General features: G+C 64.4%; 49 protein-coding genes and 1 tRNA gene (1 of these 50 cut by a window edge). 26 read left to right on the forward strand and 24 right to left on the reverse strand.

Translation table 11 applies throughout. The features are described from left to right. Positions 1-304: 304 nt before the first annotated feature. Together AmiPiv_RS05995 and AmiPiv_RS06000 are read right to left on the reverse strand one after the other, a co-directional pair. Positions 305-381 (reverse strand) — tRNA-His (locus AmiPiv_RS05995). A 259-nt stretch (positions 382-640) separates the two neighbouring features. Then, a complete protein-coding gene (locus AmiPiv_RS06000) occupies positions 641-1,099 on the reverse strand; it encodes a phasin (protein WP_340036405.1) in 459 nt (152 codons plus the stop codon). Between the two features lie 242 nt (positions 1,100-1,341). On the opposite strand from AmiPiv_RS06000, the gene AmiPiv_RS06005 reads away from it, so the two are divergent. The 3 genes from AmiPiv_RS06005 (at position 1,342) to AmiPiv_RS06015 (ending at position 7,752) form a co-directional block, all read left to right on the forward strand. Beyond that, the gene (locus AmiPiv_RS06005) at positions 1,342-4,674 is read left to right on the forward strand and encodes a PAS domain S-box protein (RefSeq protein ID WP_340036407.1); all 3,333 of its coding nucleotides are present in this window, start codon (positions 1,342-1,344) and stop codon (positions 4,672-4,674) included. Between the two features lie 240 nt (positions 4,675-4,914). Beyond that, entirely contained in the window at positions 4,915-5,955 is a 1,041-nt protein-coding gene (locus AmiPiv_RS06010; RefSeq protein ID WP_340036408.1) for a Fe(3+) ABC transporter substrate-binding protein, read from the forward strand. Between the two features lie 324 nt (positions 5,956-6,279). Beyond that, positions 6,280-7,752, forward strand: coding sequence for an ABC transporter permease (locus tag AmiPiv_RS06015; RefSeq protein ID WP_445206908.1), 1,473 nt, complete (start codon positions 6,280-6,282; stop codon positions 7,750-7,752). A 261-nt stretch (positions 7,753-8,013) separates the two neighbouring features. Here the strand turns inward: AmiPiv_RS06015 and AmiPiv_RS06020 are convergent, their stop codons facing one another. Then, positions 8,014-9,972 (reverse strand): acetoacetate--CoA ligase, encoded by a 1,959-nt coding sequence (locus tag AmiPiv_RS06020; protein WP_340036410.1) that lies wholly within the window; start codon positions 9,970-9,972, stop codon positions 8,014-8,016. A gap of 183 nt (positions 9,973-10,155) precedes the next feature. On the opposite strand from AmiPiv_RS06020, the gene AmiPiv_RS06025 reads away from it, so the two are divergent. Beyond that, positions 10,156-12,006 (forward strand): AsmA family protein, encoded by a 1,851-nt coding sequence (locus tag AmiPiv_RS06025; RefSeq protein ID WP_340036411.1) that lies wholly within the window; start codon positions 10,156-10,158, stop codon positions 12,004-12,006. A 12-nt stretch (positions 12,007-12,018) separates the two neighbouring features. Here the strand turns inward: AmiPiv_RS06025 and xseA are convergent, their stop codons facing one another. Both xseA and AmiPiv_RS06035 read right to left on the reverse strand, forming a co-directional pair. Next, the gene (xseA, locus tag AmiPiv_RS06030; protein ID WP_340036413.1) at positions 12,019-13,584 is read right to left on the reverse strand and encodes an exodeoxyribonuclease VII large subunit; all 1,566 of its coding nucleotides are present in this window, start codon (positions 13,582-13,584) and stop codon (positions 12,019-12,021) included. Positions 13,585-13,640: 56 nt separating this feature from the next. Next, a complete protein-coding gene (locus AmiPiv_RS06035) occupies positions 13,641-14,597 on the reverse strand; it encodes a LysR substrate-binding domain-containing protein (protein WP_340036414.1) in 957 nt (318 codons plus the stop codon). Between the two features lie 176 nt (positions 14,598-14,773). On the opposite strand from AmiPiv_RS06035, the gene AmiPiv_RS06040 reads away from it, so the two are divergent. Further along, entirely contained in the window at positions 14,774-15,064 is a 291-nt protein-coding gene (locus AmiPiv_RS06040; protein WP_340036415.1) for a DUF1127 domain-containing protein, read from the forward strand. A 189-nt stretch (positions 15,065-15,253) separates the two neighbouring features. Here AmiPiv_RS06040 and AmiPiv_RS06045 read toward each other — a convergent pair whose 3' ends face one another. From AmiPiv_RS06045 to AmiPiv_RS06055, 3 genes are all read right to left on the reverse strand, one after another. Then, positions 15,254-16,156 carry a DUF937 domain-containing protein gene (locus tag AmiPiv_RS06045; RefSeq protein WP_340036416.1) on the reverse strand — a complete coding sequence of 301 codons (903 nt, stop codon included), beginning with the start codon at positions 16,154-16,156 and terminating at the stop codon, positions 15,254-15,256. A 160-nt stretch (positions 16,157-16,316) separates the two neighbouring features. After that, complete coding sequence (locus AmiPiv_RS06050; protein WP_340036417.1) at positions 16,317-17,690, reverse strand: glutamate--cysteine ligase; 1,374 nt, start codon at positions 17,688-17,690, stop codon at positions 16,317-16,319. A 145-nt stretch (positions 17,691-17,835) separates the two neighbouring features. Beyond that, on the reverse strand, positions 17,836-18,417 hold the full coding sequence (locus AmiPiv_RS06055; RefSeq protein WP_340036418.1) for a TetR/AcrR family transcriptional regulator: 582 nt from the start codon (positions 18,415-18,417) through the stop codon (positions 17,836-17,838). A gap of 78 nt (positions 18,418-18,495) precedes the next feature. On the opposite strand from AmiPiv_RS06055, the gene AmiPiv_RS06060 reads away from it, so the two are divergent. Next, a complete protein-coding gene (locus AmiPiv_RS06060; RefSeq protein ID WP_340036419.1) occupies positions 18,496-19,407 on the forward strand; it encodes an alpha/beta hydrolase family protein in 912 nt (303 codons plus the stop codon). On the opposite strand, the gene AmiPiv_RS06065 is transcribed toward AmiPiv_RS06060, so the two are convergent. Together AmiPiv_RS06065 and AmiPiv_RS06070 are read right to left on the reverse strand one after the other, a co-directional pair. Next, complete coding sequence (locus AmiPiv_RS06065; RefSeq protein WP_340036420.1) at positions 19,408-20,139, reverse strand: 16S rRNA (uracil(1498)-N(3))-methyltransferase; 732 nt, start codon at positions 20,137-20,139, stop codon at positions 19,408-19,410. 31 nt (positions 20,140-20,170) lie between these two features. Then, on the reverse strand, positions 20,171-20,818 hold the full coding sequence (locus AmiPiv_RS06070) for a hypothetical protein (RefSeq protein ID WP_340036421.1): 648 nt from the start codon (positions 20,816-20,818) through the stop codon (positions 20,171-20,173). 80 nt (positions 20,819-20,898) lie between these two features. On the opposite strand from AmiPiv_RS06070, the gene AmiPiv_RS06075 reads away from it, so the two are divergent. After that, positions 20,899-21,597 carry a type 1 glutamine amidotransferase gene (locus AmiPiv_RS06075; protein ID WP_340036422.1) on the forward strand — a complete coding sequence of 233 codons (699 nt, stop codon included), beginning with the start codon at positions 20,899-20,901 and terminating at the stop codon, positions 21,595-21,597. Positions 21,598-21,905: 308 nt separating this feature from the next. Next, the gene (locus AmiPiv_RS06080) at positions 21,906-22,043 is read left to right on the forward strand and encodes a hypothetical protein (RefSeq protein ID WP_340036423.1); all 138 of its coding nucleotides are present in this window, start codon (positions 21,906-21,908) and stop codon (positions 22,041-22,043) included. Here AmiPiv_RS06080 and AmiPiv_RS06085 read toward each other — a convergent pair. Both AmiPiv_RS06085 and AmiPiv_RS06090 read right to left on the reverse strand, forming a co-directional pair. Then, positions 22,027-22,785: a metallophosphoesterase family protein gene (locus AmiPiv_RS06085; RefSeq protein WP_340036424.1), complete on the reverse strand. Its 759-nt coding sequence runs from the start codon at positions 22,783-22,785 to the stop codon at positions 22,027-22,029. The two genes, AmiPiv_RS06080 and AmiPiv_RS06085, sit on opposite strands and share 17 nt — an antisense overlap. Then, positions 22,782-23,579 (reverse strand): FCD domain-containing protein, encoded by a 798-nt coding sequence (locus AmiPiv_RS06090; RefSeq protein ID WP_340036425.1) that lies wholly within the window; start codon positions 23,577-23,579, stop codon positions 22,782-22,784. Before AmiPiv_RS06090 ends, AmiPiv_RS06085 begins: the two co-directional genes overlap by 4 nt. Before the next feature lie 177 nt (positions 23,580-23,756). On the opposite strand from AmiPiv_RS06090, the gene AmiPiv_RS06095 reads away from it, so the two are divergent. From AmiPiv_RS06095 to AmiPiv_RS06120, 6 genes are all read left to right on the forward strand, one after another. Continuing rightward, on the forward strand, positions 23,757-25,100 hold the full coding sequence (locus tag AmiPiv_RS06095) for a DUF3422 family protein (RefSeq protein WP_445206902.1): 1,344 nt from the start codon (positions 23,757-23,759) through the stop codon (positions 25,098-25,100). Between the two features lie 421 nt (positions 25,101-25,521). Beyond that, positions 25,522-27,018 carry an FAD-linked oxidase C-terminal domain-containing protein gene (locus tag AmiPiv_RS06100; RefSeq protein WP_340036426.1) on the forward strand — a complete coding sequence of 499 codons (1,497 nt, stop codon included), beginning with the start codon at positions 25,522-25,524 and terminating at the stop codon, positions 27,016-27,018. 233 nt (positions 27,019-27,251) lie between these two features. After that, positions 27,252-28,505 (forward strand): glycolate oxidase subunit GlcE, encoded by a 1,254-nt coding sequence (gene glcE / locus AmiPiv_RS06105; RefSeq protein ID WP_340036427.1) that lies wholly within the window; start codon positions 27,252-27,254, stop codon positions 28,503-28,505. Beyond that, positions 28,502-28,879, forward strand: a complete 378-nt coding sequence (locus AmiPiv_RS06110) for a DUF4870 family protein (RefSeq protein WP_340036428.1) — start codon at positions 28,502-28,504, stop codon at positions 28,877-28,879. Before glcE ends, AmiPiv_RS06110 begins: the two co-directional genes overlap by 4 nt. A gap of 25 nt (positions 28,880-28,904) precedes the next feature. Beyond that, entirely contained in the window at positions 28,905-30,206 is a 1,302-nt protein-coding gene (gene glcF, locus AmiPiv_RS06115) for a glycolate oxidase subunit GlcF (protein WP_340036429.1), read from the forward strand. 358 nt (positions 30,207-30,564) lie between these two features. Next, positions 30,565-31,191 carry a L,D-transpeptidase gene (locus tag AmiPiv_RS06120; protein ID WP_445206903.1) on the forward strand — a complete coding sequence of 209 codons (627 nt, stop codon included), beginning with the start codon at positions 30,565-30,567 and terminating at the stop codon, positions 31,189-31,191. 9 nt (positions 31,192-31,200) lie between these two features. Here the strand turns inward: AmiPiv_RS06120 and AmiPiv_RS06125 are convergent, their stop codons facing one another. Continuing rightward, entirely contained in the window at positions 31,201-32,127 is a 927-nt protein-coding gene (locus AmiPiv_RS06125) for a bifunctional 5,10-methylenetetrahydrofolate dehydrogenase/5,10-methenyltetrahydrofolate cyclohydrolase (protein WP_340036431.1), read from the reverse strand. Between the two features lie 302 nt (positions 32,128-32,429). Beyond that, positions 32,430-33,188 (reverse strand): L,D-transpeptidase, encoded by a 759-nt coding sequence (locus AmiPiv_RS06130; RefSeq protein WP_340036432.1) that lies wholly within the window; start codon positions 33,186-33,188, stop codon positions 32,430-32,432. Between the two features lie 201 nt (positions 33,189-33,389). Here AmiPiv_RS06130 and AmiPiv_RS06135 point away from each other — a divergent pair, with 201 nt between their 5' ends. Further along, positions 33,390-34,028, forward strand: a complete 639-nt coding sequence (locus tag AmiPiv_RS06135) for a DNA-3-methyladenine glycosylase I (RefSeq protein ID WP_340036433.1) — start codon at positions 33,390-33,392, stop codon at positions 34,026-34,028. Between the two features lie 190 nt (positions 34,029-34,218). Here the strand turns inward: AmiPiv_RS06135 and AmiPiv_RS06140 are convergent, their stop codons facing one another. Then, a complete protein-coding gene (locus tag AmiPiv_RS06140; RefSeq protein ID WP_340036434.1) occupies positions 34,219-34,614 on the reverse strand; it encodes a hypothetical protein in 396 nt (131 codons plus the stop codon). A 419-nt stretch (positions 34,615-35,033) separates the two neighbouring features. Between AmiPiv_RS06140 and hisS the strand changes: the two genes are divergently transcribed. The 6 genes from hisS (at position 35,034) to AmiPiv_RS06170 (ending at position 41,234) form a co-directional block, all read left to right on the forward strand. Beyond that, entirely contained in the window at positions 35,034-36,551 is a 1,518-nt protein-coding gene (gene hisS, locus AmiPiv_RS06145; RefSeq protein ID WP_340036435.1) for a histidine--tRNA ligase, read from the forward strand. A gap of 219 nt (positions 36,552-36,770) precedes the next feature. Next, complete coding sequence (locus tag AmiPiv_RS06150) at positions 36,771-37,889, forward strand: ATP phosphoribosyltransferase regulatory subunit (RefSeq protein ID WP_340036436.1); 1,119 nt, start codon at positions 36,771-36,773, stop codon at positions 37,887-37,889. Beyond that, positions 37,889-38,593: an ATP phosphoribosyltransferase gene (gene hisG, locus AmiPiv_RS06155; RefSeq protein ID WP_340036437.1), complete on the forward strand. Its 705-nt coding sequence runs from the start codon at positions 37,889-37,891 to the stop codon at positions 38,591-38,593. Before AmiPiv_RS06150 ends, hisG begins: the two co-directional genes overlap by 1 nt. A 152-nt stretch (positions 38,594-38,745) precedes the next feature. Then, positions 38,746-40,032 (forward strand): RsmB/NOP family class I SAM-dependent RNA methyltransferase, encoded by a 1,287-nt coding sequence (locus tag AmiPiv_RS06160; RefSeq protein WP_340036438.1) that lies wholly within the window; start codon positions 38,746-38,748, stop codon positions 40,030-40,032. Positions 40,033-40,134: 102 nt separating this feature from the next. Continuing rightward, positions 40,135-40,593: a PaaI family thioesterase gene (locus AmiPiv_RS06165; RefSeq protein WP_340036439.1), complete on the forward strand. Its 459-nt coding sequence runs from the start codon at positions 40,135-40,137 to the stop codon at positions 40,591-40,593. A 5-nt stretch (positions 40,594-40,598) separates the two neighbouring features. After that, on the forward strand, positions 40,599-41,234 hold the full coding sequence (locus tag AmiPiv_RS06170; protein WP_340036440.1) for a 5'-methylthioadenosine/S-adenosylhomocysteine nucleosidase: 636 nt from the start codon (positions 40,599-40,601) through the stop codon (positions 41,232-41,234). A gap of 4 nt (positions 41,235-41,238) precedes the next feature. Here the strand turns inward: AmiPiv_RS06170 and AmiPiv_RS06175 are convergent, their stop codons facing one another. After that, positions 41,239-41,568 (reverse strand): hypothetical protein, encoded by a 330-nt coding sequence (locus AmiPiv_RS06175; RefSeq protein ID WP_340036441.1) that lies wholly within the window; start codon positions 41,566-41,568, stop codon positions 41,239-41,241. Positions 41,569-41,646: 78 nt separating this feature from the next. Here AmiPiv_RS06175 and AmiPiv_RS06180 point away from each other — a divergent pair, with 78 nt between their 5' ends. Beyond that, positions 41,647-42,081 (forward strand): MarR family winged helix-turn-helix transcriptional regulator, encoded by a 435-nt coding sequence (locus AmiPiv_RS06180; protein WP_340036442.1) that lies wholly within the window; start codon positions 41,647-41,649, stop codon positions 42,079-42,081. Between the two features lie 97 nt (positions 42,082-42,178). Next, positions 42,179-43,741: a glutamine-hydrolyzing GMP synthase gene (gene guaA, locus AmiPiv_RS06185; protein WP_340036443.1), complete on the forward strand. Its 1,563-nt coding sequence runs from the start codon at positions 42,179-42,181 to the stop codon at positions 43,739-43,741. Positions 43,742-43,785: 44 nt separating this feature from the next. On the opposite strand, the gene AmiPiv_RS06190 is transcribed toward guaA, so the two are convergent. Next, entirely contained in the window at positions 43,786-43,950 is a 165-nt protein-coding gene (locus AmiPiv_RS06190) for a hypothetical protein (RefSeq protein ID WP_340036444.1), read from the reverse strand. A 107-nt stretch (positions 43,951-44,057) separates the two neighbouring features. Here AmiPiv_RS06190 and AmiPiv_RS06195 point away from each other — a divergent pair, with 107 nt between their 5' ends. Next, positions 44,058-45,311 (forward strand): tyrosine-type recombinase/integrase, encoded by a 1,254-nt coding sequence (locus AmiPiv_RS06195; protein WP_340036484.1) that lies wholly within the window; start codon positions 44,058-44,060, stop codon positions 45,309-45,311. 94 nt (positions 45,312-45,405) lie between these two features. On the opposite strand, the gene AmiPiv_RS06200 is transcribed toward AmiPiv_RS06195, so the two are convergent. Together AmiPiv_RS06200 and AmiPiv_RS06205 are read right to left on the reverse strand one after the other, a co-directional pair. Further along, a complete protein-coding gene (locus AmiPiv_RS06200; protein ID WP_445206904.1) occupies positions 45,406-45,768 on the reverse strand; it encodes a helix-turn-helix transcriptional regulator in 363 nt (120 codons plus the stop codon). 194 nt (positions 45,769-45,962) lie between these two features. Then, entirely contained in the window at positions 45,963-47,165 is a 1,203-nt protein-coding gene (locus AmiPiv_RS06205; RefSeq protein ID WP_340036445.1) for a hypothetical protein, read from the reverse strand. Positions 47,166-47,601: 436 nt separating this feature from the next. Between AmiPiv_RS06205 and AmiPiv_RS06210 the strand changes: the two genes are divergently transcribed. Both AmiPiv_RS06210 and AmiPiv_RS06215 read left to right on the forward strand, forming a co-directional pair. Beyond that, complete coding sequence (locus tag AmiPiv_RS06210) at positions 47,602-48,243, forward strand: hypothetical protein (RefSeq protein WP_340036446.1); 642 nt, start codon at positions 47,602-47,604, stop codon at positions 48,241-48,243. 2 nt (positions 48,244-48,245) lie between these two features. Then, positions 48,246-50,558 carry a DNA sulfur modification protein DndB gene (locus AmiPiv_RS06215; RefSeq protein WP_340036447.1) on the forward strand — a complete coding sequence of 771 codons (2,313 nt, stop codon included), beginning with the start codon at positions 48,246-48,248 and terminating at the stop codon, positions 50,556-50,558. Here the strand turns inward: AmiPiv_RS06215 and AmiPiv_RS06220 are convergent. From AmiPiv_RS06220 to AmiPiv_RS06240, 5 genes are all read right to left on the reverse strand, one after another. After that, the gene (locus tag AmiPiv_RS06220) at positions 50,555-51,181 is read right to left on the reverse strand and encodes a class I SAM-dependent methyltransferase (protein WP_340036448.1); all 627 of its coding nucleotides are present in this window, start codon (positions 51,179-51,181) and stop codon (positions 50,555-50,557) included. The genes AmiPiv_RS06215 and AmiPiv_RS06220 overlap by 4 nt on opposite strands. Beyond that, on the reverse strand, positions 51,181-51,621 hold the full coding sequence (locus AmiPiv_RS06225) for a hypothetical protein (protein WP_340036449.1): 441 nt from the start codon (positions 51,619-51,621) through the stop codon (positions 51,181-51,183). Before AmiPiv_RS06225 ends, AmiPiv_RS06220 begins: the two co-directional genes overlap by 1 nt. Before the next feature lie 4 nt (positions 51,622-51,625). Continuing rightward, positions 51,626-52,459 carry a DUF3883 domain-containing protein gene (locus AmiPiv_RS06230; protein WP_340036450.1) on the reverse strand — a complete coding sequence of 278 codons (834 nt, stop codon included), beginning with the start codon at positions 52,457-52,459 and terminating at the stop codon, positions 51,626-51,628. Positions 52,460-52,553: 94 nt separating this feature from the next. Then, positions 52,554-53,393, reverse strand: coding sequence for a phosphoadenosine phosphosulfate reductase family protein (locus AmiPiv_RS06235; RefSeq protein ID WP_340036451.1), 840 nt, complete (start codon positions 53,391-53,393; stop codon positions 52,554-52,556). Beyond that, positions 53,390-56,629: the 3' portion of an ATP-binding protein gene (locus tag AmiPiv_RS06240; protein ID WP_340036452.1), read on the reverse strand. The gene runs 204 nt beyond the window's last position; the window shows 3,240 of its 3,444 coding nt (coding positions 205-3,444); its start codon lies beyond the right edge, outside the window — the gene reads right to left on this strand; it ends in the stop codon at positions 53,390-53,392. Before AmiPiv_RS06240 ends, AmiPiv_RS06235 begins: the two co-directional genes overlap by 4 nt.

Here is a 56,629-nt window from a genome sequence, read left to right on the forward strand (position 1 = left end):
ATGAATAGTCTTAGCATATTTCGTCTCCTTATCTTTCGAATATAAAACGGAAAATATCGAAGAGTTCATTTTGAGAATTTGAAAAATTTTAGAAAATTGGCGTGTGCTTCGCCCGCGACTAAGCATCTTCAAGTTAATAGCTGCGACTTTTGGCGGCTGGTCTCCGCGCATGCAAGCGGTAGCTGCTGTTGGCCGGAGTCTCGCGGGATAGGATCGCAACCTGCGCCACATGCCGGAAATGCGAAGCATCCAGTTCCGGATCGGCACCAATTCATCGGTAGGGAGAGTGGCAAAAAAAGAAGGGTGGTACGGTTGGCTGGGATCGAACCAGCGACCTCCGGATCCACAATCCGGCGCTCTAACCAGCTGAGCTACAACCGCGTGCCTTGCTCTGGTGCCGCGTCCATACGGACAATTCCACCGCATTTCAAGAGCTTTGCGCATATTCCACTGCGGTGATTTATGCCGCCGCCGCGAAGCCCTTGATTGCCAGGCTTTTCAGCCCCGGAAAAAAAGAAAAAGGCCGGCGGGAGGAGGAGCCGGCCTTTTCCTATGCATGGCCAGCGGAATGCGAGCTGGCCGCTTGGCCCGGCAGACAGAGGGAGGAGAACCGCCCGCCGGGATTTCGTGTGGCTCGCCCTCAGGCGGCCTTCAGGTCTTTCAGGGCCTTCTCGAAGGCGGTCTTGACCGGCTTGGCCACGTCCTCGGCGGCCTTCGAGGCAACCGCCTGGAATTCCTTGGCCTGCTCGACGCTCAGCTCGACGCGCTTGCGCAGATAGGCGGTCTGCAGCTCGAAGATGTCCGAGAGCGACTTGGCGCCGGCCAGCGCCTCGAGATGCGCAAAGCCTGCCTCGGCATTGGTACGCAGCGCAGCGATGGTCTTGAGCGACAGCTCGCTGCCCACGCTGCGGGCGGTCTCATAGGTGGTTTCGAGCGTCTTCTGGGCGTCTTCGGCGCCGGTCTTGAGCTTGGTGTAGGCCTCCTTCGACTGCTCGACGCCCTTTTCGGCGAAGGCGCGGAACTGGTCGGTGGCCTTGGAAACGTCGAAGCTCGGCATTTCGACGGTATCTGCGAATTCTGCGGTCTTGGTCTTGGACATTGTCTCACCCTGTGGACTGGACGGGTGGGCACCCGCCTCGTTTATTCGCATCAGTGATATAGTTCATGTCATTGTGCATTGCAACAAAAATGTTGCAGTGCAACATGGTCGGCCGGGCGCCTCGGTTAACCACATGGCGAGAATAATCACGCTCTATGACAGCTGTTTGGTAGACCTAGGCGATGACGGCTTTTATTAACAAACCGTTAATTGCGAGAATGTGTGCCTTGCGGGTTATGTGAATGCCGTCAGCAGCCTACTCCTTCATCGACGTCGCCGTGGTCGATGGCGTAAGGCAGCGTTTCGCTGCCGGCGACGCCGTCGTCGTGCTGTCGGTCGACCTCGAGCAGGTGCTGTGGGCCAATGGCCCGGGCGCCACCATCCTGGGCTACGACGACGTCGACGCGGTCATCGGCGCGCCGGCGCGGCTCGGTCTCGCCGCCCGCCGGCAGATCGCCGCCACTTCGGGCTTCCCGGATATCGGTCGCGACAGGTCGATCATGGTGCGCGTCGCCTCCGGCCTGAGCAGCCGGGCCGTCGCCTTCGTCGCGAGTTCCGTCCGCCTGCCCGACGGCGAGGCAGGCATCCTGCTCGCCGTGCCGGCCACCGGCAGCGCGTCCCGCTCTGCCGGGGAGGTCGCCGCGGCCGCCATCAGCGGCTTCGCCGCGCCTGGCCATTTCCTCGCCTTCGTCGATGCCCGCGGCGATGTCGTGGCTGCGACGGACGGCCTTTCCGGACTAGGCATTGCACGGTCGACGCTGGCCGGACTGGTCGCTGCGGTCGCCGGCGAACGCGACCGGACGATCAAGCGGGCCATTCCCGCCGCCGCCGGCCATGTGCCGGCGGGCATCGCGCGCCTGACAGACGAGCGCCATCTTCTGGTGGTCGTGGACGAGCGCGCCGAGGCGGTGGGCGAAGCGGGCGAAGATCGGCGGGACGAGGCCGCGCCGCGCGAGGAAGTGCCGCCGCAGGCCGCGCCCAAGGAGCAGCCCGCCGACCACGATCATTGGTATTTCAGCCCCGAGGAACGCGAGAGCAAGGCTGGCCTCGTCGTCCGCGAGTTGGCGGCGAAGACTGCAGCGCCCGCGCCGGTGCGGGAGGAGACAGACAAGACCGACGCGGCACCCGCTGCTCCCGCCGCGGAAGCCCGGCCGGCCGAACCGGCCGTCGCCGAACGCGACGAGCTTGCCGGCCGCTCGACCGTGCCCGTGCGCTTCGTCTGGCGCACCGACGCCGAAGGCCGGTTCAGCGCCGTCTCGGCGGAGTTCGTCGCCCTGGTCGGCGAGCATGCCGCCGACGTCGTCGGTCGTCGGTTCGAGGATGTATCCAACACCTTCGAACTGGATCCGTCCGGCGAGATCGCCGGCCTTTTGCAGCGGCGCGACACCTGGTCCGGCCGTTCGGTGCTCTGGCCGGTCGCGGGCTCGGACCGGCGCATCCCCGTCGATCTGGCCGCCTTGCCGGTCTACGGCCGCGACCGCAGCTTCGAGGGCTTCCGCGGCTTCGGCGTGGCGCGTCCGGGCGAGGCCGTCATCGATCACGAGCGCATCGGGCTGGCGCTGGTGCCCAACGGCAAGCCTGGCCAGGAACCCGAGCCGCGGGCCGACGCCGGGTCGGCGGCGCCGGTGACGGAAGAGCAGCTGTCCGGACAGTCGCCAGAGACGCAGCCTGGCGGCGATATGGAGTCGACTGAGCTCGACCTGGATCGTTCCGATAAGGTCATCCATCTCGCGGAACACCGCCAGGTCGAGCCGGGCAACGGCAAGGGGCTGTCCAACGTCGAGCGACATGCCTTCCGCGAGATCGGCGAGCGCCTGAAGCGGGCGAGCGAGGTTGTCGCCGCGCGGCAGCAGCAGGAGTTGGCTGTGGGCCAGCCTGCCGTCGAACCGAAAAACGGCGAGCAGAACTCAGCCGAGATCGCCGCCTATTCGGAGGCCGCGGCGGCGGAGCATGGCGGTTCACCGTCCAGCGGCGAGGTCGTCAACCTGTCCTCCGTGAGGCCGGTCGAAACCGAAACCTATCGCGATACGGCGACGCAGGAGCGGCCGGAGAAGCCGCCGCTCAGGGCCGAGGACATCATTCCCAGGGAAATGTTCGCGGGCGGCCGCGACATGCCGGTGGATGCGCCGATCCTCGAGCAATTGCCGGTACCGGTGCTCATCCATGCCGGCGACGTGCTGCACTATGCCAATGCCGAGTTCCTGAGCCTTACCGGCTACGGCTCGGTCGACGAGCTGGCGCGGGCCGGTGGGCTCGACGCGCTGTTTGCCGAGAGCTACGGCGACGAACCTGGCTCCGATCATGATCTCAGGTTGAAGACCCGCGACGGCGAGGAGTTTCCGATTGAAGCGGTGCTCCGTTCGGTGCCTTGGCAGGACGGGAAAGCGCTGATGCTGGTCGTGCGCCGCATCAGCGGCGACGACGAATTCGACGGCGCCTCGGATCAGATAGCCGAGCTTGAGGCTCGCCTCGCCGAGATGCGCACCATCATCGACACGGCGACCGACGGCGTCGTGCTGATCGGCCGCGACGGCGCCATCCGCTCGATCAGCCGCCCGGCGGAAGCGCTGTTCGGCTTCGACAGCGACGAGGTGGCCGGCAAGCCCTTCCATTCGCTCTTCGCCATCGAGAGCCAGCGCGCCGCGCGCGACTACCTTTCCGGGCTTTCCGAGCATGGCGTGGCGAGCGTGCTGAACGACGGCCGGGAGGTGATCGGCCGCGAGGCCCAGGGCCGCTTCATCCCGCTGTTCATGACCATCGGCCGCCTGCCGAGCGATGCCGGCTTCTGCGCCGTCGTGCGCGACATCACGCCGTGGAAGCGCGCTGAGGAGGAGCTGACGCAGGCACGCGCCGCGGCAGAGCGGTCGTCGTCCCAGAAGACCGACTTCCTCGCCCGCATCAGTCACGAGATCCGCACGCCGCTCAACGCCATCATCGGCTTCTCCGAACTGATGGTCGACGAGAAGTTCGGGCCGGTCGCCAATGACCGTTACCGCGACTATCTGCGCGACATCAACCGCTCCGGCAACCATGTGCTCGACCTGGTCAACGACCTGCTCGACATCTCCAAGATCGAGGCTGGCCAGCAGGAGATGGACTACGAGGCCGTGTCGCTCAACGACACTCTGGCCGAGACCGTGGCGATGATGCAGCCGCAGGCCAACCGCGAGCGCGTCATCATCAGGTCGAGCCTGGCCTCGCGACTCCCCGAGGTCGTCGCCGACCGGCGCAGCGTGCGCCAGATCGCGCTGAACATCCTTTCCAATGCGGTCCGCTATACCCAGGCCGGCGGCCAGGTCATCGTGTCGACCGCCTACGAGGCCTCCGGCGACATCGTCATGCGGGTGCGCGATACCGGCATCGGCATGTCGCAGGCCGAGATCGAGCAGGCGCTTAAGCCGTTCAAGCAGATTAATTCGCTGAAGCGCGCGCGCGGCGACGGCACCGGCCTTGGCCTGCCGCTGACCAAGGCCATGGTGGAGGCCAACCGCGCGCGATTCAGCATCGCCTCGACCCCGGGCGAGGGGACGTTGGTGGAGGTCACGTTCCCATCCACGCGCGTGCTTGCCGAATAGGCCTGCGGCATTGTGCGCGCAGGTTGCGGCTATTGGTTGCATATTTGCCCAGTGCCGCCGGCAAGATATTGAATCCAGTGCGCAATAATCCAGTTTAGAATAGTTCTAAACTATTGAATTTACTGGACTTTAATCTTGACCTTTCCAGTCAGATTGGGGATAGGGAAGGCAGCTTCGCTCGCGAGGCTGCGATGAATTGTTCCCCCGAGGGTTTTTGACCCCTTTGGCCAGGAGAGAAAGATGAAGATTGGAAACGCGCGGTCGATCGTGGCCGGCTTCGCCCTTGCGGCCCTTTTCACCAGTTCGGCGCTCGCCGACGGCGTGGTGAACATCTACACCTATCGTCAGCCCGACCTCATCAAGCCCGTTCTGGATGCCTTCACCGCTGAGACCGGCATCAAGACCGAAGTCCTCTTCCTCGACAAGGGACTTGAGGAACGCATCCTCGCAGAGGGCAAGAATTCGCCCGCCGACGTCATCATGACCGTCGACATCGCCCGCCTGACCTCGGCCAAGGAAAAGGGCGTCACCCAGCCGCTGGTCGACGACGAGGTCAACAAGCTGCTGCCGTCCGAATATCGCGATCCCGAGGGCCACTGGTTCGGCCTGACCAAGCGCGCCCGCGTCATCTATGCCTCGAAGGAGCGCGTCAAGGATACCGCCATCACCTATGCCGAGTTGGCCGACCCGAAGTGGAAGGGCAAGATCTGCATGCGTTCGGGCCAGCACGATTACAATCTCGCGCTCTTCTCGGCCGCGATCGCCCACTGGGGTCCGGAGAAGACCGAGGAATGGATGAAGGGCCTCAAGGCCAATCTCGCCAAGAAGCCTGACGGCGGCGACCGCCCGCAGGCCGGTGCCATCGCCGCCGGCGAATGCGACATCGCCATTGGCAACACCTATTACGTCGGCCTGATGCGCAACAACGACAAGGACCCGAAGGAGAAGGAGTGGGGCAACGCCATCAACGTGCTGTTCCCGACTTTCGAGAACGGCGGCACCCACGTCAACATCTCCGGCGCGGCCCTTGCCAAATATGCGCCGAACCGCGATGACGCGGTCAAGCTGATCCGCTTCCTTGCCAGCCACAAGGCGCAGCAGGTTTACGCGGAGAAGAACTACGAATATCCGGTGGAGCCAGGCCTCGAGCCGTCCGAGACGGTCAAGGCTTTCGGCACGCTCAACGCCGATACGCTGCCGCTCGTCGACATCGCCAAGGGCCGCAAGGCTGCTTCCGAGATGGTCGACCGCGTCGGTCTCGACGACGGCCCGAACAGCTGAACGGGCTGACAGGATTTGCGGACTTGGCCGGGCCGGGCAGTCGGCCCGGCTTTTCCGCGTTGCAGGGGAAATGACTTGCTGACGGGCGGCAACAATGGCGGCGAAGTGATCGGGGCAGCTGGAATCCCGAACGGGCGGCCGCTGCCTGTCAAACGACTGCGTCATCCGCTCCACAGCGCCTTCGCGCTCGCCATCGGCTTCGTCGTGGTCCTGCCTGTATTGTCGCTGGCCTTCGTCGCGCTGTCCGGCACCGGCGAGGACTGGCCGCACCTGATCGACAACGTCTTGCCCGGCGCGACACGGACGACGATTGCCCTGCTGGCCATGGTCGCCACGCTCACGACGGTCGCCGGCGTCGCCTGCGCCTGGGCGGTCGTCGCTTACGAATTTCCCTTCCGCCGCGTCCTGTCCTGGGCCTTGGTGCTTCCGCTGGCCGTGCCGCCCTATCTCGCCGCCTATGCCTTCGGCGAGTTCTTCCAGTACCAGGGGCCGGTGCAGAGCCTGGTGCGCTCGCTCTTCGGCTTCGAGACGATACGCGACTACTGGTTCCCCGACATTCGCTCGACCTGGGGCACGGCCTTCGTGCTCGGCTCGGTGCTCTACCCTTACGTCTATCTGACCACCCGCATCGTTTTCCTCATGCAGGGGCGCAACATCGCCGACGTCGCCCGCACGCTCGGCGCCCGTCCGGCGCGCGTGTTCTGGCGCGTGCTGCTGCCGGTGGCCCGGCCGGCCATCGTCGCCGGCGTGGCACTGGTGCTGATGGAGACGATCAACGACATCGGTGCGGCCGAATATTTCGGCGTGCGAACCCTGACGGTCGCCGTCTACACCACCTGGCTCAACCGCGGCAGTCTGGAAGGCGGAGCGCAGATCGCCATTCTGATGCTGGTGCTCGTCGTCCTGCTGCTGGTGGCGGAGCAGTGGGCCCGCCGGCGGCAGCGCTTCCATGCCGGGCGCGGCACGCACCTCAAGGTGCATCCGTCACGCGTTGCCCTGAAGGGCTGGGCACGCTACGCGCTGCCGACCGGGGTCGCCCTGCCGATCCTGTGCGGCTTCGGCGTGCCGATCACTGTGTTCGGCCAATACGCCTCGCGCAGGCTCGAGCAGTTCACCTCGCCGGATGTGGCCAAGGCTTTCCTCAACAGCCTGATGACCGCCTCGATCACGGCGATCGTCACCGTGGCAATCGCCCTGTTCCTGCTCAATGCGCAGCGCCTGTCCAAGGGCCGCGCCATGGCAGCGACCGTGCGGCTCGCCTCGGTGGGCTACGCGCTGCCGGGCGGCATCCTAGGCCTCGGCCTGCTCTTCGTGTTGGCGCGCTTCGACAATGTCGTCGACGGCTTCGTGCGCGCGCAGTTCGGTTTCTCGACGGGCCTGCTGCTCACCGGATCGGCGGCGGCCGTCGTGCTTGCCTGCACCATTCGCTTCGTCGCGCTCGCCGAGGGCGCGATCCGCTCCGGCATGGAAAAGCTCCCCGGCAGCCTCGACGAGGCTGCCCGCAGCCTCGGCAAGACGCCGAGCCAGAGTGCCGCGAAGGTGCTGCTGCCGCTGCTCAGGCCGGCGATCCTGACCGCCGCGGTGCTGGTCTTCGTCGACACCGTGAAGGAACTGTCGGCAACGATCCTGCTCAGGCCATTCGGCTTCAGCACGCTCGCCACCTATGTCTACGAGAACGCTTCGCGCGGCGTGCCGGAGGAAGGGGCGGTGGCTGCGATCGTCATCATCATCACCGCCATGGTGCCGGTGGTGCTTTTGTCGGGCGCGCTGGTACGCGACGCAGAGGCTTCGCTGTAGGTCCCGACCTCCGGTCAGCACGCAAAGAAAAAGGCGCCCGACGGGCGCCCTGGAGATGATGCTGTTTCAACGGGGACTTGAGCAAAAACGCTATCCTCCTGCGAGGAAAGGGATTTCTCCCTCAAGTTAGGCTCGACTATCGCGGCCGAAACTTAACAACTCATTACCGCGCCTTTGAAATGTTTACGAAAGTGTACCACTCCTGAAGTCTAGGTAAATTTGCCCTTCACGAGTCATTTACCATACGTGGTTGCCGTCCCGTCAGCTGCGCAGCTCCTCGACATCCCTGTAGAGGTCGAGGGCCTCGGGATTGGCGAGCGCCTCCTTGTTCTTGACCGGCCGGCCGTGGACGATGTCGCGCACGGCAAGCTCGGTGATCTTGCCCGACTTGGTGCGGGGGATGTCGGAGACGGCGACGATCTTCGCCGGCACATGGCGCGGGCTGGCGCCAGTGCGGATCTTTGTGCGGATGCGCTTTTCGAGGTCGGCGTCGAGGGCGATGCCGGGTGCAAGGCGGACGAACAGCACGACGCGCACGTCGCCGTCCCAATCCTGGCCGATGCACAGGGCTTCCAGGATCTCCGGCAACTGCTCGACCTGATTGTAGATCTCGGCCGTGCCGATGCGCACCCCGCCGGGGTTGAGTGTGGCGTCGGAGCGGCCGTGGATGATCAGCCCGCCATGGGCCGTCCATTCGGCGAAGTCGCCATGGCACCAGATATTGTCGAAGCGGTCGAAATAGGCGGCGTGGTATTTTTCACCGCCGGCATCGTTCCAGAAGCCGACCGGCATCGACGGGAACGCGCTGGTGCAGACGAGCTCGCCCTTTTCGCCGCGCACCGGCAGGCCGGCATCGTCCCAGACGTCGACGGCCATGCCGAGCCCGGCGCCCTGGATCTCGCCTGTCCAGACCGGTTCCGTCGGCACGCCGAGTACGAAGCACGAGACGATGTCGGTGCCGCCCGAGATCGACGCGAGGTGGACATCCTTTTTGATGCCGTCATAGACGAATTGGAAATCCTCGGGCGACAGCGGCGAGCCGGTCGACGACAGGGTGCGCACGCTTCCGAGATCGTGGCTGTCGATGGGCCTGAGGCCCGCCTTGCGGACGGAATCGATGAACTTCGCCGAGGTGCCGAAATAGGTCATCTTCTCGGCGTCGGAGAAGTCGAACAGCACGTTGCCGTCGGGATGGAACGGCGAGCCGTCATAGAGCAAGAGCGTTGCCTCCGAGGCGAGCCCCGAGACCAGCCAGTTCCACATCATCCAGCCGCAGGTGGTGAAGTAGAAGAAGCGGTCGCCCGGAACGAGCCCGGCATGCAGGCGCTGCTCCTTGACGTGCTGCAGCAGCGTGCCGCCGGCAGAATGCACGATGCATTTGGGGATGCCGGTCGTGCCTGAGGAGAACAGGATGTAGAGCGGATGGTCGAAGGGCAGGGGCTCGAACGTCACCGGTTGCACCGCAAACGGCGCCAGCGCATCCTCCAGCGCTTCCGCCTTGGCGATGCCAGCGGCCACTTCCTTCGCCGTGCCGAGATAGTCGACCACCAGCACCTTGGTCGCACTGGCCAGCCTGTCGGCCACCGCCGCGATCTTCTGGCCGACCTCGATGCGCTTGCCGGCATACCAGTAGCCGTCGGGGGCGATGAACAGTTTCGGCTCGATCTGGCCGAAGCGGTCGAGCACACCCTGTTCGCCGAAGTCGGGCGAGCAGGACGACCACACGGCACCGATCGAGGCAGTGGCCAGCATCGCGGCAATCGTCTCGGGCATGTTGGGCATCATCGCCGCGATGCGGTCGCCCTTCGTCACGCCGAGCGAAACGAACAACTGCTGCAGCTTCGACACCAGCGCAGACAGTTCGTCCCACGACAGCCGGCGTAAAACCTTGTCCTCGCCGCGGAAGACGATCGCCTCGCCGCTGCCCGAGCCGCGCAGCAGGTTCTCGGCGAAGTTCAGCCGTGCGTCGGGGAAGAACCTCGCCCCCGGCATGCGGTCGCCGTCGGCAAGCACGCGGTCGCCCTTCTGGCCGATCACGCCGCAGAAATCCCAGACCAGATCCCAGAACGCCTCGCGCTCGGCAATCGACCAGGCATGCAGCCCGGCGTACCTCGGAAGTGGCCGTCCCGCCCGCTTCTCCGCCTCCGCCGCAAAGGCCGTCAATGGTGCCGCTGCGATCCGCTCGGCCGAGGGTGTCCAGAGGGGCATTTCAACTGACATCTGCGTCTCTCCCAGAACCGGTTTGGTTTATGCATGTCGCACTGCAGCAGATCAAGAAGATGTCGATTTGCGCCAATGCGCTGTGCGCAAACGTCATCGCATGGCCACAAAGACTTGAAATGCCGCGTCGGTCGGTTACACCCGGTTCTCACAAAGGCGCAGCACGGGCGGCACAAGGGCAACATGCCATCACCACTGTTCAGGCGCAGCATCTGGGCGATTGCCGGCATTGCCGTCCTGGTCGCCGCCGTGATCGTCGCGTTGCCCTTCATCGCCTCCACCCGGATCGTCAGGGATCGCATTGCCTTCGAGCTGAGCGCATGGAGCGGCTTTCGCGTTTCCATTGAAGGTGCGCCCGTCATCGAGATATGGCCCGACTTCCGCGCCACGCTCACCGACGTGACGCTGAGCGACTGGGAAGACCCGAGCAACGCGCCGGTCTTCGAGGCCGAGCGCGTCGAGATCGAGCTGTCGTCGCTGTCGGCCGCGCTGGGCAATGTCGATTTTTCCGACGCACATTTCGAACGGCCCACGCTTCGCCTCAAACGCGCGGCCGACGGCAGCTACGAGTGGCCGCGTTCGCGCGGCGGGCGCATCATCCGTTCGATCGAACGCGCCCGGAGCGCGGTCTCCTCCGATCCGAGCGCGCCGGATCTCGCCAGGCTTCCTACGGACGAGTTCGGCGTGATCGAGTTTGTCGATGGCCGTGTCGTCACCGCGACCGACAAGGGTGAGGACGAACTGCTCGGAGACCTCACGGGCAAGGTCAGTTGGGGTGCGCTCAACAAGTCCGGCAGCCTGAGCGCAACCGGAGTGTGGCGGGGTGAGCCGGTGGCGGTGGAAATGTCGTCGCCGCGGCCGCTGCTTTTGTTTGCCGGGGGCGATGCACCGCTCACCGCGTCGCTGAAGGCGGCACCGGTCGAAGCTTCGTTCGATGGTGTCGCGGGTTTCGCCGGCGACGCCCATTTCGACGGCCAGGCCAAGCTGGCCGCGCCTTCGCTGCGGCGCGTGCTGGAGTGGTCGCGGCCCGGCATCCTGCCCGACAGCCCGGTCGGGCCGATTGCGGTTTCGGCGAAGGTCTCCGGCAACCCGGCGCGCCTCAAGCTGGAAGGCGCGCAGGTCACGCTGAACGGCAGTCCCGGCACAGGCGTGCTCGAACTGTCGCTCCATTCGGTGCCTTCCATTGCCGGCACGCTTGCCTTCGACACCATCGATGTCATCGCCTTCGCGTCGGCCTTCGTGCCAGCCGGCAGCAGCCCCACGGCGATCGACACCAGCTTCGCCGACCATGTCAATCTCGACCTCAGGCTCTCGGCCGCCAAGGCAACCGCCGGCTCGATCACACTGGCGGAGGTGGCGGCAACCGCCCAGGTCAAGGGAGGCCTGGCGGCATTCGACATTTCCGATGCGGAGGCATTCGGCGGCAATGTCCAGGCCGGCGTCCGCTTCGACCGCAAGCCGGGCGGCACACAGGCCGAGCTTCGCCTGCTCGCTTCCGACATCGACGGCGGCGCCTTCGGTACGGCGGCGGGCATGAGCCATCTGGTGCCGATCGGCCGCGGAACGGTTTCTGTGATCCTCAAGGGACCGGGTACGAGTTGGGAAACCCTGCTGCAGAACGCCGACGGCTCGGTCTCGGCCACCTTCGGCGTCGGCGCCATTGCCGGTCTCGACCTGCAGGCCTTCGCGGCGCGTGCGGCGGAAGGCGGTTTCTTCTCTCTCGACGAGGTTGCGGAAGGAACGCTGCCGGTCGACGGCGTCGAGCTGAAGGCAGCAATCTCCAACGGCGTTGCCAGGATCGACAAGGCCGAGGCGCGCACGCCCGCCAACCGCATCTGGCTCACCGGCATCGTGCCCTATCTCGGCCGCGGGCTTGCCCTGTCGGGCGCGATCGAGCCGAAGGATGCGACAGCCTCGACCAGCAACCTCGCCAAGCGCATCGCCTTCTTCGTCGGCGGCTCCTGGGGAGCCCCGTTCATCTCGCCGCTCGTGGCACCCGAGACCGTGGCGCCGCCCGTGCCCTCGCGCGACTGAACTGCCTCAGCCTTAGAACAAGCTGCCCTGCTTGCCTGTCTCTTTGGCCTTGGCGGCCGGCTTGGCTGCTGCCTTCGGTCGTGCCTCGCCGCTGGTGGCCATGGCATCGGCAGTCCCGTCGGCGAATTCGATCGAAAGCGCCATGCCGGCAGCCACCTCGCCGGCGCGCTTGAGCACGGTGCCTTCGGCATCGCGCACCAGCGCGAAGCCACGCGCCAGCACGGCCTTGTGCGACAGCGTCGCCATCAGCCGGTCCGCCTGTGACAGCCTGGTACGCGCCCGTTCGAGGCGAAGGCCCACGGCCTGGGTGGCGCGGCGCTCCAAAAGGGTCACCTTGTCTCTGGAGGCCAGTTGCCTGCGTGCCAGCGGCTCGGGCGAGAGGCGTCCCCGCGTGCGGTCGAAGCGGACGCGCTTCTCGCGCACGATGGCCCGCAGCGCCGCGTCCGCCCGCAGCATGTCGCGGTCGAGGTGACGCCGCGTCTCGGCGATCCGCCGCGACAGCGTTGCAGGCGACAGCCGCACCGCCGACAGTCTGGCGCGCTTGCGTTCGGTCGATACGGTGAGGGCGCGTCCGAGCCGGCTTGTCGCCTCGTCGAAGCGCCGGCGCGGCAACGCGAGCAACTGGTCGGGTGTCGGCAGAGCGCGGGCAGCAGCCCGAACCGCCTGGCGCTTGCGCTCGATATTGCGCGACACGCAGCCTTTCAGGCGGGCGTGCAGATTGGCAAGCGTCGCTTCGAGCTCGGCCTTCACCGGCACGGCGAGTTCGGCAGCACCCGTAGGTGTCGGCGCGCGCATGTCGGCGGCGAGGTCGACCAGCGTCCAGTCGGTCTCATGGCCGACCGCCGAGATGACAGGAATGCGCGAGGTGGCGACGGCGCGGATCAGCGCCTCGTCGTTGAACCCCCAGAGATCCTCGAGGCTGCCGCCGCCGCGCGCCACGATCAAAAGATCGGGCCGGCGGATCGGACCGTCGTCCGGGAACTCGTTGAAACCGTTGACCGCAGCCGCCACCTCGGCGCCTGAGGTCTCGCCCTGCACCCGCACCGGCCAGACCAAGACATGCAGCGGAAAGCGGTCCTTGATGCGGTGGATGATGTCGCGGATGACCGCGCCGGTCGGCGAGGTGACGACGCCGATGACCATCGGCATGAACGGCAGCAGCTGCTTGCGCCGTTCGTCGAACAGGCCTTCGGCCGCCAGCCTGCGCTTGCGCTCCTCGAGCAGCGCCATCAGCGCGCCGGCGCCGGCGGGCTCGAGATTGTCGATGACGATCTGGTATTTCGACGAGCCGGGATAGGTGGTGAGCTTGCCCGACGCGATGACCTCCATCCCTTCCTCGGGACGGAACTTCAGCCGGTTCATCGTGCCTTTCCACACCACGGCCTCGATGCGGGCACGGTCGTCCTTCAGCGCGAAATAGGCGTGGCCCGACGAGTGCGGCCCGCGGTAGCCGGAGATTTCGCCGCGCACCCGCACATTGCCGAAGGCATCCTCCACCGTGCGCTTCAGCGCGCCGGAGATTTCGCTGACGGTGTATTCGGCAGCGTTGGTGCGTGATTCGGTGGCAAGCTCGCTCATGGCGCGATTGAGGTCCGGCAGGCCCTGCTCGTCAAGCTTGGAGCGTCAGGCGCGGCCTACCATCCCGGCATAATGTGGCTCGGCTTGTGCCTGCGCCCGCGATTGGCCATCAGCGCCTGGAAGTCGAAGGTGCCGGCGTCCTCCGGGATCGGCACCGAGATGTTGTCGAGGCTCTCGCTGATGTGGCGGGCGAGCGCGTCGACGATCTCCGGCCGGCTGGAATGGCCGCGCAGGATGCCGATCTTGCAGTCGGGCAGGGGGCCGAAGCCGTCGGCATCGCCCAGCACCCGCATGCCGGGCCTGAGCGCGCATTCCGGAAGCACGGATACGGCCAGCCCCGCCAGGATCGCCGCGGTAATGACGGTCGCCGACCAACTGGTGAACAGCACGCGATAGCGGCGGCCGCTGGCGTCGAGCATCTCGGTCGCCATGCGCCGCCACTGGCAGGTCGGCCGGCCGAAGGCCATCGGCAGGATCTCTTCCTCGTGCACCATGTGCGCGGCCGACGATACCCACAGCAGCGGCTCGTTGCGCACGATCTCGGTGGGCCTGGTGTCGGCGCACTCCGTCACCAGCGCGATGTCGAGATTGCCGCGCCGGATCTGGTCGGCGAGGTTGACGGTCGGCTCGCACACCACCGACAGCTCGACGCGCGGGTTCGAGCGGGAAAACCGCGCCATGATCTCGGGCAGGAAGCGGTCGGCATAGTCGTCCGGCACGCCGATGCGGATGGTGCCTTCGAGCGCCCGGTCGTCGAACGCAGCCAGCGTCTCGCGATTCAGCTGCAGCAGCCGGCGGGCATAGGAGAGCAGCCTTTCGCCTTCCTCTGTCAGCTTGTTCATGCGGCCGTCCTTTTCGAACAGCGGCTTGCCGATGCGGTCTTCCAGGCGCCGCATCTGCATCGACACCGCCGACTGGGTGCGATGGACCTCGTCTGCCGCGCGCGTGAAGCTGCCGGTGTCGACGATGGAGATGAAGGTGTGGAGCTGGTCAAGGTCGAGTGGAGCGGCCATGGTCGTTTCCATCATGAACTTTGATGCGATACATTAAAAACATTCGTTGGATTAATCAATACAGCAATGGCAATGTTCTAGCGTCCACATGAGGCATGTGAATCGGAACCGGGGCGGCGAAAAAGGAGCGCCGACCGGAAGGGACCCGTTTGTCCCCGATCAGAGAGGAGATCGACATGACTACGCTCGACCATTGCACTGAGACGGCGCATTCCGCGGCTCGCCCGGTGAATGCGATGCGTATCGTCACCCACTTCGCCGACATAGTGCGCGCCTGGAAAAATCGGCGCGCCTTCTATCGTCTCGGTGAAATGACCGACACCGAACTGGCCGACATCGGTCTCACCCGTGGCGATCTGCATGTCGCCGTCGACCTGCCGTTCGCCAGCGATCCGACCGCACGCCTGGGCTCGATCCGTCAGGCGCGCAGCGAGAACGTCGAGCAATTGGCCCGCAGAGTCGCCTGAGAGTTTCGCAGGCTTCCCACTCCCAGCCGGTTCCCCGCCGGCTCCGCCTGCAAAGCTGCCCGGTCCTCCCAAGGGACCGGGCTTTTTTTGTTGGTGGGTGAATAGCGGATAGAAGAGCGCTGAGAGTCCTTCAGCTACACTACTCACTACTCACTACTCACTACTCACTACTCTCTATTCGCCAATCCCTTACCTGTATCGATCCATCCCGCGCGAAAACTGCTCGAAGATCGATTCGACGCCCTTCTGGTACTCGTCGCGCTGCTGGCTGCCGGTCTCGAACATCTTGCCGAAAAGGTCGTCATAGGGATTGCGTGGCCGGCCGCTGGGGTTCTGCTGCGGCTGTGGCTGGCGCGGTTGAGGCTGCGGGGCAGGCTGGCCGCGGCCTCCGCCCAGCATTTCCTCGAAGATCTTGCCGAGCGGGTTGTCGCCGTAGGGAGATTGCTGTGGCTGGCGCGGCGCCGGCTGCTGCGCCTGGCCACCGCCGAACATGTCCTTGAGTATCTTGCCGAACGGATTGTCGAACGGGTCGGGCGCCTGGGGCTGCTGCGGCGCCTGCCGCTGCGGCTGCTGGCCGCCGCCCATCATGCCGCCACCCTGCCGCATCATCTGCTCGATGATGTCGCCGAGCGGATTGTTGCCGCCGCCGAAGCCGGCCGCGGCCTGCATCTGGCCGGTGGACTGCTTGAACAGTCCACCCATGATCATCGAGGCGACGACCGGCAGCATCTGCTGCAGGATATTCTGGCCGACGCCGGTGGCCTGCGCGGCTTGCGCCGCCACTGCCCGCGACAGGTCCTTCGAGCCGAACAGATGGCCGAGGATGCCGTTGCCCTCGTCCACGCCCTGGGACGAGAAGGCGCGGCTGGCGTCGTCGAAATATTTGGCGTGCTGGCCGGTGGCCATCGCCTGCAGGAACGAGCCCAGCCCGTAGGGGTCGGAGACGTTGCGCCTGAGCCCCTGGCTGAAGGCGGGCATCAGCGCCTCGATGGCGGATTGCGTCTGCTGCTGGGTGAGCCCGAACTGGCGCGCCAGTGCCTCCATGCCATTGCCGTTCTGGGCATTGGCCAGCATATCGAACAGGGGCAGCATGTTTTCCTCCGCAGGTCGTTGGCTGCGGGGGAGCCTATTGTGTTTCCGGCTCGTAATGAAGGGGCTTTCGCCCATGTGCGGCGGCCCAAACATCGGAGCCGATCTTTAGGCCGGTGCACAGATTCAGCAATGTAGATTACGTCCGCCGAATGCTCGACAGTTAGTACGCGTACTCCATGAATGCCGGCTCGATCGAGTCGCCCCAGCGCGTGTGATAGGCGTTGAGCATCTCTTCGGCACTGGTCGTGCCGCGGGCAATCACTTCGTCGAGTGTGCTGAGGAAGCCGGATTCGTCGAAGCCGTCGCGGTTCTTGCGTCCGCGGTTGACGAGCCCCTGGCGCGAAAGGGCCAGGACCTCGCGGCCGACTTCGCGCAGCGTCGAGTTGCGGAACGGCGCCGAAATCCCCTGCTCGGGCACGGCGTTGCGCATCGCCAGCACTTCGGCGTAGGTCCAGTCGCGCGTGTAGTCGTCGATCGCATCGAGCGTCGCGGCATCATAGAGCAGCCCTACCCAGAAGGCAGGCAGGGCACAGATGCGCCGCCACGGGCCGCCATCGGCGCCACGCATTTCGAGGAAACGCTTCAGCCGCACGTCGGGGAACAGCGTCGACAGGTGGTTGGCCCAGTCGCCCATGTTCGGCATGCCGTCGGGCACTTCATTGCGCGCCGCCCCGTTCATGAACTGTCGGAAGGTCATGTGCGTCATGTCGTGGTAGCGGCCGTCGCGGATGACGAAATACATCGGCACGTCGAGCGCCCACTCGGCATAGTCGGCGAAGCCGAATTCCGGCGAGAAGCAGAATTCGAGCAGGCCGGAGCGCTGGTTGTCGGTGTCGCGCCAGATGTCGCCGCGCCAGCTCTGCATGCCGTTCGGCACGCCGTCGGTGAAGGGCGAATTGGCGAAGAGCGCCGTCGACAGCGGCTGCAGCTTGAGCCCGACCTGCATCTTGCGGCGCATGTCGGCCTCGCTCTCGAAGTCGAGATTCACCTGGATCGTGCAGGTGCGGTACATCATGTCGAGGCCCTTGCTGCCGACCTTCGGCATGTAGGCGGTCATGATGTCGTAGCGCGACTTGGGCATGCGCGGCGTATCGGCCAGCGTCCATTTCGGGCTGCCGCCGAGGCCGAGGAAGCGGATGCCGAGCGGCTCGGCGATCTCGCGCAACTGCGCCAGATGGGCGTTGCCCTCGCGGCAGGTCTGGTGGATCGATTCCAGCGGCGCGCCCGACAGCTCGAACTGCCCGCCCGGCTCGAGCGAAATGGCGCCCTGGCCGGTCGGCTCGACCAGGCCGATGATGCGGCCGGCGTCGATGATCGGGTCCCAGCCGAGCGTCTTCTGCATGCCCTCGAGCAGGGCGCGGATGCCGCGGTCGGTGCCGTAGGGCACGGGTGCGTTGCCGTCGACATAGAAGGGAAACTTCTCGTGCTCGGTGCCGATCCGCCACTTCTCGCGCGGCTTGTTGCCGGCCGCCAGATAGCCGACGAGTTCGTCCATTCCCTCGATGGGCTGGAAGTCGGTGGTGTCGCGCGCCATGAATGTGTCTCCTGAGGGGCGGAAGAACCGCGGCGCTTGATGAACGATCCAGCGCTTGCCGATCAAGCGAAAAATCCTGAGCCTTCGTCAATAGATATTGAATGATTTCGCTGCGGCAGGCCTGGGCGGCAAGTCCTTGTCTTGACTATCGCACGGGAAGGGCAGCCCGAACCAGCGTCGCCGCCGCTTCGCCAGCCGTTTCGATGTAGCTGGCATCGCGGTTGAGCAGCACCACGGCAAAGCCGCCGTCGAGCAGCAGCACGATCTGGCGGGCCAGCGCCTCTGCGCCTGTTGCACCTGCCTCGGCAAACTCTTGGCGCAGCCATGCCTCGACGCGCTTCTTGTGGGCAATGCCGGTCTTGATGGCCGGATGCCCGGGCATGTCAACCAGTTCGGCAGCGGTGCGCAGGAAGCCGCAGCCTTTCCACTTGGGATGTCGCGCGGATTTGCCGAGATTGCGGAAGATCGCGGTGACCTTGTCGTCCAGCCCGCCCTCGGCTTCGTCGAACCAGCGCTGGAACAGGGCAAGATTGGGCTGGTCGCGGCCGTCGAGATAGGCCGCGATCAGATCGTCCTTGCTGGTGAAATGGTAATAGAGCGTGCGCTTGGTCAGCCCCGCCTTTTCGGCCACGGCATCGACGCTGACGCCTCTGATGCCTTCGCTGTAGAACAGCTTCGAGGCGGCTTCGACGATGCGCTCACGCGTTGGTTTCGCTGCTGTCTTCATCGCGGAAGTATACCGACTAGTGAATGTAATCGAAAGCGACTTTCCGTTAGCCCTAGTGAGCGGAAAGCGAGGTCAGGCATGTCGATTGCAGTCTCGATTTTAGAACCCAAGGCGGTCGAGATCGCGTGCCAGGACGGCGTGGCTCTGCGCGGTCACATCTGGCCACATGCGCGCGGCGAGCAGGCCGGCACTGTCATCGTCAACCCGGCCACCGGCGTTCTCGCGCGCTACTACCATCGTTACGCCGCCTTCCTTGCCGGCCACGGCTTCGACGTCGTCACCTACGATTATCGCGGCATCGGTGCCTCCCGCCCGGCCAGCCTGCGCCGCTGCGGCTATCGTTGGCGCGACTGGGGCGAGCGCGACTTCGAGGCGGTGCTGCGCCTGGCTATCCGCCTCGATCCCGGCGCGCCGCTGATGGTGGTCGGACACAGCATCGGCGGTTTCCTGCCGGGCCTTGCCGAATCCGCCCCTGTCATCACCCGCATGCTGACCGTCGGTGCCCAATATGCTTTCTGGCGCGACTATGCGGCCGACCAGCGCCTGCGGCTGTTCCTCAAATGGCATGTCGCCATGCCTGCGCTCACGGCCTTGTGCGGCTACTTCCCCGGCCGGCATCTCGGTTGGCTCGAAGACCTGCCGTCAGGCGTCGCCAATGAATGGAGTTTTCGCCGAGCCCGCATGGAACTGAGCCATCCCGAGGCCGAGCGGGATGACGTCCTTCGCCGCCTCGCCTCCGTCACCGCCCCGATCCTCGCGGTCGGCATGAGCGACGACGAACTCGGCACGCCGCAGGCGATCCGCCGGGCTCTTGGCTATTATGCCAGTGCGACCGCCACCCAGGTGCTGCTGTCGCCGCAGGATTTCGACCGGCAGCAGGTCGGCCATTTCGGCCTGTTCCACAACCGCCACGCAACGGATTTCTGGCTCGACACGCTTATCTGGCTGCGCGACGGCATCAATCCGTGGCCGGGCAAGGTGCTTGGCTGACTACCAGTCGCCGATGGCAGCCTGGATGACGGCAAGGGCTGCCACCGCCGCCGTGTCGGCACGCAGGATGCGCGGTCCCAGCGGAATGGCGGTGACGAAGGGCAGGGCGCGCAGCATGCGGCGTTCTTCGTCGGAGAAGCCCCCTTCGGGACCGACCAGCAGCGCAAGCTTGCGCTCCTTGATGCCCTTAAGTGCTGCCGTGGGATTGTTGGTCGAGGCGTCTTCGTCGCAGAAGATCAGCCGCCGCTCCTTGTCCCAGCCGGCAAGCATCTGCTCCAGCTTCACCGCTTCCGTCACCTCTGGAATGGCCAGGATGCCGCATTGCTCTGCCGCTTCGACCGCATTGGCGCGCAGGCGGTCGATGTTTGGCTTCATCTGGGTGTGCTGGGTCATCACAGGCATCAGCGTGCCCGCGCCCATCTCGACCGCTTTCTGCACGAGATAGTCGAGCCGGCCCACCTTCAGCGGCGCAAAGCAGTAGACGAGGTCGGGATGCTCGGGCTGCGGCCGTTGCAGCTCCAGCACCTCGAGCCGCACCGCCTTTTTCGTCCGTCCGGCGACCTTTGCCGTCCACTCGCCGTCGCGGCCGTTGAACAGCAGCACCTCGGCGCCCTCGCCGAGGCGAAGCACGTTGCCGAGATAGTGGCTCTGCTGCGGGTCGGCGTCGAAGGCAGCCCCAGCGGAGACGTCGTGCGGCACGAAAAGCCGCTGCATCTTGTAGTTCGCGCGCATGGCCGAGCAATGCGGCAGGCCGCTGCGGTGGTCAAGGCCCAGCGCTCGGATGCCAATCGGGCCGGTAGCCCTCCTTGAGCACGGCGAGCGTCGTCGCCGGCGTGATGACGGACATATTGGTATCCGCAAGTTCACCGAGGCCGAACTGAGCATCATAGCCGGAAAAGCTCCAGCGCAGCGCCTGGCCCTGGCGGATCGCATAGTCGGAAGCACCGTCCGAGAACATGGCACCGTCGGGCAGCAAGGCGAGGCCACCGCGATCGATCGTGACCGGGCTTCCGCCGGAGGCGAGGCGTTCGCCGTGGAGGCAATTGTCGATCTCGGCGACCTTCGGGCTGTCGACGCCGAAGGCACGGCCAAAGGCTGCGCCATACTCCCTGGCCCGGTCGCGCCGGCAATAGTGGCAGGGCCGGTGCCCTGCCGCGAGCGCGGTCACTTCGTCGAGGAAGAACAACTCCGTCCAGCCGGTCTTGCCGGCCGGGCGGTTGCGCCCCATGGGCACGCGCCGGACGCCCTTGAAATGCAGCGCGCAGGTGATCCATGCCTTGGTCGCCCAGCGCCGCCCGAGCAGTGTGCGGGTTTCGGGATCGTGGATGATGCCGCGATTGCCCGTGAACATGCCGCGCGCCGGATGCGCATGGATTTCCCCGGCAGGATCGACCCTGTTCTGAAGTGGCATAGCCGATCCTTCTTGGCTGCGTCGGGGGCCGCATGATAGGGCTCGCCGCAGCTTTGTCACGCCACGCTCGAAGGTCCGAAATGCGCGTTCTGATCGTCCAGAATTTTGACAAGACGGGCCTTGGCCAACTGGGTGTGGCCCTCACCGAGGTGGGCGCCGAGATCATCCAGTGCAACGCCCATCTCGGCGAGCCGCTGCCTGCGGACGCGGACGGCCACGACGCGCTCGTCATGCTGGGCGGCGGCCAGAATGCGCTCGACGACGGCCATTCTCCCTATTTCCCGCAGCTGATCGAACTGGCGCGCGATTTCGTCGACAAGGACAAGGCGGTGCTCGGCATCTGCCTGGGCTGCCAGTTGCTGGCACGCGCCTTCGGCGGCCACAACCGCATCGGCGGCGCCACCGAGTTCGGCTGGCACGGCATCTCGCTCACCGAGGAGGCGCTCGACGATCCGCTCTTTGCCGAGCTCCCCGACAGTTTCCCGATCTTCCAGTGGCACGACGATACTTTCAGCCTGCCCGAGGATGCCGTGCGCCTTGCCGCAAGCTCCGTCACCGGCAACCAGGCGTTCAGGGTCGGCCGTGCCGGCTACGGCATCCAGTTCCACTTCGAAGCCGACCGGGCGATGGTCCGTGAATGGAACGAGGCCTTCGCCGACGTGATCGCCAGCACCAATCCCGACTGGCCCGAACGGCATGAGGCCGAGGCTGCCCGCCATGGGCCCGAAGCAGATGCCGTGGGCATGGCCCTGGCGCGCGCCTGGGTGGCCGCGATCTGACGGCTGACGGGGGCAGCCGAACACCGTCCGCCATCCCATTTCGTGACATTTTTGGCACTGCGAAAGAAATCCGCTGTGGATGGTAGTTTGCCCGCTGGATTGTGCCGAAAAGCCTTTCTATGAGAACTCCCGCGCCGGGCGGAAATGGTATCGCGAATGAACCGTTCCCGCGCTCGGAGCGACACAAGCCCGATACAGAACGACACTACAAGCTCGGCTCGACTGGTCGGGCCGCGGTGCCTTGCAGCAACTTTTCGTAAACTTGTTCGTAACTCTGCTCATGCAGAGTGCAGGAAGCTCAACCTGAGATGACCCCTGTGAAAGCAGTGCTCCTGTCCCTCGCCATGCTGTCGGCCATCGTGCTCGGCGGCTTCGGGATCTATTCCGCGGACGCCGCGTCCGATCACAACGTCGTCGACGGCTACGGCGTCACCGCCGCCCGCTGACGCGCGGCAACTCCACTGAAATCAGTCGCTTTTCGGCTCTGTCGACGACGAGCGCCGTGAGTATGCCTGAATGGAACGCGCCCGTGTCGACGTTGACGCGGTTGGGCATCACCTCGGCTTCGGCCTGGGGCGTATGACCGTGCACGATCACTTTCGGGTGGAGCGCCGGATAGTTCAGGAATTCTCCGCGGATCCACAGCAGGTCGCGCGGGTCCTGCTCGTCGAGCGGGATTTGCGGCCGGATGCCGGCGTGGCAGAAGAAGAAGTCGCCGAACGTTGTCGAGGCGGGCAGCCGGCGCAGGAAGCGCCGATGGCTGTCGGGAACCGCCCTGACCAGTGCTGCATGGGTCTGATGCAGACCGAGCGCATCGGCCATCCGCAGCGCGACGCCGTATGACCATGCAGTCTCCGGCCCGCCGTTGCGGGCAAAAAGGCCAGTGGGGTCGGGATAGTCGAGGAAGTCGAGAAATCCCTGGTCGTGATTGCCGGCAAGCACGATGTTACGGCTGTCGCGTGCGGTGGCGGCGATGAGGAACTCGATCACGCCTTTCGAGTCGGGACCGCGGTCGACCAGGTCGCCCAGGTGGATGATGCGCCAGTCGGGCGGCCGGTCGCGGGCGATCTCCGCGGCGATCCGGGCATGCATTTCGGCGAGCAGGTCGAGATGGCCGTGGATGTCGCCCACCGCATAGAGGCGCAAACCCTCGGGGCCTCGGGCATCGAGAAAATGCACGCCCATCATGGCAGTTTCCGGTCGGCTCCACCGGTTTCGAGCCGCTGCTTCAGCCTGAGGCGGGAAATGCGCTGCCAGTCGCTGCTGCGCTCGGCCTCGGCCATGGCGCGTTCGAGATAGCTGATGTGGTCCATCGCCGCCTTGCGCGCCCCGGCGGCATCTCCTGTGGCCACGGCGCGGTGGATCGCCTTGTGCTGGTCGAAGAGCGCGTCGCGCGCCGCGGGCAGGGCAAACACCACCAGCCGGTTCTGGAACACCCCGTCGGACAGGAGCCGGTAGCACGAGCGCAGAGTGTGCAACAAAATGATGTTGTGGGCGCATTCGCCGACCGCGTGGTGGAATTCGACGTCGATCGCCGCTTCCTCCTCGAAGTCGGCCCGGCCATAGGCCGCCTCCATGCGCTGCATGATCCCGTCGAGCATCGCCAGGTCCTCCCTGGTCGCGCGCCGCGCGGCGTATTCGGCGGCGAGCCCTTCGATCTCGCGCCGGTATTCGAGGTAGTCGGAAGCAGCCTTCCTGTGGCTGACGATCAGTTCCATGACGGGCTTGGAGAAGACCTGGCCTATGACGTCGGCGACATGCGTGCCGCCGCCATGGCGCGACACCATCAGGCCGCGCGTCTCGAGCGCCTTGAGCGCGTCGCGCAGGATCGGCCGCGACACGTCGAGCTGCTTGGCCATCTCGCGTTCGCCGGGCAGCCGGTCGCCGGCACGCAGCACGCCTTCGAGGATCAGGCTTTCGATCTGTTGCACCACCTCGTCGGCGGTGCGCGAATGCTCGATCCTGGAAAAGATGTCGCTCAAGAGGGCCGTCCGGAAGCTCTGTTCTTGGCCGGAAGGATAGGTGGGAGGCCCCCAACTGGTCAAATTATTTATCCACTCCGGCAGTGTTCGAACGTGGCACTTGTGATGCACAGTATCAGCCGTCGCTAAAGTTGGCGTTTGCCTGTCGCGGCAAACTTACCTAGAGGCAGGAAGGTCATGGCATCGAGGGAGCTGCAAGTGACAGCCGAGCCGTCCTCACTGGAGTTTTTGCCGCGCGCGACCGGCAGCGTCATGGGCTTTCCGGCCCATGAGGGGCGTCCCGGCGCCCTCGGCGAAGTCCATTCGCGGCCGCATCCACTGGTCGAAAGCCCGCGCGTGCTGGTCCAGCTTTCCTTCATGACCGAGGGCGGATCCGCCGTCGACCAGGCGGTGCTTTCGGAACTGTCGCGCCGCCTCGGCATCGCCGCGCCCGACCGCCAGGCCCGCCACCATGCCATGAAGTGGGGCCAGGGCTCCCTGCGCTGGGAGCGTCACACGGAGTTCTCGACATATCTCTGGGAAGGGCCGCTGAGCGACAGCGGCCGCGCCCAGGAGGATTCGCCCTTTGGCAATGCCTTCAGCCCGCCCGGTACAGTCATCTCCGGCATCCGGCTCGAGATCCGCAAGTGGACGCCGGCCAGCGAGAAGCTGATCGCCACCTTCGATCCCACCAGCCTGTGCTATTCGCTGGTCGAGAGCGGGGCTGCGGCCATCGTCACCGATTTTCGCCAGGACGGCGACGGACTGACCCGTATTCTCATCCTCGACCGCGGGCTGACGCCGGCGCGGACCGGCGCGCTCTCGGCGCGTCTGACCGATATCGAGACCTACCGCACGCTGGCAATGCTGGGCTTGCCGATGGCGCTGTCGCTTTCGGGCCGCGTCCGCCGCATCGAGGACCGGCTTGCCCAGATCACCCGCGAGATGAAGGCGATCGAAACCCGCGACAGCCAGGCATTGCTTGCCGACCTCACCGAACTCGCCGCCGAGCTCGAGGCCGACGCCGCCTCCAGCCTCTACCGCTTCGGTGCCAGCCGTGCCTATGACGGCATCGTCCGCGAGCGCCTCGAGGCGCTCGACGAGGAGGTCGTGCCGGGCTACGACACCTGGGCCGGTTTCCTCAAGCGCCGCGTCGCGCCTGCCATGCGCACCTGCCGTTCGGTCGAGGAGCGCCAGGCCAACCTCTCGCGCAAGCTGACCCGTGCCACCACGCTGCTGCGCACCTGGGTCGACGTCGAGGTCGAGAAGCAGAACCGCGACCTGCTTGCCTCGATGAACAACCGCGCGAGGCTGCAACTGCGCCTGCAGCAGACGGTCGAGGGCCTGTCGGTCGCCGCCGTGTCCTACTACGTGGTTGGCCTGGTCGGGTACATCGCCAAGGGCGCGTCGGCGGTCGACCACGCCTTCGCGCCCGAGATCGTCACCGCCGCGGCCGTGCCGCTTGCCGTGTTGCTCGTCTGGTGGGGCGTCCGCCGAGTCCGCCGCGCCCATAGCGAATCCAAGCTGCACCCCGGAGAATAGCGGCGGCACCTTCTCCCCTTGTGGGGTGAGGAGTGGTGGCCGTAGGCCAGGAAAAGCCAACGATTTGGCTTTTCCAACGACGAACGCCCGGAGCCATAGCGGAGGGTCGGCGCGACCTCCCTTCTCCCCTTGTGGGAGAAGGTGCCCCCGAAGGGGCGGATGTCTGGAGCGCGGCATTTCAGATCCAGCCTAGCTCGACCCTTCCCCTTCACCGTTGCACTCCGTCCAACACCCCTCATCCGTCTCGGCGCGGCGCGCCGATCCACCTTCTCCCACAAGGGGAGAAGGGCGCCTCCCAGCGGCAGATTGACGCTGTGGGAAGGTCGTGGCGCGCCGCTGCGGCCGTCGACTTTCTTCCAATTTGCATGCGTCGGGTTCAACTGGTAAAAGCTTTTTACCAGTTCTCGACCGCAGGTGACCGATGTCCGGCATATTGATGCCCAAGCCCGATGCGGCGACGCTTGCCCGCCGCGCCGAGATCGTCGCCGACATGCGCATCATCGTGCCGGGCGAGGGCGTGGTCGACACGGTCAACGAGATGCGCGCCTTCGAGAGCGACGGCCTGACCGCCTATCGCCAGCTGCCGATGGTCGTCGTGCTGCCCGAGACGGTCGCCCAGGTGTCGCGGCTTCTGAAATACTGCAACGAGCGCAACATTCGCGTCGTGCCGCGCGGCTCGGGCACCTCGCTTTCGGGCGGCGCGCTGCCGCTCGAGGACGCGGTGCTTCTGGTCATGAGCCGCTTCAACCGCATCCTCGAGATCGACTATCCCAACCGCACCGTCACCGCGCAGCCGGGCGTCACCAATCTCGGCATCACCACCGCCGTGGAGCAGGACGGCTTCTATTACGCCCCCGACCCGTCCTCGCAGATCGCCTGCTCGATCGGCGGCAACGTCGCGGAAAACTCCGGCGGCGTGCACTGTCTGAAATACGGGCTTACCGCCAACAACGTGCTCGGCATCGAGATGGTGCTGATGAACGGCGAGGTGGTACGACTCGGCGGCAAGCATCTCGACGCCGAGGGCTACGACCTGCTCGGCATCATGACCGGCTCGGAAGGGTTGCTCGGCGTTGTCACCGAGGTCACCGTCCGCATCCTCCAGAAGCCCGAGACGGCGCGGGCGCTGCTGATCGGCTTCCCGACCAGCGAAGAGGGTGGCCAGTGCGTCGCCGACATCATCGGCGCCGGCATCATTCCCGGCGGCATGGAGATGATGGACGGCCCGGCGATCCGCGCCGCCGAGGACTTCGTCCAGGCCGGCTATCCGCTCGATGTCGAGGCGCTGCTGATTGTCGAGCTGGATGGCCCCGCCGTCGAGGTCGACCACCTGATCGGCCTGGTCGAGGCGATCGCCAACCGCAACGGCGCCACTACCTGTCGTATTTCGCAGTCCGAGCAGGAGCGGCTGACCTTCTGGGCCGGCCGCAAGGCGGCATTCCCGGCCGTCGGCCGCATCTCGCCCGACTACTACTGCATGGACGGCACCATTCCGCGCAAGGAGCTGCCGCGCGTGCTCGCCGGCATGCGCGAGCTGTCGGAGCACTACGGCCTCGGCGTCGCCAATGTCTTCCACGCCGGCGACGGCAATCTGCACCCGCTGATCCTCTACGATGCCAACAAGCCGGGCGAACTGGAAAAGGCCGAAGAGTTCGGCGCCGACATCCTGCGCCTCTGCGTCCAGGTCGGCGGCGTTTTGACCGGCGAGCACGGCGTCGGCGTCGAGAAGCGCGACCTGATGCCGGAGATGTTCAACGACATCGACCTCGACCAGCAGATGCGGGTCAAATGCGCCTTCGACCCCAACCATCTGCTCAACCCCGGAAAAGTCTTTCCGCAACTGCGTCGCTGCGCCGAGCTCGGCCGCATGCATGTGCACCGCGGCCAAGTGGCGTTTCCGGACATTCCGAGGTTTTGAGGGGGTGAAATTTTGATTCTGGCGCTCCGTCCCGCCTCCCTCTGGCCTGCCGGCCATCTCCCCCACAAGGGGGGAGATCGGCTGTCATCGCCGCCTTCGCCAATTGCCAGCGCCGAAAGATGGGCGCTGCGGCCGCAACTGCCAATCTCCCCCCTTGTGGGGGAGATGGCCGGCAGGCCAGAGGGGGGTGGGAAGAAACGCGGCCTTTCGGGCGTTCCTGGCGGGCTTACCCCATGACCACCTTCACCCCCGTCATCGCAGCCGACGTCCTTTCCGCCGTCCAATGGGCCGCTGCGGAAGCCGCACCGCTGGAAATCCTCGGCCAGGGCTCCAAGCGCGCGCTCGGCCGGCCGCTGCAATGCGAACACACGCTCGACCTGTCGCAACTCGCGGGCGTGACCCTCTACGAGCCCGCCGAACTGGTGCTGTCGGCCAGGGCCGGCACGCCGCTCGCCGAGGTCGAAAAGCTGCTCGCCGACAACGGCCAGCAGCTGGCCTTCGAACCGATGGACTACGGCCCGCTGCTCGGCGAGACGCCTGGGCGCGGCACAATGGGCGGCGTGCTGGCTGCCAATCTCGCTGGTCCGCGTCGTCTCAAGGCGGGTGCCGCACGTGACCACATCCTCGGCATCCACGCCGTTTCCGGGCGCGGCGAGGCCTTCAAGTCGGGCGGGCGCGTGGTCAAGAATGTCACCGGCTACGACCTGTCCAAGGCCATGGCCGGCTCGTGGGGCACGCTGGCCGTCGTCACCGACCTCACCTTCAAGGTGCTGCCCGCCGCCGAGAGCGAGACCACGCTCGCCATCCGCGGCCTGCTCGACGACAACGCCACCGCTGCCATGTCGATCGCCATGGGCTCCAGCGCCGAAGTGTCGTCCGCAGCGCACCTGCCCGAGCGCATGGCGGCCCGCGTGCTCGACGGCAGGCTCGGCGGCGATCCGGCGACCTTGCTGCGCGTCGAGGGTTTCGGGCCGTCGGTCGCCTACCGCCTTGGCCAGCTCAGGACACTGCTCGGCAATGCCGGCCCGATCGAGGAGGTGGCGGAAGACGCTTCGCGCGCGCTTTGGCGCGACGTGCGTGATGTCAGGCCCTTCGCCGACGGCAGCGACCAGCCGGTCTGGCGCGTCTCGATGCCGCCGGCCAATGCGCACCATATGGTGCTGGCCTTGCGCATGCAGGCGGCGGTGGATGCTTTCTACGACTGGCAAGGCGGTCTCGTCTGGCTGCGCATGGAGGACGAGCCGGAGGCAGACCTGCTGCGTGGCCTGATCAGGCAATATGGCGGTGGCCACGCCACCCTGGTCCGTGCCGCGCCGGCCTGGCGCGCCGCAGTGCCAGTGTTCGAGCCGCAGCCGGCGGCGCTGGCTGCACTTTCGGCCCGCCTCAAGGCCGAGTTCGACCCGAAGGCCATCCTCAATCCCGGCCGGATGGTGCATTCGTCCGACTCTGCTACCTTGGCGCGTGTTTCAGAGGGAGCGACATCATGAGCGACACGCAGCCGAACTTCACCCCGCGCCAGACCGACCGCTGGCTCGATCCGGGCCCGACCAATGTCCAGGTCATCTACGTGCTCTATCTCGCTGGCCTGGTCATCGGGGTCAGCGGCATCGTCGGCATCATCCTGGCCTACATGAACCGCGGCAAGGCCGGCGGCTTCGTCGAGACCCACTACACCTGGCTCATCCGCACCTTCTGGATCGGCCTGCTCTATGCGCTGGTCTCGTTCATGCTGATCTTCGTCTTCATCGGCTTCATCCTGATGTTCGCGGTCGCAGTCTGGTTCATCGTCCGCTGCATCATGGGCCTGCAGGCCGTCGGTCGCGGCGAGGCCATCAAGAACCCCGAGAGCTGGCTGATCTAGCCGCTGACAAGAGTGCCATAACGCCGTGCAGACCAATTTCACCACAGCCCAGCTCGCCGATCCGCATGTCGCGGAATCGGAGAAGATCCTGCGCAAATGCGTGCATTGCGGCTTCTGCACGGCGACTTGCCCGACCTATGTGACGCTCGGCAACGAGCTGGATTCGCCGCGCGGCCGCATCTACCTGATCAAGGACATGCTGGAGAACGGCCGCCCGGCCGACAAGGAGATCGTCACCCACATCGACCGCTGCCTGTCCTGCCTCGCCTGCATGACCACATGCCCCTCGGGCGTGAACTACATGCATCTGGTCGACCACGCCCGCGCCCATATCGAGAAGACCTACAGGCGCCCGTTCGCCAACCGGCTGACGCGGTCGCTGCTGGCATTTGTCCTGCCGCATCGCGGCCGCTTCCGAGCGGCCCTCAAGCTGGCAAAGCTTGGCCGGCCCTTTGCCGGCGCCTTCGACAAGGTTGCGGCATTGAAGCCGGTCGCCGCCATGCTGCGGCTTGCGCCAGCGTCGGTGCCGGCCACCTCGGCACTGGAAAGGCCGGGCGTGCACGCGCCCAGGGCGGCAAGGCGCGGCCGCGCCGCCATCCTCACCGGCTGCGCCCAGCCGGTGCTCGAGCCCGGTATCAACGAGGCGGCGGTGTCGCTGCTCAACCGGCTCGGCATCGAGGTCGTGGTGCCGCAAGGGGAAGGTTGCTGCGGCGCGCTCGTCCACCACATGGGCCGCGAGGAGGCCGCACTTGCCTCGGCCAGGAAGAACGTCGACGCCTGGACGCGCGAGATCGAGCGCGGCGGCCTCGACGCCATCGTCATCACCGCCTCGGGCTGCGGCACCACCATCAAGGACTACGGCTTCATGCTGCGGCTCGACCCGGCCTATGCCGAAAAGGCGGCGCGGGTTTCGGTGCTGGCCAAGGACATCACCGAATATCTGGCCACGCTCGACCTGCCCGAACCGGCCCGTAAGCCGGGCCTGACGGTCGCCTACCATTCCGCCTGCTCGATGCAGCACGGCCAGAAGATCACGCGCCAGCCCAGGGACCTGCTCGCCCGCGCCGGCTTTGTCGTCATGGAGCCGCGCGAGGGGCACCTGTGCTGCGGCTCGGCCGGCACCTACAACATCCTGCAGCCGGAGATTTCGGCCCGCCTGCGCGACCGCAAGGTCAAGAACATCGAGGCCACCGGCGCCTCGCTGGTCGCTACCGGCAACATCGGCTGCATCACCCAGATCGCTTCGGCGGCAAAGCTTCCCGTCGTCCATACCGTCAAGCTGCTCGACTGGGCCTATGGTGGCGACAAGCCGGCCGGCATCGGCTGATCAACTAACCGAGAGCTACGCGCGGATACCTTGCTATTTCGGGATGCTCTGATAGCGGAGGTCCTCGCAATCGGTTTCGCCGCCGGTCGGCAGTCTTCGACACCGCAGATTGAAACCCGGGCATGGAACATGCGAAATTGGCGCGTTCCCAGGTTCGCAGAAAGCACTATTGGAAAGCTTGATGACGACTTTTACCCGCCGCAGGTTGCTTGCCCTGGCCGCGACCGGAGCCGCCTCCGCCGCGCTGTCTGCCTGTTCGACTACAAGCAGCCAACGGGCCGCCTATGTAGCTCCTGCCTTTCCGGAGCCTCCGGTGGCGCCGCCGCTGAGCGTGGACCCGGCCTTTGGCGATCCGACCATGATGTATGCTCCCGTCAACGACAACGGCTACGACATTCCGGGCGTGCCGTTCAAGAAGATCGACCGGCGCTACTATCGCCAGATCGTGGCCGACCCGACCGGCGAGAAGCCGGGCACGGTCGTCGTCGATACGTCGACGCATTTCCTCTATCTGGTGCTCGGCGACGGTGAGGCGATCCGCTACGGCGTCGGCCTCGGCCGTGCCGGCTTCGATTGGGCCGGGCGCGGCGTCATAGAGTGGAAGCAGCCCTGGCCGCGCTGGTTCCCGCCGAACGAGATGATCGACCGCCAGCCGGAACTCGAGCCGTACCGCGCCAAGCAGGTGCCGGGCAAGAACGAGTGGGAGGGCGGCATGCAGCCGGGTATCCGCAACCCGCTGGGCGCACGTGCGCTCTATATCTTCCAGGACGGCAAGGACACGCTCTACCGGCTGCACGGTTCGCCCGAATGGGCATCGATCGGCAAGTCCGTCTCGTCCGGCTGCGTGCGGCTGATCAACCAGGACGTCATCGACCTGTTCGAGCGCGTGTCTGACGGCACGCCGATCGTCGTCACCAGCGGGTTGCCGACCGGCATGGCGCCGGCCGCGGTGTCCGAGATCAGCAGCGACGCCTACAGGCTGTAGGCGTCGGCTCTATTCCGCTGCCGCCAGCTTGGCGTCGCCGGTTGCGAAGCTCGATTTGTAGAGCGCGCGCTGGCGGTTGAGCGCCACCATGGTGTTGCGCAGCAGGATCGCCACGGTGACCGGGCCGACGCCACCGGGCACCGGCGTGATCCACGACGCCACTTCCTTGACCGAATAGGTGTCGACGTCGCCGACGATGCGGGTCGAGCCGTCCGGCAGCGTCTCGGCATTGATGCCGATGTCGATCACCGCCGCGCCGGGCTTCACCATGTCGGCCTTGATCAGCCGCGGCTTGCCGACGGCGACGAACAGGGCGTCGGCGCGGCGTGCATGCGCTGCCACCGAGCGCGTCATGTGATGGCATACCGTCACCGTCGCGCCCTCGCTCATGAGCAGGAAGGCGATCGGCTTGCCGACGATCTCCGAATGCCCCACCACCACGACCTCCAGGCCCCTGAGGTCGAGGCCAGTGGCCTTGAGCAGTTCCACCGAGGCTGCGGCCGTGCAGGGCGCGAGATCGAGCTGGTTGTAGACGATGTTGCCGATCGAGGCGGGGTGCATGCCCTCGACGTCCTTCAGCGGATGCACGGCGGCTTGGATCGCCTTGATGGGAATATGCTGCGGAACCGGCCGCTGGATGATGATGCCGGTGATGCGCGGATCGGCATTCATGCCGTGGATCGCGGCTTCCAGTTCGCCTGCGGTCAGCTCGGCCGGAAAGCGGCGTTCCTCGAAGTCGATGCCAGCGAGCTCGGCCTTGGTGCGCTGGTTGCGCACATAGACATCCACCGCCTCGACGTCGCCGACGGTGATGGAGACGAGCTTTGGGCGGAAGCCTTCCGCGGTCGCCTGCTGGGCAGCGGCGCGAACCTCGGCAATGATGCGGGCGGCAACTGGGCCGCCCTTGAGATAGCGGGTGTCATCGAGCGGCGGCATCTTTTTCTCTCCGGCGGTCAACGGCCAGCGCGCCGGCCGAAAGTCTATCTACGGAAGGCGCGCAGAATGAGCAGCTGGGGCACGGCGCGTCCGTTCAACCGCGGCGCTCCAAGTCGTTTCTCCGATACTTCGCCGCGCCGCCAAAGGGAAGGGCGGCCGATGTCAAAATTTCACCCGTATTGAACAAATTTTCCTGAAGTTGACGCTAGGGCACCCTTCGAATGTGGAAAAGGGCAGCGCCTGGCGCTGCCCTTTTTCCCGGAGGCCGGCTTCTGCGGCCGGGCTCCGCCCCCGTAACCGAACTATCTGACGATTACCTTGGTGCCGACCGGAACGCGCTCGTAAAGCTCGATCACGTCCTCGTTGCGCATGCGGATGCAGCCCGACGAGACGGCTCCGCCGATGGTCCAGGGCTGGTTGGTACCGTGGATGCGGTACAGCGTCGAGCCGAGATAGAGCGCGCGTGCGCCCAGCGGATTGTCGGGGCCGCCCTCCATTTTCGCCGGCAGCACGCGTCCCTTGGCGCGTTCGCGCGCAATCATCTCGGCCGGCGGGCGCCAGTCGGGCCATTCGCGCTTGGCGGTCACCTTGTGGGTGCCCGACCATTCGAAGCCCGGCTTGCCGGTGCCGACGCCGTAGCGCCGCGCCTGGCCGCCTTCTTCGACGAGGTAGAGGAAGTTCTCGATGGTATCGATGATGATCGTGCCCGGCTTCTCCCCGCCGTCATAGGCGACCTGCTGCGGCAGGTAGATGGGGTTCATCTGCGGCTGGACCGTGCGCTTTTCCGGTGCCCGCAGCGCGGCCAGCTGCGGCTGGGCCGGGTTCGCTTGCCGGCGCTGCATCGCGCGTTGCTGCGCCTTCGGCGGCACCTGGCGAAGCTTCGGCTCGCGTGCCTGCCGCCTGGGTGCAACTTCCGCCGGATCGCGGCCGAGCTGCAGCACCCACGGCGCCGAAAGGTCGGGGCTGACCATGACGGGCGGCCGCTCCGCATAGCGGTCGTAGGCCAGCGCCGGCGAGGCCAGCAGCGCGGCGCAGGCGGCGAGCATCAAAGGGGTCTTCATGGCGGCACTCTTCAGCATTTTGGTCGCGAGTAGCGAACCTTTCGCAGCCGACCTTGGCTGTCCGATCCCACCGAAACGTGAATCGGGTTGCCTAAAATGCGGCTTTGTCAGCAAACCATTCGGTGTGGTTACCAGGCCGTTCAGGAATCTGGTAAAGCGCGGGCAAATCAAAGCCTTCGGGCAATTGCGAGCGGGTTGACGATGGACGAGAGAAAAACGGGGCTGATGCAGGGCGCCGACGGCGCGACGCGCTGCTTCTGGCCGGGCAGCTTGCCGGACTACCTGCACTATCATGACCACGAATGGGGCCGCCCGGTCGCCGACGACCATCGTCTGTTCGAGAAGATCTGCCTCGAGGGCTTCCAGTCGGGCCTGTCGTGGCTCACCATCCTGCGCAAGCGCGAGAGCTTCCGCGAGGCGTTCTCCGGCTTCGACTTTGACAGGGTCGCCGAATATGGCGAGGCCGACATCGAGCGGATGCTGGGCAATCCGGGCATCGTGCGCCACCGCGGCAAGATCGTCTCGACCATCAACAATGCCAGGCGCGCCCGCGCGCTCGCCGACGAGGCGGGGTCGCTCGCCGCCTGGTTCTGGCGTTTCGAGCCTGGCGACGACGAGCGGCCGAAGGTGGTCGATTACCCGACGCTCGTCGCCAACCCGACGACGCCGACCTCGACGCGGATTTCCAAGGAATTGAAGAAGCGCGGCTGGACCTTCGTTGGCCCGACCACCGTCTACGCCTTCATGCAGGCCATGGGCCTGGTCAACGACCACATCGAGGGCTGCATGTGTCGGGACAAGGTCGAAGCCGAGCGCCGGGCGTTCAAGCGGCCGGGGTGAACGCTCTTATCCTTCTCCCCTTGCGGGAGAAGGTGCCCCGAAGGGGCGGATGAGGGGTGTTGGACGGAGTGCGACATCGGCTATTTCGCACGATCCGGTCCCATTCTCCACGCTCTCGCTTCTTCCAACACCCCTCATCCGTCTTGGCGCTCCGCGCCAATCCACCTTCTCCCGCAAGGGGAGAAGGAACCTAGCGCTCATACCGCCCCTTGTACCCACTGCCGGCGATGTTCCAGACCAGCGAGCGCCCCGAGACCGTGAGCACCAGCCCGCCGAAGCCGCGGTCGTCGGGCGTGTGCCTGCGCGAGGCAGCGCTGCGCCCCGCGGGGATCACCTCGACCGTCGATCCGCGCCGCACCCAGCAGCCCTTGCCGTATTGATCGTTGGCGCCGTAGGCGAGCATGAACTCGAAGCTGCCGTCTGGCCTGAGCAAAAGCTCGGACCCCACTTCCATCACGCCGTTGAGGTAGTAATGGCCGGCAAGCCGTTTGTCGCCGGGCTCGCAGGCGGCGGCCGCGCCAGCGAAGTGCGGGATTGAGAGGACCGCGAAGGGGATCGCGGCAAGGGACAGGAGTTTGCGTAACATGGGCAGTGCCTTCCTGGCTAAGCGTCGCCGCTGGAGAACAAAAGTTCTGCGATGATGACGCCGACCGTCCCCAGCGCAGGATAGAGCACGAGCAGGGCGGTGACGAGCGTGTCGGCAACGCGCGGCGCGGGCTTCCCGCGACTTGCGCGACCCGGTCGGGCAGGGCGCAGCCGCGCGGCACTAACGTCTTTTGGGGTGGCGGTCCTGGGCATCGTCGTGGCCTCGGCTTCCGATTTCGCGCCTTATCGGGCGCGGCTGTTTCGGCACGATGTCGGGCGGGCGGGCGATTGTTTCGGCCTGTCGCTCCGGCATTGGCCAGCCGGTCGCGCCAAACCCTTGCCGCTCCTCCCCAATTCGGTTACGACACGGCGCGCCGCGCCTGCGGCCAAAAACTTCTGGAAAAATCGCGGAATTCGACCATGGCCGACAAATCGGAAAAGATGAAAGCGCGACTGCCGCGCGGCTTCGTCGACCGCAGCGCGGACGACATCCGGATCGTCGAGAAGATGATAGCCAGGATCCGCGAGGTCTACGAACTCTATGGTTTCGAGCCGGTCGACCAGCCGCTGATCGAATACACCGATGCGCTCGGAAAATTTCTGCCCGACCAGGACCGTCCCAACGAGGGCGTCTTCTCCTTCCAGGATGACGACGAGCAGTGGCTGTCGCTGCGCTACGACCTGACCGCGCCGATGGCGCGCTTCGTCGCCGAGAATTTCGAGAGGCTGCCCAAGCCCTACCGCAGCTATCGCTCTGGCTGGGTGTTCCGCAACGAGAAGCCGGGTCCCGGCCGCTTCCGCCAGTTCATGCAGTTCGACGCCGACACCGTCGGCACGCCCGGCGTCGCGGCGGACGCCGAGATGACCATGATGATGGCCGACGTGATGGAAGCGCTCGGCATCGCGCGCGGCGATTACGTCATCCGCGTCAACAACCGCAAGGTGCTCGACGGCGTGCTCGAGGCCATCGGCCTCGGCGGCGATCCTAACGCCTCGCGCCGGCTGACCGTGCTGCGCGCCATCGACAAGCTCGACAAGTTCGGCGCGGACGGCGTCAGGCTGCTGCTCGGCAAGGGCCGCTGGGACGGCGGCAAAGAAGGCGAGGGCGACTTCACCCGAGGCGCCGAACTCGACCAGGCTGCAATCGACACCGTCATCGCCTTCACCGAGGCCGGCGCCGATGACGCCGCCACCACCGTCGAGAACCTCCGCGCCGTTGTCGCCGGCAATGCCCGTGGCACCGAAGGCGTCGACGAGCTTGCCCAGATCGGCTCGCTGGCGGCTGCCGCCGGCTATGACGACGGCCGCATCCGGATCGATCCGTCGGTCGTGCGCGGCCTGGAATATTACACCGGGCCGGTCTTCGAGGCCGAACTGCTGGCCGAGATACCCAATGACGAGGGCCAGGTCGTGCGCTTCGGCTCGGTCGGCGGCGGCGGCCGTTACGACGGCCTCGTCTCGCGCTTCCGCGGCGAGCCGGTGCCGGCAACCGGTTTCTCCATCGGCGTGTCGCGCCTGATGACGGCGCTGAAGAATCTCGGCAAGCTCGACACCTCGGATGTCGTGGCACCTGTCGTCGTGCTGGTCATGGACAAGGACACCGAAAGTCTCGGCCGCTACCAGAAGATGGTCTCCGACCTCCGCCGCGCCGGTGTCCGCGCCGAAATGTATCTCGGCGGCGCCGGCATGAAGGCGCAGATCAAATATGCCGACCGTCGCGGCTCGGGCATCGTCATCATCCAGGGCGGCGACGAGCGCGCCAAGGGCGAGGTCCAGATCAAGGACCTGATCGAAGGCGCCCGCCTTTCGGCCGAGATCACGGACAACGCCGAGTGGCGTGCAGCCCGCCCGGCCCAGATCACCGTGCCGGAAGCCGACCTCGTCGCCGAGGTGAAGAAGATCCTCGCCGCTCAGGCGGAAGAGCGCAGCCGTGGCTAGTGAGTTCAGCGCTTTGTCGCGCCCCCCTCTGGCCTGCCGGCCATCTCCCCCACAAGGGGGGAGATCGGCAGTTCCGGCCTATGCGCCGCATCTGGGGCGTTGGCGATCGGCTGCAAGCGAACTGAAGGCTGATCTCCCCCCTTGTGGGGGAGATGGCCGGCAGGCCAGAGGGGGGCAACATCGAGCGCCAACCTCTGCCCCAATGACATTGGTGTCCGCATGAACGCGCGCTACCCGGCGATCGCTGCCGACATCCTCAAGCTCTTCGCCGCGCGCGGGGCCGATGCGGTCGACGTGCCGGTGCTGCAGCCGGCCGATCCGTTCCTCGACATGGCCGGCGAGGACCTGCGCCGCCGCATCTTCCTGACCGAGAGCGAGACGGGTACGACGCTCTGCCTCAGGCCGGAATTCACCATCCCGGTCTGCCTCGACCACATCCGCAAACGCTCCGGCACGCCGCGCCGCTATTCCTATCTCGGCGAGGTCTTCCGCCAGCGCCGCGAGGGCGGCAACGAGTTCTTCCAGGCCGGCGTCGAGGACCTCGGCGACAAGAACATCGCCGCGGCCGATGCGCGCTCGGTGGCCGACGCGCACGCGCTTCTCACGCTTTGCCTGCCAGGTCGAGACCTTGCAGTCACCCTCGGCGACCAGGCGATCTTCGAGGCGGTGCTGGCCGCACTCGGCCTGCCGCGCGGCTGGCGCATGCGGCTCGCCCGCGCCTTCGGCTCGGCCGAACAGCTTGCAGCTGCCCTCGACGATCTGGCGGCGCCGACGCGCAGCTCGGCGCTTGCCGAACCCGTTGCCTCGCTCGTCGCCGACGGCGACCTCGATGCGCTGGCGGCGCACATCGCCGAAGGCATGGAGCAGGCGGGGCTGTCGCCGTCCGCCGGCCGCACCCCCACCGACATCGCCCGCCGCCTGATCGAGCGGGCCGAACTGCGCAGCGTGCGCCTGTCGAACGATGCCTTCGAGGCCCTCAAGCGCTTCCTGTCGATCCATGTCGCGCTGGACGCGGCCCCTGCGGCGCTCAAGGACTTCGCCGCGGCTGCCGGGCTGACGCTCGGGGCCGCGCTCGAGAATTTCTCCGCGCGCGCCGAGGCGATCGCCGGCCACGGTCTTGCCGCCGGCACGGTCCGCTACGATGCGGCCTTCGGCCGGCCGCTCGACTATTACACCGGCCTCGTCTTCGAGATTTCGGGTTCCGATGGCGAACGGCCGCTGGCCGGCGGCGGCCGCTACGACCGGCTGCTGACGCTGCTCGGCGCCGGCAAGCCCATCCCCGGCGTCGGCTTCTCCGTCTGGCTCGACCGCATCGAAGCGCTCAGGGAGGCACGCTGATGGCAATCTCGCTCGCGCTGCCGTCCAAGGGGCGGCTCAAGGAGCAGGCGCTGGACGTGCTGGCCAAGGCCGGCTTCACGGTCAACCTGCCTGAGGACGACCGCCGCTACCGCGCCACCGTCGACGGCCGGCCGGACATCGAGATCGCCTTCCTCTCCGCCTCGGAGATTGCCGGCGAGATCGGCCAGGGCAATGTCGACCTCGGCATCACCGGCGAGGACCTCGTCCGCGAAAATCTCGCCGACTGGGAAAGCAAGGCCGAGATCGCGGCCAGGCTGGGCTTCGGCCATGCCGACGTCATCGTCGCCGTGCCTGAAATCTGGCTCGATGTCGACACCATGGCCGACCTCGACGACGTTGCCGCCGATTTCCGCCAGCGCCATGGCCGTCGGCTGCGCATCGCCACCAAATACTGGCGGCTGACGCAGCAGTTCTTCTCCCAGAAACACGGCATCCAGGTCTATCGCATCGTCGAGAGCCTGGGGGCGACCGAGGGCGCGCCCGCAGCGGGCTCGGCCGACGTCATCGTCGATATCACCTCGACCGGCTCGACGCTCCGCGCCAACCACCTGAAGATCCTGTCGGACGGCATCATCCTGCGCTCGCAGGCCTGCCTGGTGCAGTCGCGCAGGAAGCGCAGTGCCGCCGACGAGGCCGCGCTCGCCGCGTTCACTGCGGCAATAGCGGCGGCCGTCGGCGGTTGACCCCCGCGAGTTCCGGGCACTCGTTTGCCCGGGACGGCTGCCTTTCCCCCGGCGAAAATATGCCCGGTTTTCCGGCCCGCTGCCGCTTGTGCATTTCGCCGTCGCTGTTTAGCTAGGCCTGAAACGGGTCAACCGAAGACGGATCACCGGACATGCGACTTGGCGGAAGGCTGGCTGCGGCCATCGAAGTGCTCGACGATATCGAGCGGCGGCACAGGCCGGCCGCCGATGCGCTCAAGGATTGGGGGCTTTCGCACCGCTTTGCCGGCGCCGGCGACCGCGCCGCGATCGGCAACATCGTCTACGACGCGCTGCGCCGCAAGCGCTCCGCCGGCTGGCTGGTCGGCGACGACACGTCCCGCGCGCTCGGTTTCGGGGCGCTGCTGCTCGAATGGAACCAGTCGGCCGCAGCCCTCAACCAGACGCTCGACGGCGACAAGTTCGCGCCCGAGCCGCTGACTGATGCCGAACTCAAGTCCATCGCCGAGCGCAAGCTGACGGACGCGCCCGATGCCGTGCGCGCGGACAGCCCCGACTGGTGCGCGCCGCTGCTCGAACGCGCTTTCGGCGCCGACTGGGTGGAGGAGGGCGCGGCGCTTGCCGCCCGCCCGCCGCTCGACATCCGCGTCAACACGCTCAAGGCCGACCGCGACCGCGTCATCGCCGAACTCGAGGGAACGCAGGCCGCGCCGACCGCGCTTGCGCCGCATGGCGTGCGCATTCCGCCCATCGACGGCAGCGGCCGCCACCCCAACGTCCAGGCCGAGCCGGCCTTCCAGAAGGGCTGGTTCGAGATCCAGGACGAGGGCTCGCAGCTCGCCGCCGAGCTCGCCGGTGCAGCGCCCGGGATGCAGGTGCTCGACTATTGCGCCGGCGCCGGCGGCAAGACGCTGGCGCTGTCGGCCGCCATGGACAATCGCGGCCAGATCTTCGCCCATGATTCGGAGAAGTCGCGGCTCGCGCCGATGTTCGACCGCCTCCGCCGCTCCGACAACCGCAATGTCCAGGTCGTCGCCCGGCAATCGGAACTGGGCGAGCTTTCTGGCCATATGGACATCGTGCTGATCGACGCGCCCTGCACCGGCAGCGGCACCTGGCGCCGCCGGCCCGACGCCAAATGGCGCCTCACCGACCGCCAGCTCGACGTGCGCAAGGCCGAGCAGTCGGCCATCCTCGACGCTGCCAGCACCTACGTGAAGCCTGGCGGCCTGATGGTCTACATCACCTGCTCGGTGTTCGACGAGGAGAACGCCGACCAGGTCGAGGCCTTCCTCGCGCGCGATCGCGCGTTCTCGGCCGTCGATCACCATGCCTTGTGGGTCGCCCGCTTCCCGGGCAAGGAGGGCGCCGTCCGCTTCGGCCGCCAGGGCCTGTCGCTCACCCCGAAGCGGAGCGGCACCGACGGTTTCTATTTCGCCGCCATGCGCCGGGCCAGCTGATCGCCATCGGACGAGCAGCGCGGTTCTGCCCGTGTTGCATCGCAGCATTTCCGATTGCCTGTCTTTCCTCGCTTTGCGATAAGCGTGGCGGAGGAGTTAGACATGGCATCCAAGAACGTTCCGGCACCGAACTATGACGAGCGGGTGAGGGCTTCCTTCGCGCGCCAGAGCGCCATGCGCACCATCGGCGCCGAGCTGACGCTGGTCGCACCTGGCACGGTGGAGATCGAGATGCCTTTCTCTGCCGGCCTCACCCAGCAGCACGGCTTCCTGCACGCTGGCGTCATCTCGGCGGCGCTCGATTCCGCCTGCGGCTACGCCGCCTATTCGCTGATGCCCGAGAATTCCGGCGTGCTGTCGATCGAGTTCAAGGTCAACCTTTTGGCACCCGGTCGCGGCGAGCGCTTCCTGTTCCGCGGCTCGGTCACCAAGCCGGGCCGCACCATCGTCGTTGCCGACGGACAGGCCTATGCCTTCGCCGCCGACGGTGAGGCCAAGCTGATCGCCACCATGACCGGCACGATGATGGTGGTCGTCGGCCGCGACGGCATTGAAGGATGAGCGCCGTGGCCGAGGTCGTGCAGTTTTCGGGCCGAAACGTCCTGTTCGTCATGGCCGTCGATGCCGAATATGGCGAACATCTGAGCAGGCTGTTCACGCCGCTGATGACCGGGGTGGGGCCGGTCGAGGCTGGAGTCGCGGTCGGCGCCGAGCTGTCGCGCCTGGCGGCTGCGAATGCCTTGCCGGACTTGGTCGTCTGTCTCGGCTCCGCCGGCAGCCGCAAGCTCGAACAGACCGATGTCTACCAGGTCACCTCGGTCAGCTACCGCGACATGGATGCTTCCGCGCTCGGCTTCGAGAGGGGTGTCACGCCGTTCCTCGGCCTGCCGGCCACCTTGCTCCTTCCGCTCCGCATCCCCGGCGTGAGGGAGGCGAGCCTCTCGACCGGTGGAGCGATCATCTCGGGCGCCGCCTACGACGCCGTCGCCGAGGACATGGTCGACATGGAGACCTTCGCAGTGCTGCGCGCCTGCCAGCTTTTCGGCGTGCCGCTGATCGGCCTGCGCGGCATTTCCGACGGCGCGAGCGACATCCACCATGTCGACGACTGGACCGAATATCTGCATGTCGTCGACGAGAAGCTGGCGCATGCCGTGCATCTGCTCGCCCAGGCGATCGCCAGGGGCGAGCTGACGTTCTAGCAAGTCAGCCGGCCGCGCGGGGCAAACCCTTGGCGTTGCCGAACAGCACGCCGAGCAGCTTCACCCGGACGTCGCGGTCCTGGTTGACATAGGTGACCGCGCCGGCTTCGTGGTCGAGCGCCCAGCGGCCGGTGGCGCCATTGTCCCAGTCCACGACATAGCCGCCATCCGCAAGCTCCCACACGCCCGTCCTCGCCTCGCCGTCGTCGAGCAGCATGTGGGCGACGTCGCCTGTCTCGAAATAGACATAGGCTTCCTTGCCGTTGCGCTCGAGCACGTGGGTCGTGCCGGGAATAAGGATGCTCAGCGAACTCCGGTCGAGAATTGCCATCATTCTGTCCTTCCGCTATCGATTTGGTCAAGTGGCTTGACGTTAACGGCGAGCGGCATGATAGTCAAGAGGCTTGACGAAATGGCAAAATCCTATCCTGATCATATCGGTTGGCAGCTCTGGCAGGCGAGCCGCGCCTGGCAGGCCGAGTTCGCGGATGCGATGCGCGCCGCTGGCCACGGCTGGTTCAGCGAAAGCCGCGCCGGCCTCCTGGGCCACATTCCCCGTGGCGGCCTGAAGCAGTCCGCCCTGATCGATCGTGCCGGCATCTCCAAGCAGGCGATCCAGCAGCTGCTAGACGGTATGGAAGCCGAAGGCGTCATCGTACGCACCGCCGATCCGGACGACAGGCGCGGCAAGCTCCTCCTCTACACGCCGAAGGGAGTGGCCGCACTCGACGACGGCGACCGCATCAAGCTGGAGATCGAGAATCGCTATCGCGACCGGCTGGGCGAGGGGCCTTTCGAAGACTTGATGGCGGCGCTGCGCGGCCTCGCCGAAGCCCGGTCCGGGTGACAGCCCGGTCCGGCCGGAACGGCCATTGCGTTCCGCACTTGTCACCCATGCAATCGAGCCCATTGCACAGAACGGATTCTTTCTTTAAACGCCCGCCATGAAGAACTCCGAGCACCCCGAAACCGTCCTCATCATCGACTTCGGCAGCCAGGTGACGCAGCTCATCGCGCGTCGCGTCCGCGAGGCCGGGGTCTACTCCGAGATCGTGCCCTTCCAGTCGGCCGCAGAGGCCTTCAGGCGGATCAACCCCAAGGCGGTGATCCTCTCGGGCAGCCCTCACTCCACCGTCGACATCGGCAGCCCCCGCGCGCCTGACGCCGTCTTTTCCGCCGGCATCCCGGTGCTCGGCATCTGCTATGGTGAGCAGACCATGTGCGCCCAGCTCGGCGGCAAGGTCGAGGCCGGCCACCATCGCGAGTTCGGCCGTGCCTATCTCGAGGTCCAGGACGACAGCCCGCTGTTCGAAGGCGTCTGGGCCAAGGGCACCCGCCACCAGGTGTGGATGAGCCACGGCGACCGCGTCACCGAGATTCCCGCCGGCTTCCGCGTCATCGGCACCTCCACCGGCGCGCCGTTCGCAGCCATCGCCGACGAAAAGCGCAACTTCTACGCCGTCCAGTTCCACCCCGAGGTCGTGCACACGCCCGACGGCGCCAAGCTCCTGCGCAACTTCGTCCATAAGATCGCCGGCATCGAGAGCGACTGGACCATGCGCGCCTATCGCGAGCATGCGGTCGAGGCGATCCGCCAGCAGGTCGGCGACAAGAAGGTCATCTGCGCCCTGTCCGGCGGCGTCGACTCCTCAGTCGCGGCCCTGCTGATTCACGAAGCCGTCGGCGACCAGCTCACCTGCATCCTCGTCGACCACGGCCTGATGCGCAAGAACGAGGCGGCGGACGTGGTCGCCATGTTCCGCGAGCACTACAACCTGCCGCTCATCCTCGTCGACGCCTCCGATCGCTTCATCGGCGCGCTCGAAGGCGAGTCCGATCCCGAGGTCAAACGCAAGACCATCGGCCGCCTGTTCATCGAGGTCTTCGAGGAAGAGGCCAGGAAGCTCGGCGGCGCCGATTTCCTCGCCCAGGGCACGCTCTATCCAGATGTTATCGAGAGCGTTTCCTTCACCGGCGGCCCCTCGGTCACCATCAAGTCGCACCACAATGTCGGCGGTCTTCCCGAGCGCATGAACATGCAGTTGGTCGAGCCGCTGCGCGAGCTGTTCAAGGACGAGGTCCGCGTGCTCGGTCGTGAGCTTGGCCTGCCCGACTCGTTCATCGGCCGCCATCCGTTCCCCGGACCGGGCCTCGCTATCCGCTGCCCGGGTGGCATCACCCGCGAGAAGCTCGAAATCCTGCGCGAGGCCGACGCGATCTATCTCGACGAGATCCGCAAGGCCGGCCTCTATGACGCCATCTGGCAGGCATTCGCCGTGCTGCTGCCGGTCCAGACCGTCGGCGTCATGGGCGACGGCCGCACCTACGAATTCGTCTGCGCCCTGCGTGCGGTGACCTCGGTCGACGGCATGACCGCCGACTTCTACCACTACGACATGGCCTTCCTCGGCCAGGCCGCCACCCGCATCATCAACGAGGTGCGCGGCATCAACCGCGTCGTCTACGACGTCACTTCGAAGCCGCCAGGCACGATCGAGTGGGAGTGACCCGGCGTCCTTCAGGGCGTTTCGCGGTCAATCGCTAGACTAACCTATCTCATTGAAAATAAAATATAAAGGTCTCGCCGTCTATCGCGACCTATCGCCTCAAAGCGCGACCATTTGACGGTATTGCTGACGGTATTTGGATTCTCGTCAACGAGCCGCTTTCCAAATACCGTCAGCGCCGCAAAGCCAAGCGGCACATCGATTTTCAAGCTAATATGCTGATATTAAAGTGAAATGATAGTAGCTTGACGGTATTTCGTGTGACGGTAAAAATAGGCCATTCGACGGGGTGCTTGACGTCGAAAAGGCCTTTGCGATGCTGACCGATCTCGCTCTTAAGAAGCTGAAACCAAAAGACAAATTGTACAAGCTGTCGGATCGTGACGGTATGTACGTTGTCGTGGCGCCCTCCGGGCTCATTACCTTCCGCTATGACTACCGTCTCAACGATCGCCGCGAGACATTGACCATCGGGCGCTACGGTCCGGACGGCATCGGCCTGTCCGAAGCCAGAGACCGATGCACGGCTGCGAGGAAGCTGGTGGCGGAAGGGCAATCACCGGCCCTCGATAAGCAGCGCAAAAAGCGGCGCCTTACACCTGCGGCGAGTTTCAAGGAGGTTGGCGGGCGCTGGCTCAAAGAGGCGCGAATGGCCGAGAGCACGCGATCTATGCGCAAGACAATCTTCGACCGCGACATCCTGCCGACATGGAAGAACCGGCTGCTGACCGAGATCACACCCGAGGATGTGCGGACACTCTGTCACAAGGTGAAGGATCGCGGCGCGCCGGCGACCGCCATCCATGTTCGCGACATTGTCAAGCAGGTCTACGGTTTCGCCATCCTCCACGGCGAGAAGATCCGCAACCCGACCGACGACGTGGCCCCCGCCTCGATCGCGACCTTCGTTGCCAGGGACCGCGCGCTGACGCAGACCGAGATCCGCATCATGCTTCAGGAACTGGAGCATGTGCCGACATTGCCCACCATCCGCCTTGGGTTGAGGCTGATCCTGCTGACCATGGTGCGGAAGAGCGAGCTTCTGGAGGCGACCTGGGACGAGGTCGATTTCGAGAACGCAGTGTGGAGCATCCCGAAGGAGCGTATGAAGCGGGGCAAGCCCCACAACGTATACCTGTCGCAGCAGTCGCTCGATATCATGATCGCGCTCAAAACTTGCGCTGCGAATTCGCGCTACGTTCTGCCGTCGCGCTACGACGCGGACGAGACGATGTCGAAAGCAACCTTCAACCGCATCACCATGGCCATCATCGAGCGGGCGAAAAAGAAGGGCCTGGCGTTGCAGCCGTTCACGGTTCACGATCTGCGACGAACCGGCTCGACCTTGCTCCACGAGCTTGGCTTCAACAGCGACTGGATCGAGAAGTGCCTCGCCCACGAGGAGCGGCGCTCATCCCGCAGCGTCTACAACAAGGCCGAATACGAGCAGCAGCGACGCCATATGCTGCAGGAGTGGGCGGACATGATCGACGCCTGGGTCGCGGGCCAGAAGCGAACGCCGGTACTCTATCCGCCGTCGATGCACCCGTCAGCTTCGGAGGCAGCGTAATCCCATCCCGCATTGCGAAAACCGGTCGTCGGGCGCGCGCCCGACTTGATGTAATCGGAGGAACTGCCGCGCGGCGCAGTTTTCCGTGAGTCAGCTACTTTCTAACAGGCCGTGTTCTGCGCTTGCGCACGTCGGGCGCCGGTGCACGCTTGATCCGCTCGGCATTTGACGCCTGCCGACGTTCCTCGATCCAAGCTTCGACCTCCGCCAGATCCCAGACCACGCAACGCGAGGTCAGATAAAAGCGCCTCGGAAATTCGCCGCGCTGCTCCATTTCATAGATCGTTGTGTCAGCCAGGGGCACAATCATGCGAAGTTCAGGTCGCCGGACTGTTCGCTTCATGGCCATACGCAACGACGCAGACTTCGACGGAGTATCGTCGCCATTTAGCGCGGCAAGCTTCTCCTCCCGCGCCTGTTGCGGATTTTGGTTTCCAGCATTCACTCCGCCGGGCATGACTGCCTCCAGATCAGTTGACCCGAAGCGAATAATGGGCTCGGTGTCCAAAGTGGAAGTCTAAATACCGATCCAATCGGCAACGCGCTGCTCCGACCTGCAAAACGGACGCTTTCCTTGCCTAAGTCACGTCGACGGACGAACGCCGCCAACACGAAATAGGTGTTCAATGGGGTTCGAGATTCGCAGGCGGCCTATGTTGAATCGCCGGTGCCGCTGGTTCGGTGAACCCTTAGATTTTTACCCAGGTGGAAATACCTACCGCCCCCTTGGGGAACCGCGTTCCGGGCCGTTCCTGCATTAAAAGTTATACGGTAATCATGACTTCCACTTTGGACGAAGGCGAGAAAGAAGATCGGGCCGGACTGTAACAGAAAGGGGATCGTGCAGCTTTGGAGTGCTACCTCTATCTCGCCCCTCTTACGGCTATGCTGATCCACGAGGACGAATGCCCAGCGAAAATGATCTCGCGCTACATTCACTATACGGAAGCCGGATGCGACAATTCCATACGCCAAAATAGCATTCTTCGAAAGGTCGGAGAGTATCACCTCCTGTTGTTTGGAACTCTTTTCGGCCTGTCCGATACAACGGATGTTGTCGGTACAATAGAATTCGAATGCTACCTTGTGCGCGTAGTAGATATTCTGAACGTTCAACGCGGCATCGATCAAATCCTCTGGCTGACATGTGAACGTCTTGGGCTGGCTTAGATTGCCATATTCGCAAATTATTTCATCGCCGCTCACGCTATAGCTACCATGATGAGCGATATTCCGTAGCTGAGAGAGCGAAATATTGAGAGGCTTGGGTTGGTAGAACTGAGGGTCAATAGCAATGAGCTTCTCCGTCAACTTGCCAAGCGACAGATGTGGAAGCTGGTCGCCGAACCCGCTCCGGCCCTCGACGGCTAAGGCGCGCACCTCAAGACGCAAGCGCAAGAATGGCTGCAGACTAGACTCGATCATGTCGGCCATGTCTCGCAGGCAACTCCTCGCGAAGGCGTAGCCTTTAAGCTTCGCCTTATCAGCTTCTATTTCAGCAATACTGACCACATGACTGTAGGCGTGGTCCATCTCGGTAAGGAATTTTGCCAGTCTTTCGAAGAGACAGGATGAGTTCGCGGCTTCGGCCGCACGATACTCCTCCAAGAATGTATGCAGAAGTGGCTCAGACCACGCACGGGTCTTCTTCAGAAAAGCGTGCTCATAAGTGAGGCCGCCAGATCCAAGCCCGGCGCTCAGGTTCTCCTCACTCGTAAAGAAGGGACAAATATCTGCTTCGATTTCCCTCAATTGGTCCTCAAGCGAGCGCTTCTCGCCAATGCCAGCCGGTTCGAGCTCGCTTTGAAGGCGGGTGAACAGGTTTGATAGATCTTCAAGCTCCGACCTGCTCATCGTCTTCTCCATCTGCCAAAACCGCCCGAAAAGCTTGTTTGCGACATGCAGTGGCATCGAGAACCGCCCTGCGACAGGGTTCCGGCGCCATCGAACCATCTCCTCGATGATGCGAGGATACCCGCGCTTATAGCATATCGCGGCGGCAGCACGCCGACTGTGATCTCGAGTACGCACCGAGTCCACGTCCCAAAGGCATTCTCCCGGCGGACACTCCCAGGACTATCGGTGAACGCATCTCCTTACGGATCAGGCCATGTTCATCACGCTGCGCTCAGCACGGGAGTGTGCAGCGACCACAGCTTTGTCTTTCAACCGCCCGGTCCTCCTTGCTAAACATCTCGCTAAGCCATGCATTCAAAGCAATACTCTGGGGTGGTTACCGCGATTCGCGGCGAGAAATGTGGTGAAGAGGGGTTACTGATGCGGAGCGGTGGTGGCCACATATAGCTGGCATGAGATTGGCGATGTCCCGGCCAAGCCCGGCGTCTATGCTTGGTACTACACGCCAGAGATTACGTCCTTCGATCTAGAACGCATCACGGCCGACGTCGCAACGCTCAAAGCGTCGGTTTCGTCGGCCGCTGCGAAGGAAGCAGTCCGTGCTTTTCTCTATGACAGCGTCTTCAAGTATTTCCGCGAACAGCCTTACTCCGCACACCTTCGAGGCCCGCTAAAGCCCCGTTATGAGGGCCGGATCGAGCATATGCCGACCCTTTCGGAGTCGCTGCTTGATCGGATTGTGGAAGAGCCCGCGAGATTGGTCACCATTCGCGAGGTGCTCGAAGTATCGGCCCCGCATTTCGCCAGTCCGATCTATATAGGCATGTCTGAGAGGCTTAGAGCCCGCCTAAAGCGTCACAAGGTCCTGATTGAGAAGTATGGCGAGCTTCCAGACATCGGGTCGTCAGAGGAAGAGCAACGCGATCAGAGCTTCGCACGCGAAGTGCGTTCGAGAAATATCCCGCCCTCCCGTCTCTTTGTGGTCGCCACGGTGATCGCCGGCCCGCCTGGCACTTATATCGACATTGAAAACATACTAAACCGAATTCACTATCCCCTTCTCGGAAGGAATTGAGAATGGCGCTGCGTTTGCGACAGGAGACGGCACTTGATTTGACCTTGGAGGGAACCGTCGGTTCATTCCGGGTAGGTTCGGGGAGTGGCGGCTCACGTTCACTCGAAGTGAAGTATCTCCTGACGCATGTCGGGCTCAATTTCACGTCGCCCTCCAACGATAAGCTGCTGAGCGCACTTGCACCTGTGCGAGAAATCTTCGACTTTCAGAGCCTAGACTTCGACGAGATAATGCAGCGCGATATCGACGACGCGCGCGTCTCGGCCGACTTGGTACCGTACCTGCTCGACGAGCAGTCCAAGGATATGATCAAGCTCTTCCCGCCGATCGTCATCGTTGTCATGCCGATCCAAGAAGGGCGGACTCAACCGGAGAAGTTCTACCCCGAAGTCACAAGTGAGACGCTGCCGCCTGAACCGAACCGAGACTGGTCGCTGTTGGTGACCCGTTCGGGTGCCACAGGGCGCGAAGTGTTTCAGTTCGAGCAGCCGCTAGAAGGCGGCCGGGCGCTGATGCACGATCTGGTACGGCTGCGGCTGAACACGCACCGCACCCGCCTCGTTATCGTCGACGGCCAGCACCGAGCGATGGCGTTGCTCGCGATCTACCGCAATCTCAAGGACCAATGGTCTGATGAGCGCCGCGCGCCATTTAAAGAGTATTATTCCGCCTGGACCAAGACCTATATCGAGCGGTTCAATCTCGACGAAATAAACCTTCCCGTCATCCTCTGCACGATCCCCGAACTGGACACAACATATCGCGGGGATTTCGACATGAAGAAGGCGGCCCGTTCCATCTTCCTGACATTGAACAAGACGGCGCGGCAGGTCTCTGATGCGCGCAACAAATTGCTCGACGACAACGATTTGATCAGCTCCCTGATGCGACGCACGCTTTCGCACATCAAAGAGAAAGACGAGCGATCGCCTCAGGCGCTGCGGATTGTCAATGTCGAACTCGATCAGGACGGAAGCCGGCAGAAGATTCAGACGCCCGTTGCGATCACTGGCGTACCCCACGTCTATTACATGATCGAACATATGATGCTCGATAACGGGGGTACAGTTAAGGGCGTCAAGCCGCGCGGCGGCACGTTTTACAATCGCACGCGGCTCGACGATTTGCTGGTGCGGCTCGATGGCCGCAATTTGCTCGGCGCTGCGACCGCCGACACCATCCGGCGGGATCTGTTCACCGCAGCCGCCGCAGACAAGCTCGGAAGGCAATTCGATATTCGGTATGGCGCGTATATTATCAGTGCGCTCGAACGCTTCGCGCCCTTCGATCGCCACAACCGTGCGGTCATCGAAATCGGCGAGCAACTCGAGCGCGAACATGACCGACAACTCAAGCCCATTCTGCTCGAGGGCCAAGGAATCGGTCGCGTTTTCGACACCCACCGGGCCAATCTCCGCCAGAAGCTCCGCAACGGCTATTTCAAAACCGACGTTCCGGAGATCGAAGCGAGCTCACGCCGTCTAGATGCGACCGCTGCACGGATTGCTGACGCGGTGGCGCGTCTCTATCGGGAGCGCGCCCAGCGGCTGCTCGGCGACATCAGCGACAAGAAGCCTATCCGAACCGAAGGTGGCGAGATTCATCCCAAAATCGTGGAATGGTGCAATCGGCTTTTTGACGAGGTGTTCAGCACGGTCGCGTTTCAGACGGCGCTCATCTGCGGCTTCCTTGGCCTCGTAGAAAAAGCTGAACGCCGGCTGCAGAAGGGTGATTTCGGCGAACAGCCGCCCGTCGACCGCGACCAAGCCTTCGACGAATATGTGTCGCAACTCAACCAATTCTTCGTGCCACGCTCCATCCCGCAACTGAAGAAGGTTATTCGCGTATTCACCGGAGAGGTGGCTGACGACAAGGAACTCTGGGCAATCCGTCCGAGCAATCAGACATTCCGCAGCGTAGTTTATCGCGCCGAAATGCAGCCCGACCAGTGGCCAAAATATCGCTATCTGCTGCTCGAAATCTGGCGTCCCGGTCATCCTGCGCTGGAGCAGGTGGTCACAGCCGAGCGGGCAGAATGCCGCGACGAAGTGTTCTCAGCATTACACGATCATTACGAGACCACCTATTGCCGGGAGAAGGGCAAGCTCAAGGATGAGTTGACCCGACCCGAGCGAAGCGAGATCTTCAACCAAGCGTTCGACCCCTACAACGGGCTCGTACGGAACATCGGCGCAGAGCCGCTGGAACGCAAAGCAATGCGCGAAGCGGTCTCGAAGGTTCCAGCGGCGGCAGCGACGGATCCCGAAATGGAGGAAGAAGATCTCGCGGACACGGAGGAGAGTTCGGCTTCCTAGCGCGCGTCCTTTTCCAGGGCGAGTGTGGACCAGGCAATGTCTGCGCGTGCAAGAGCGTCCTTCGCCTCAAACTTGCGAACTAGGCGCAAGCCTGATTTTAGGGCACTGGCCTCGACGGCATCCGTTGTGACTGTTGCAAAGGCGCGAGACCGATCGACCGGTCCGCGACGGATAGAAATTGCTAGCCGGCCACCCGCCTCAAGGAGTTGGCTGAGACGACGCATGGCGGCCAGCCGATCGCGCGAAACTAGGTGCATCCACACTGCGCTCACCAAGATGAAGGCGAATCGGCGCTCGCCAAGGATGTGAAGATCGGGCAACGCATCGTCGAGCCACTCAATATTTGCATCACCGTGACGGCGCTTGGCTTCTTCGCGTAGGCCATGAGACGGCTCCACTGCGGTAACGCGGTAGCCTCTTGCCGCCAGGGCTGCTGCATCTCGGCCTGATCCAGAGCCAACGTCGAGAACGCTTGCCCCTGGGGATGGCAGAAGATCAATTATGCCCGCGTGCACGCGCTCGAATGTCGTCGATTCATAAACGTCGGCAATCCGTTTTGCGGACTCATCATAGATCGGCACAGATCGCAGCGAGCTCGGCACTGCACGGGTCGAAGCGGCCATCAGAACCGCAGCCAATCGAGATTGAACAACCCGAGCACGGACCCGATGCCCGCACATCCGAGCGCTACGCTGAATGCCGCGACCACGGTGTAAGGCCAATTGAGAAAGCCGCTTCCGGATGCTCTGACAAAAGCAGGCGGATGGAAGCGCTCAATCTGAACGAGATAAGCCGCCATGACAAATCGAATACGCCATAGAACGGCGATTAGCGCAAAATCGAGAACCGCGCTGAGTAGGAACAGTGGCCCTCTGAATTCAGACGCCCCGCTAACGCCTAAGGCAGCATACCAAAGACCGCCGGTAATTGTGATCGCCAACAGCGGCACCTGCCACATAATCTGATTCATGGCGCGATACTGCTGAAAGTTCTGCTCGTAACAAGACTGGTCACGAGCGAACGCTTCCGTGCCTGCGGCCTCGTCGGATATGCGTGTGGCCATTTCTTTACTCCAGCAGACAGGTGAAAGAGATTGGCCGAAGTGCGCCAGGTGCCGGCGCCCATGGCCGCCGGACGATCAGTTCACCCCCAGATGCCGCCGCTTCGTCACCGGATCCGACGACGGTGATCCGCGCCACGACAGCCAACGCCATTCGATCGCGATTCGCCTGCGCGAACTCGACCTCCAATCGCGTCAGCTCGACGACGTCTCCCGAGCCGGCAGTCCCTTTCACTTCGATGAAGAGCGCCTGCGTGCCCGCCTCAGCCAAAAGATCGTAGCTTTCGGAAGCGGAGCGGTCTGTGACGGTCCAGCCTTCGGCTTCAAATCGGAGTGCCGCAATTGCCATTGCGTGGCGCTCGATAGCGCGTCGGGCACCAGCGTCGGCCAGAAATCCTTGTCTGTGATCCGAAGTGTCCCTCCGCGACCGGACGCTCTCTATGGAAGGGCCAGCGCCCCATCTCGCCGCCAAACTTCGGCAGTTTTCGTCTCCGCTCTCCAGCATCGCCGCCGCCGCGCGTCGCAAAATTGTGCGGTCCGGCTCCGATTTCCAATGGATCAGCATGGTCGAAGGGACCGCGACCCGATCGAAGCTTGCGCGCCACTCTCGCAAACTGTCCGGCTTCCGAGCTGGTACGAAATCTTCTGGCCCAATCCGCCGTCCAGCCATGGTGTGTGTCCACGCCCCGTCGTTCGAGAGGTGCCAGACCGGGCGCCAACGCATATCGGGTCGGCCAGTATGAATTCCGTCAACCATTGCGCTAACGCGCTCGACCAACTGATCCACGTCGATGTCGACTGGATCGACTTGGCCCTCGTTGATCAAGTCGACAATTGCCATCAGGCAAATAGGCTTAAAAAATGGAGCATCAGGCGACCTACGCGCCGCAACCGACTTGATCAATTCTGTCCAAGGCGCGGACAACGGCCTGCTCCTATTTGTGACAGGACAAGCAGACCTTCGCCGACCCGTACAGGACGTCAAGATCGAGCGGTTCGGGCTCAGAGCGCAGTGGGTTTACCGGCTGCCGTTCGCGCAGGCGCGCAACGCGACGCGCATGATCCTCGCGAATCTGTGCCACACGTTCCGGCCGGCTTAACTGCTCCAGACTTTCGCCCTGACTCCAAGTGAACGGCGAGCCGTGCTCGACCGCATTCTTCTCATAAGCCTTCGCTTCCTGAAAGGCGTCAGGATGCTCATCCATCAGCCGGACCCATTCAATCTTTTGCTGAAAGAAGCAGAAAGTGCAGCCACTCCGAGAGCGCCATCGATAATAGTCGGGGAGACCGACGCCTGACGCTTCGAGAAGCTCGATCACGCCATCTTTGTCGATGGCATGTTCGCGAAAAGGCAGCCGCACGGACAGATTAGGATGGGTTGAGGCGTAGCCCTCCCGATAGTCCTCATCACCACGAATAGCGACATAGCTGATCACCTGCACACCGGTATCCAAATCAGGACGAAGCCACTGCTCAAAAGGCCTTATCTTCAGCTGACGTGTGCACCAACGCGTCTTCGGCGACGGCAGGAAGCTCTTGTATTGAGTGAGCCAGAAATCGAACGTACGGTCCGGATTCAAACGTTCAATCGGCTTGCCGATGAACCCTTCGAGGCGCACGAGAAATTCGTAAACCTCGGGCAACTCCTTGCCCGTGTCTGTGAAGAAATACTCCAAGTCAATATCCGGATGATGCTGGCGCATGAACACAGCCAGCGCAGCGCTATCGCGACCACCCGAAAGGCCAAGCACATGGCGAACCTTGGTCCCAGTCATCGTGCTGCTCCTTTCCGCCGAACGAACGGCAACGGCTGAGGCGGCGGATCGAATGGCAACACCGGCTGCGGATCTGCCTCCGACAGCCGAGCCCCAAGTTCGGCAAGCGCGGCCAACGCAACGTTGCGACCAACCTTGGCGTCTGCGAGAACCTGTTCAAGCTGGTCGGCCAGCATCCGCGCTTCATGCTGTTGACTGATGCCGATGTCAAAATCCGGCTTCACAGGCGATGGACGGTTCGGATCGCTGATGAAAATCGCCATCTTTACACGGCCGTCATCACGGCCCTTCACATGAGCAAAGGCTTCCGCGCGAACAAACTCTTGTGCCAGCGCAGCGATCTCGACACGCGCATGGTCTATATCGCGATCAGCCCAATCGCGCGGCGGCTTGTTAGCCGCGAGGCTGGCCAGCCCCTCCATTTCCTCGTCTTCACCTGTGTAAGTCGCGAGCCGTGTCGCGAACGCATCGAGCCGATAGTTTCCCGTTAGTCCTTTGATCGCTTCCGCCCGTCCGTGTAGCGTCGCAAGGGCGGCCGCCGTTGGCTCCTCGACCCTGAGTTCGCGCAGCATTGCATGCCGAAGCTCTCGGAGCATCGCTGGATAGGCCTCGATCAATTCTCGTAAGCCGTCGCGCAGGGTGGCGACGACAGTCTCGGCAACATCGCGCGTTTGCTCCATCCCGTCGGCAAATACGGATGGTAAGTCGTCAAGGAGGAACTTGTTCGGGTCGCTGGCCAATTTGGCGAGATTGCGAACTTTTGCAGCGGTAGTTGACAGGCGTCCCGTGCGCAGAACCCAGGCCGGCAGACCCAGCACCAAACCTACCAGGCCACGTGCGACATCAATTGTTTCTGGATGAGTCTGGCCGGCCGGGATCGCACCAAACCCTGCAACGAGATCGGCGACGCCACCGAGCACATGGATGTGAAAATCGCTCGCTTCGGTCCAACGCAGCCGAACACTGGCTGGATCTTGGGCGAGACGGTCAATCAGAATCGCCGAGACCTTTGGTTGGAATGCTCCGTCTAGATACACAGCCAAACGCCCGGAGCGGGACATCAGATATGCAACCGCGAACACGGGCAACAGACCATCACGCACGCCGAACGGGGGTTTGCGCCATTCTGCGTAGAGCGTAGCGAGATCCGCTCCCGCAGATCCGGCTTCACGGAAATGCGCCTCAGCGACTTGCCATAGCGGGGCAAGACGACAATCGCTTGCTGCTGCTGGATCGACGAAAGCATAACGTCGGCTGTCATCAGCGCGCGGAGCATGTAAGCCTGTGGCGCCCAATAGCGAATCGTAGAGACCACCGGTTGCTGGATAGCCTTCGATGCCCAAGCGCGGCTCCTGCCAACGTTCGACCATCGCCTTTAGCAGTTCTTTCTGCGCTGCAATGGCGTTGCTGGAAGGCTTGATTCGATTGAGCAATTCATTCTTGATTTTGGGCCCACACCGATAACGTTCGTCCGCTAGCGCAGAAGCAATTGCATTTAGGGTTACCGTGCCATCCGAGGTCGATAGATCGCTTTCATTGCCCGCACGCCAAGCCCATTGGGCCTCATCGAATGCGTGATTCAGTCGATCCTCGACTTCCGCTGATAGCCGCGCAATGCGCGCGCTGACCTCACGCCTTGCGACAGCATCGCCCTGCAACTCCGAGCGTTCTGATCGGACCGCTTCCAGCGCCAGCAGTTCAGAGGCGAGTTCGCGGATCATGAAGCTGTCGCGTGTCCACCCAATTGCGACGGGCCAGCCGTCCGCGGCCTCTGTGGCAGTGCGCCAAAGCTTTTTTGCCTTTGCGTCGCTTTCCGCTTCGGTGCCGATCAGAAGCAAAAAGAGGCCGGTCGCGCCATGCTGCGGACGGAACTGCCGGACACGCTCGGTTCCGTCGCTAAGTGCCGCAATATCTACTTCAAACCAGCGCAGCGCGCCTGTCGTATGATAATGCCGCTTCGCCAAGACCGGCTGTAGCAGCGCCAGCGACCGCAGACGCGCGAGATCGACCATCGGCAGACGCGTGCGAGCCTCGGAGACGGCCGCGTCGATATCGAAGTCGCTCCCGGCGTAGATCGCGTACGAGCCGAGATGACGTCGATAGAGGACAACTGACCAAGCCTTCAAATCTTCGAGGCAGGATTCAAGGCGCGACGCGCCAAGGTGTGGCAACGCGTGGCGGAGCACCTCGGCGCTCGGCAAAAGACCAGACCGCTCCTTGAACAGATCGACGAGCGCAATCGTCTTGACCAATGCGAGATGATCTAACTCTGCGCCCCGCGCCTCGCTGCGCTCAACCGCGTCGACCGCAAGCGACCAACGATGGCCGTCTGGAGATGCCAGGATTGACGGCTCGAGATTGGTACGAAGGTAATCCCAAAGGTTCACCGCGTCATAAGCTACGGCGCCTCGAGCGGGCTCGGTTTTCAAATACTCCTGAAAGCCGAACGGCTCAGCGGAATTTAGGAAGCCGAAGACGCTCCGTTGATTCTGGCCAAAGCGTCGCCGCGAAAGCGGCCCGAGCAGGCTAGCCACTACCGGATGCAACGGCCAACATTCGTGCAGGCGGACTCCCAAGTCACCGCCAGTACCAGGTCGTTGCGCGCGAATCGCATCCGCCACGCCTTCAGCTTGGGCCTTGTTAGCACCAGGCGCTGCGTCGGTTTCGATCGCGCGCGCAATGAGTTCAATTTGTTCCTCGCCCGCCACATTGATCGGTACGTCTGCAAAGCGTCCCTGAATCTTCAACCACTCGTCTCGAATTTCTCGGCTCAGCCGATGCGCGTAGTCATCAAACGATTGATGAAGCACGCCAACAACGACAAGGCGTCCGGCGCTTCGATTTGCGGCCTCAGCAAGCTGCTGAAAGAAATAGACGTCAGCTCCACCACCGAATGCTGCTTCTTCCAGAAATTTGCCCATTTCGTCGATGACGACGAGGAGGCCCGCACGGTCGGGCCGCGCCGAGAGTTCTACAAGCCGTGCGATAACATCGGCCTCTGTCTTGTTTGGACGCCCGCGAGTACGCTTCACGTCCAGAAACTTGTCGAGCGCTGCCCCAACTGCTTTTGACGGATCCACACGGCTGCCGACCACCGGCAGAATCCTCCAACCCAGATCGTCAGGATCCAACAACCGTTCCAATTCGGTCGCGACTTGTTGGCCCATCGCAGAGCGAGCCAGGGTTTTCAGGCTCGGTTCCGCAAGGAGGGCCGCGACCGCAACGGCCAGACTCGA

It is taken from the genome of Aminobacter sp. Piv2-1 (assembly GCF_037625995.1).
GTDB lineage: Bacteria > Pseudomonadota > Alphaproteobacteria > Rhizobiales > Rhizobiaceae > Aminobacter.

Excerpts from the sequence above, each read along its gene's own strand:
- AmiPiv_RS06080 (WP_340036423.1), top strand. The coding sequence starts at position 21,906 with ATGACCCCTGTGAAAGCAGTGCTCCTGTCCCTCGCCATGCTGTCGGCC.
- AmiPiv_RS06050 (WP_340036417.1), bottom strand. The coding sequence starts at position 17,690 with ATGGCGCGCGACACCACCGACTTCCAGCCCATCGAGGGAATGGACGAA.
- AmiPiv_RS06010 (WP_340036408.1), top strand. The coding sequence starts at position 4,915 with ATGAAGATTGGAAACGCGCGGTCGATCGTGGCCGGCTTCGCCCTTGCG.
- AmiPiv_RS06075 (WP_340036422.1), top strand. The coding sequence starts at position 20,899 with ATGCGCGTTCTGATCGTCCAGAATTTTGACAAGACGGGCCTTGGCCAA.
- AmiPiv_RS06025 (WP_340036411.1), top strand. The coding sequence starts at position 10,156 with ATGCCATCACCACTGTTCAGGCGCAGCATCTGGGCGATTGCCGGCATT.
- hisS (WP_340036435.1), top strand. The coding sequence starts at position 35,034 with ATGGCCGACAAATCGGAAAAGATGAAAGCGCGACTGCCGCGCGGCTTC.
- AmiPiv_RS06045 (WP_340036416.1), bottom strand. The coding sequence starts at position 16,156 with ATGCTGCCCCTGTTCGATATGCTGGCCAATGCCCAGAACGGCAATGGC.
- AmiPiv_RS06230 (WP_340036450.1), bottom strand. The coding sequence starts at position 52,459 with ATGGCAATTGTCGACTTGATCAACGAGGGCCAAGTCGATCCAGTCGAC.
- AmiPiv_RS06060 (WP_340036419.1), top strand. The coding sequence starts at position 18,496 with ATGTCGATTGCAGTCTCGATTTTAGAACCCAAGGCGGTCGAGATCGCG.
- AmiPiv_RS06065 (WP_340036420.1), bottom strand. The coding sequence starts at position 20,139 with ATGCGCGCGAACTACAAGATGCAGCGGCTTTTCGTGCCGCACGACGTC.
- AmiPiv_RS06040 (WP_340036415.1), top strand. The coding sequence starts at position 14,774 with ATGACTACGCTCGACCATTGCACTGAGACGGCGCATTCCGCGGCTCGC.
- AmiPiv_RS06160 (WP_340036438.1), top strand. The coding sequence starts at position 38,746 with ATGCGACTTGGCGGAAGGCTGGCTGCGGCCATCGAAGTGCTCGACGAT.
- hisG (WP_340036437.1), top strand. The coding sequence starts at position 37,889 with ATGGCAATCTCGCTCGCGCTGCCGTCCAAGGGGCGGCTCAAGGAGCAG.
- glcE (WP_340036427.1), top strand. The coding sequence starts at position 27,252 with ATGACCACCTTCACCCCCGTCATCGCAGCCGACGTCCTTTCCGCCGTC.
- AmiPiv_RS06055 (WP_340036418.1), bottom strand. The coding sequence starts at position 18,417 with ATGAAGACAGCAGCGAAACCAACGCGTGAGCGCATCGTCGAAGCCGCC.
- AmiPiv_RS06215 (WP_340036447.1), top strand. The coding sequence starts at position 48,246 with ATGGCGCTGCGTTTGCGACAGGAGACGGCACTTGATTTGACCTTGGAG.
- guaA (WP_340036443.1), top strand. The coding sequence starts at position 42,179 with ATGAAGAACTCCGAGCACCCCGAAACCGTCCTCATCATCGACTTCGGC.
- AmiPiv_RS06015 (WP_445206908.1), top strand. The coding sequence starts at position 6,280 with ATGGTCGCCACGCTCACGACGGTCGCCGGCGTCGCCTGCGCCTGGGCG.
- AmiPiv_RS06140 (WP_340036434.1), bottom strand. The coding sequence starts at position 34,614 with ATGTTACGCAAACTCCTGTCCCTTGCCGCGATCCCCTTCGCGGTCCTC.
- AmiPiv_RS06095 (WP_445206902.1), top strand. The coding sequence starts at position 23,757 with ATGGCATCGAGGGAGCTGCAAGTGACAGCCGAGCCGTCCTCACTGGAG.
- AmiPiv_RS06225 (WP_340036449.1), bottom strand. The coding sequence starts at position 51,621 with ATGGCCACACGCATATCCGACGAGGCCGCAGGCACGGAAGCGTTCGCT.
- xseA (WP_340036413.1), bottom strand. The coding sequence starts at position 13,584 with ATGAGCGAGCTTGCCACCGAATCACGCACCAACGCTGCCGAATACACC.
- AmiPiv_RS06005 (WP_340036407.1), top strand. The coding sequence starts at position 1,342 with ATGCCGTCAGCAGCCTACTCCTTCATCGACGTCGCCGTGGTCGATGGC.
- AmiPiv_RS06200 (WP_445206904.1), bottom strand. The coding sequence starts at position 45,768 with ATGCCCGGCGGAGTGAATGCTGGAAACCAAAATCCGCAACAGGCGCGG.
- AmiPiv_RS06205 (WP_340036445.1), bottom strand. The coding sequence starts at position 47,165 with ATGAGCAGGTCGGAGCTTGAAGATCTATCAAACCTGTTCACCCGCCTT.
- AmiPiv_RS06130 (WP_340036432.1), bottom strand. The coding sequence starts at position 33,188 with ATGAAGACCCCTTTGATGCTCGCCGCCTGCGCCGCGCTGCTGGCCTCG.
- AmiPiv_RS06150 (WP_340036436.1), top strand. The coding sequence starts at position 36,771 with ATGAACGCGCGCTACCCGGCGATCGCTGCCGACATCCTCAAGCTCTTC.
- AmiPiv_RS06220 (WP_340036448.1), bottom strand. The coding sequence starts at position 51,181 with ATGGCCGCTTCGACCCGTGCAGTGCCGAGCTCGCTGCGATCTGTGCCG.
- AmiPiv_RS06125 (WP_340036431.1), bottom strand. The coding sequence starts at position 32,127 with ATGCCGCCGCTCGATGACACCCGCTATCTCAAGGGCGGCCCAGTTGCC.
- AmiPiv_RS06175 (WP_340036441.1), bottom strand. The coding sequence starts at position 41,568 with ATGATGGCAATTCTCGACCGGAGTTCGCTGAGCATCCTTATTCCCGGC.
- AmiPiv_RS06100 (WP_340036426.1), top strand. The coding sequence starts at position 25,522 with ATGTCCGGCATATTGATGCCCAAGCCCGATGCGGCGACGCTTGCCCGC.
- AmiPiv_RS06035 (WP_340036414.1), bottom strand. The coding sequence starts at position 14,597 with ATGGCCGCTCCACTCGACCTTGACCAGCTCCACACCTTCATCTCCATC.
- AmiPiv_RS06070 (WP_340036421.1), bottom strand. The coding sequence starts at position 20,818 with ATGCCACTTCAGAACAGGGTCGATCCTGCCGGGGAAATCCATGCGCAT.
- AmiPiv_RS06180 (WP_340036442.1), top strand. The coding sequence starts at position 41,647 with ATGGCAAAATCCTATCCTGATCATATCGGTTGGCAGCTCTGGCAGGCG.
- AmiPiv_RS06135 (WP_340036433.1), top strand. The coding sequence starts at position 33,390 with ATGGACGAGAGAAAAACGGGGCTGATGCAGGGCGCCGACGGCGCGACG.
- AmiPiv_RS06235 (WP_340036451.1), bottom strand. The coding sequence starts at position 53,393 with ATGACTGGGACCAAGGTTCGCCATGTGCTTGGCCTTTCGGGTGGTCGC.
- AmiPiv_RS06000 (WP_340036405.1), bottom strand. The coding sequence starts at position 1,099 with ATGTCCAAGACCAAGACCGCAGAATTCGCAGATACCGTCGAAATGCCG.
- AmiPiv_RS06195 (WP_340036484.1), top strand. The coding sequence starts at position 44,058 with ATGCTGACCGATCTCGCTCTTAAGAAGCTGAAACCAAAAGACAAATTG.
- AmiPiv_RS06110 (WP_340036428.1), top strand. The coding sequence starts at position 28,502 with ATGAGCGACACGCAGCCGAACTTCACCCCGCGCCAGACCGACCGCTGG.
- AmiPiv_RS06085 (WP_340036424.1), bottom strand. The coding sequence starts at position 22,785 with ATGATGGGCGTGCATTTTCTCGATGCCCGAGGCCCCGAGGGTTTGCGC.
- AmiPiv_RS06165 (WP_340036439.1), top strand. The coding sequence starts at position 40,135 with ATGGCATCCAAGAACGTTCCGGCACCGAACTATGACGAGCGGGTGAGG.
- AmiPiv_RS06120 (WP_445206903.1), top strand. The coding sequence starts at position 30,565 with ATGATGTATGCTCCCGTCAACGACAACGGCTACGACATTCCGGGCGTG.
- AmiPiv_RS06020 (WP_340036410.1), bottom strand. The coding sequence starts at position 9,972 with ATGTCAGTTGAAATGCCCCTCTGGACACCCTCGGCCGAGCGGATCGCA.